Here is a 45,613-nt window from a genome sequence, read left to right as displayed (position 1 = left end):
GAACCGCCTACCACCTATAACAACACAGCCACATCCTTCGCCTGCGTCTTTTTTTTATAACACACCGGAATGCCGCGCGCCCTCCCCACCCCCCGGCGGCGCCGGTCCGACCGATGGACCGGCGCCGCCGTCTTGTTCCGTACGCGGGTGCGTTCCGCGGGCCGTCGGCTCAGGCCAGGACGCCCGCCCGCAGCCGTTGGGTGATCCGGGCCAGCAGCCGCGAGACATGCATCTGCGAGACGCCCAACTGCTCCCCGATCTCGGCCTGGGTCAGCTCCTCGCCGAAGCGGAGCCGCAGGATCGTGCGGTCCCGCTCGCCGAGCTGCGCCACCAGCGGCTTGAGCGCCTGGACGTTCTCCACCGTCTCCATATCGCCGTCGGGGCCGCCGAGTACGTCGACCAGGCTCTCGCCGTTCTCCTCGCTTCCGCCGTCCAGCGGGGCGTCCAGCGAGGAGGCGGTGTACGCGTTGGCCGCGACGATGCCCTCCAGGATCTCCTCCTCGTCCCGGCCCAGGTGCTCGGCCAGCTCGGCCGCGGTGGGCGAGCGGTCGAGGCGCTGGAAGAGCAGCTCGGTGGCCTTGGCCAGATCGATCCGCAACTCCTGGAGACGGCGCGGTACATGCACGTCCCAACTGGTGTCGCGGAAGAATCGTTTGATCTCGCCCACGATGCAGGGCATCGCGAAGGTGGCGAACTCCACCTCCCGGCTGAGCTGGAAGCGGTCGATCGCCTTGATCAGGCCGATGGTGCCGACCTGGACGATGTCCTCCATCTGGTCACTGCGGCTGCGGAAGCGGGTCGCGGCGAACTTCACCAGGGCCAGGTTGAGTTCGATGAGGGTGTTGCGGATGTCCTGGTATTCGGCGGTGCCCTCGTCCAGTTCCGCGAGGCGGGCGAAGAAGACCTTCGAGAGTTCCCGTGCGTCCCGGGGTGCCACCTCCGCCGGATTCTCCAGGTGTGGAAGCTCATGAGCGGGCCCCTGCCGGCGCTCGGTCTCCCTCTGCGAGAGTCCAGTCGGGACCGTGGTCGCCATGGACACTGTGTCCTCCCCTTCTCCGTCGGTGCCCATGCGCCTACCCGGAAGGGGCGTTCACATGCTCACCAATCGGCCCCGCCCCGCACGACGGCCGGAACCCACCCGTCCCGCGACCACCGGGACCCCGCCGGCCGAGCCGCCCCGTCCGCCAACCGCGCCCAGGCCAGGCCTATTTGACGGGCAGGTGGTAGGCGATCCGGTACCGGTCGGCGGGGACCACCACATCGGCCGTCTCCACCGCGCGCCCCGAGGCGTAGTAGGTGCGCCGGATGTCGATCACCACATGGCCCGGCACACCGCCGAGCGCCGTCAACTCCTCGGCCAGCCCGGGGCGGGCGCCCACCTCCTCCGTCATGTTGTCCACCACCACATCGATCGCGGCCATCCGCTCCACCACGCCCATCCCGCCCAACGGGCCCTCCTCCGGGAGCATCACCGGGGTGCGGCCGGTGAGCGCCAGCGGCTCCCAGGAGGTGGCGAGCATCATCACCTCACCCGCGTCCCGGTAGACGTAACGGGTGCACATCACGCGCTCGCCGACGGGGATGCCCAGGCGCTCCGCGACGCCCGCACCCGCCTCGGTCTGCTCGCTGCGCGACTCCCAGGTGCCGCGGGCCGCCGGATCGGCCTGCTCCTGCTTGAAGGGGGTGGCCCCGGAGTCCGGCCGGTACCCGGAGCGGGCGATACGGCGGGGCACCGGGCGCTCGCGTACATAGGTGCCGGAGCCGGAGCGCCCCTCCACCAGCCCCTCCGCCATGAGCACCTTGCGCGCCTCCAGCGCCACCGTGTCGGAGACGCCGTACTGCTCGCGGATGCGCGCCTGGGAGGGGAGGCGGGTGTGGGGCGGAAGCGAACCATCGACGATCTTCTTGCGGAGATCTCCCGCGACGCGCAGGTAAGCCGGCTGTTCACCGAAGGTCACGGGCCACTCCCATCAGATTGACAGACAGCGACAGCCTGACAACCGTGGGTTGTGAACCGCAAGCACAGGCCAGAGAATCACTCGATGTGATGAAGAGGCCGCTGGGCAGTGGATTCCGCCCCCGGCGCTCTGCCTACGCTGCTTCGCATGAACGCTCTGCCGGACCGAATCTGCCCGGTCGACGGCGCCCGGGTGCCGGCCGACTCCCTCGCCTGGTGCTGCCCTCGCTGCCGCGGCCCCCTCGACCTCGACTTCACCCCCGTCCCCGCCCCCCTCTCCGCCCTGACCGGCCGGGTCAACTCCCTCTGGCGGTACGCCGAATCACTGCCGCTGCACGATCCGCGGACCTCCCTCGGCGAGGGCCGCACCCCGCTGGTGAGCCTGAGTGGGAACGTCCTGGCCAAGCTGGACTTCCTGATGCCCACGCTCTCCTTCAAGGACCGCGGCGCCGTCCTCCTCGCCGAACTGGCCCGCCGCCTCGGCCCGGACCGGGTGGTGGCCGACTCCAGCGGCAATGCCGGCACCTCCCTCGCCGCGTACTGCGCACGGGCCGCCCTGCCCTGCACCGTGTACATACCGGCCGGCACCTCCGCGAAGAAGCGGGAGCAGATCGCCGCACACGGCGCCCGGCTGGAGGTGGTGGAGGGGGGTCGCGAGGCTGCGGCCGCCGCGGCCCGCGCCGCGGCCGACACCCCGGGCGTCTTCTACGCCAGCCATGTGCACAACCCGTACTTCCTGCACGGCACCAAGACCTATGTCCTGGAGCTGTGGGAGGGGTTGGGCGGGGAGCTGCCGGAGGTGCTGGTGGTGCCAGTGGGGAACGGCACCCTGCTGCTGGGCGCGGCCCTAGCGGTGGCGGAGCTGCACTCGGCCGGGCTGATCGAGCGGCGGCCCGTGCTGTGGGCGGTGCAGTCGGCCGCCGTCGCCCCGCTCGCCGAGGCCTGGCGGGCCGGTGCCGAGGAGCTCACCGGGCGGACCGCGGCGGCGCCCACTCTCGCGGAGGGCATCGCCATCCCCCGGCCGCCGCGGGCCCGGCAGATCCTGCGCGCGGTGCGCTCCCTCGACGGCGCCTTCCTCACCGTCACCGAGGACCAACTCCGCGACGCCCAGCGGGATCTGGCCTCCCGCGGCCTCTATGTGGAGTCCACGGCGGCGGCCTGCTGGGCGGCGGTCCGCGCCCATGAGGCCTTCGCCGAGGGCGGCCGCACGGTGGCGCTCCCGCTCTGCGGCGCGGGCCTCAAGTCCGGTCTGGCACCGCCGCCGTGAGACGGGCGCGAGCGCGGGGTCAGTCCAGTTCCAGCACGCCCACCGTCTGGCCTCCGCTGGTCTCTCCGGTCGGCCGGAAGCCGAGCGCCCGATAGAAGCCGCTCGGGCCGTCCGCGCCGGGGTGCCAGGTGGACGTCAGTCGGGTGCCTCCTCGGCGCCGGATCTCGCCGGCCACGGACTGCACTGCGAAGCGTCCGTAGCCTCGGCCCTGCTGTCCGGCTGCGATGTTGAGACGCCAGAGTCCGGAGCGGAAGTCGGTGCCCTCGCCGGTCCAGTCGATGTCGAGGAAGGCCATGAGGAACCCGACGGCTTCGTCGCCGTCGCAGATGAGCCGGGGCCAGGCGACGCCGGGGTGGACGTATGCCTCGGCGAGGGACTGCACCACGGGATCCACCAGATGTTCCTGGTCGGGGCGGACTCTCAGGCCGACCGCGGTCTCGAAGGTGTCGCGGGTGATCTCGCGCAGATGCGGTGACGTCGGCATCTCCCCACTCTAGGCAGGGGTGTTCGGGGCGCTGGGAGGGACAAGCCTTGTTCTCGGTAGGAGTTGGGCCTCGGGCTAAGTAGGATCGAGGGGTGTGACGCTGCCGGTACGGGCGCCGTGTGCGGTCCGGACGGCACGGGGGACAGGAGGGACGATGAGTAGGCCGACAGTGCCACCGGCGGGGCCGGGCGGCTGGTCGATGCTGGATGAACACCTCTGGTACACCTGCGACATCGTCGCGGATCTGCTGGAGGGCTCCCTGGAGCGGCGGCCGCTGGTGGCGACCGCGGCCCGCATGGAGCCGGGTGACCGGGCGCTGGCGGTGGGCCCGGCGCAGCGTCTGACCTGGCGCGCGCTGGGCGACGGGAGGTACACGCAGACCAGTACGTTCGCCTTCGGCAGCTCGGCGTTCGTCCTGGGTTCGATGGCGGCGACGGCGATGAGCAACGCCTCCCGGCGCAACGCCGCGGCGGCGAACGCGCAGCCGCGGTGGGTCCCGGAAGGCGGCGGCGAGTTGACCGTCACCCAGCGCAAGATCTACTTCGGGCACCCGGTGTGCTGGCTCGACCTGGGGCTGAGCGGCCTGGACTCGATCGACATGGCGGCCTCGGACGTCTTCCAGTGCGGTTTCCGCGACATCAACAACGGCCGCCAGATGCTGGTGCAGTTGCACACCCCCTGGGCGTCGCTGCTCTTCGTACTGGCGGCGCTCACCTCGTTCCCGGCGCATCCGCGGCTGCTGTCGCACGGCTGGCTCCCGCCGGACTTCCAGGCCCGCTGCGATTCGCTGGGCCGCCCCTGCCGACCGGCACCCCGACTCATCCTGGAGCGGGGTACCGGGTGAGGGGGGGGCGGCTGACCGGAGCGGGCGCGGGCTGACACCGGACGGCCGGAGCGGCGGAGCCCCGGAGCGGGCCGCGGTGGCCGGGCGCGAGCTGACGCTTCCGCCTTCCCCGACAGCGGACGGTAGTCCGGAGCACCGTCAACTGCCATAGCACGACGTGGAGTTGCGGCACATTGACGAGGGCTCGCTGAGGAGGCCGAGTTGGCAGCCCTCGGCGTGCCGGTCGACGGACATCGCACCGGCGTCGCCGGGGCGCCCCGGACACGCCCACGCCAGAGCGCCCGCCACGGCCTGGACAGTGGCGGGCGCACAGCGGGCGCAATCGGCGCGGGCTATCCGCCGTCCCGCGGCCCGGCCCCCGTCCGGTCCCGGGTGCGCAGCAGTACCGTCGCCGCCGCCACCGCGGCCACCGCGCACAGGGCGAGCAGCAGTACCCGGTCCGGTACCGAACCAGCCCACCGGGAGAGCCGTTCCTCCCAGGTGAACTCGGTGTCCACGCCGAGGAGCGAGGGCAGCGCCGAAGTGCCGTCGAAGACCAGGAAGACCGTCCCCAGCACCATGAACATCACCCCGCCGAACAGCGAGGTGGTGTGCGTCCGCAAGGGTCCCCAGCGCACCTCCCGCCCCCGCAGCCACCGCCGCCGCCCCACCTCGAACCGGTCCCACACCGCGGCCAGTACGAACAGCGGCACCGCCATTCCCAGCGCGTACACCGCCAGCAGCACGCCTCCGCGCCATGGGTCACCGCCGAGCGCCGCCACCGTCAGCACCCCGCCGAGGATGGGCCCCGCGCAGAACCCGGCCAGCCCGTAGACCGCGCCGAGGGCCAGTACCGAGAGCACCGTTCCGGAGCGGCGCCCGCCCGTGGCCTGCTGCATCCGGCGCGAGCCGAAGCCCAGGCCCAGGATCTGTGCCGCCCCCAGCGCGATCATCAGCCAGCCGCCGACCGCCACCAGCAGATCCCGGTGCCCGATGAAGAGGCGCCCGGCGAACGAGCCGGCCACCCCCAGCGGCACCAGGGTCAGGCAGAGCCCGGCGTAGAAGAGCAGGGTGCGGCCGAGCAGCCGGCCGGGACCGGTGAAGGAGTAGGCGAAGAACGCCGGGAGCAGCAGGGCCGAGCAGGGGCTCAGCAGCGCCAGCAGTCCGCCCGCGAACGCGACCAGCAGCCCCGGATCAGTCACGGCCGCCGCCCCCGCCCTCCTTGCTCCCGCGCTCCTGGGCGGCGGCCTTCTCGATGGCCTCGGTGAAGGCCCGGGTGGGCTGCGCGCCCAGCAGCGGCGTGGTGTTGACCAGGAAGGCGGGCGTGCTGCTGACGCCCAGCGAGTACCCCTCGCCGGTGTCCTTCCGCACGGCCTTGCGCGCCGCCCCGGACGACAGGTCCCGGCGGAAGCGGCCGAGGTCGTTCACCCCGGCCCGCTCCGCCATTCCCGCCAGTTTCTCCGCGCTGAACTCGCCCTGGTTCCGCTTCCGGTCCTTCCGGTACGCCTCCCGCTGGAACTCCCAGAAGCGGCCCTGCCGCCCCGCCGCCCAGGCCGCCTGCGCGGCGCGCTGGGATTCGGCGCCGAAGATGGGGAAGTTCCGCCACTCGATCCGCAGTGTCCCCTTGTCGACATAGTCCTTGATCAGCTTCGGCTCGGTCTCCCGGATGAACCTGCCGCAGTACGGGCACTGGAAGTCCGCGTACTCGATCATCACCACGGGTGCGTCGGCCCGGCCCACGGCCAGCGGGTCGCCGTCCTCGCGGCGGGCCAGGGCGAGCAGTCCGGCGTTCCCGGCGGTCTCGCCCTGTGCCTCTTCGGCCTGTGCCGCCTCTCCGCTGCCGCTCGGGGTGGGCGAGGGGTCGCCGTCCCCGCCGGTGGCGAGGGTGACCCCGGCGGTCACCACGGCCGCCGCCAGGACCACGGCGGCGACGATCCGACTCCCCCGGCGCCTGCGGGACGGCGCGGGGGCGGCGGCGCGGCCGGCTTTGGCGAACTGGCCGCCGCCGGACGGGACTTCATCGGGCTCGGGCGTCTCACCCGGGGCCTCTGCGGGCGTGGGCGCATCGGCTGTCGCCTCTGCGGGCCTGGCCTCGTCCGCCGTGGCCTCCTCCGGCTTGGGCTGCTGAGGCCCGTTCTCGTCAGGCTCAGGGTTCTTCTCGGACATCTGGTACTCCAAAGTGCAAGTGCAGCAGGAAACGCTGTGCGAACAGCGGGAACATCGGGGTGCCGAGGACGGCCCAGCCCCTACGTCCTCAGCACACAGAGCAGCACCGGATCAGCGGGCGGCGCGGGCCCCCGCAGTCGATACGCACCCACCGCACGCACCCCGGCCCCTCGCGGCGCCACTTCCACCGCATCCGCCGGGCGTCCCGCCAACGACTGTGCGGGGCCCGGCAATTGGGCGCGCTGGGGGATCCGCTCCCCCGGCACCTGCCGCCCGCACATGCCCTTCCCCGCCGACGCCCGCCGGGGCCCGCGGTCGGTATCGGACACCACCGGAGCACCCCGCGCCTCCCCCGCGCGGGACGAGGCCACCCCGGACACCACCGCCCCCGCGACCGCACGCGCCTGCGCGGCCGGGCACACCACCGGCACCAGTACCGCGGCCAGCACCAGCAACCACCGCAGCGCGAAACCCGGTCCGCCCCGCGAAGCCCGTGCCGCCGCCACCGCTCCCTCTCCCGCACTCGGAAACCACACCGGCCAACCACCCTAGGCGGTGCCCCGCGCTCCGCCGTTCCGCCCCGGCTCCGAGTCCTCCGCGGCCGCCCACTGCGGTACGTTGCTGCGGCAGTGGACAGGGCGAGGGGGTGCACGGGTGGGCTCGGCGGACGCCGCGATACGGGTGCCGGTCGGCGAGGACGCCGAGCGGTGGACCAGCCGGACGACACAGCGACGGGTGCTGCTCGTGGTGCACAACGTCACCTCCGCGGGCCGACTACTGGACGTACTGCCGCTGTTCCACGACGACTTCCGGGTGCAACTGCTGGTCACCTGTACCGGGTCCTCCGCGTTCCAGGGCGGTGTCCGCGAGCTGTTCGCGGAGCTGCAACTGCCGGTGCTGCCCTGGGAACAGGCCCTGTCGACCCCGGTGGACCTGGCCATCTCCGCCAGCTTCGGGGGTCAACTAGCCGATATTCAGGGCAAGTTGGCGGTCCTCTCACATGGGGTCGGATATACTAAGAAACTAGCCAGCCGGGAGCCGGGAGCCGGGAGCCGGGAGCCGGGAGCCGGGAGCCGGGAGCCGGGAGCCGGGAGCCGGGAGCCGGGAGCCGGGAGCCGGGAGCCCACCTTCGGGCTGGCGCCGGACTGGCTGTTGTCAGGCGGCGAGCCGTATGTGGACGCGCTGGTCCTGTCGCACCCCGAGCAGCACCGGCGGTTGCTGCGCGTCTGCCCCGAGGCCGCACCGTCCGCCGTCCTCGCGGGCGATCCCTGCTACGACCGGATGCTCGCCGCCCGTGCCTTCCGGGACCGCTTCCGCCGCGCGCTCGGTGTGCGTCGCGGGCAGCGCCTCCTCGTACTCAACTCGACCTGGAATCCGGAGGGTTTGTTCGGTGACGGGGGCCGCGACGACGGCGGTGCGGGGGATCTGCTGCCGTCCCTCCTCCCGCGGCTTGCGGCCGAACTCCCCGCGGACGGCTACCGGTTGGCGGCCGTACTGCATCCGAACATCTGGCACGGGCACGGCCCGGGGCAGCTCCGCGTCTGGCTGGACCGGGCGCGCCGCAGCGGGCTCACCCTGATCGATCCGGTGCACTCCTGGCGGCAGGCCATCCTCGCCGCGGACGTCGTACTGGGCGATTTCGGTGCGGTGTCCTACTACGCGGCCGCGCTCGGCCGCCCTGTGCTGCTGGCGGCGGCGGACGAGCGGCGGCTGGATCCCGAGGCGCCGCTCGCCGAGTTCGTCCGGGAGGCGCCGCGGCTCGACCCCGGTGCCCCGCTCACCGGCCAACTGGAGAAAGTCCTCGCCGGACACCAACCCCTGCCGGGGCCCGCCGAGTTCACCTCCTCCGAGCCCGGTGCCTCCGCCGCTCTCCTGCGCCGCCGCTTCTACGCGCTGATGGACCTGCCGGAGCCCCCGGCGCCCGCCCTGCTGGAGGCGCTGCCGCTCCCGCCGCACCAGCCTCCGCTGCGCACCGCTCCCCTGTACGTCCGCACCTGGGTGCACGACCGGGACGTCGGGGTGGAGCGAACGTCCGAACTGCCCTACGGGGCGCGGGGCGTGGCGCATCTGGCGGTGCACGAGGAGACCCGGGACCCGGCCGCGCTGGAGACCGCGGACGTCATCACCCGCGAGGGTCCGCCCCACGACCCCCGCCTCGGCACCCCGGCGGACTGGGCGGCGGAGGTCCTGGACCGCTTCCCGCACTGCGCCCTCGCCGCCTTCGTCACCGGCCCCGGCACCTGCACCGTCGGCCACCGCGACCACGGAACCCTGGAGCTCACCGCCGCCCCGGACGCGGACGCCGACCCGGCCGCGTACGCCTCGGCCCTGCACGCCTGGTTGACGGCGGGCGCCCGACTTCCGTCCCAGGAAGTGGAGTTGACGGTACATCTGGCGTCCGGGGCGCACCTGGTGACGGTCGTACGGCGCGGGTCCCCTGGCTGAGGTCCCGGGGCGTTGTCAGACCCCTGTGGCAGGGTGAATCGCAGGTGGCGGATCCGGGTGGGACGGGTCCCGCGGAGTGCAGGGAGCAGCTTGTGAACAGCCCCGACACCGCCCAGGCGGGCGGCCGTTCGGCGCGCGGAGGCTCGGACCTCGGCGCGATCACGGCCTGGTGGCGGAGCCTCGGCGGTGACGGGTTCCTGGCGCTGCCGCCGCCGGGCCGGGACCGGTACACCCAGTCCCACGGCCATGAGGACGCCACCGAACTCCGCGCGGAGCGAGGACTCAGCGGCCCCGTCTCCTTCGTGTACTGGCACTGGCAGTCGCACGAGGCCGCGTTCGACCGCTCGGGCGCGCTGAGGGGCGAGTTGCTGCTGCACTGGGGCGGCGAGCACGGCGTCGTCGCCGCGGGGCTGGGTGCGGGGCCGCCCGGTTTCCGGCTCGTCGACGGCGGACCCGGGAGCGCCTTCCGGCTGGACCGGGTCACCGAGCGGGACGAAGCGGGCCTGCCCGACCCGGCCGACCCGCACGGCGTACGCCAGTTCCTGGACATGCTCGACGAGCCGCTGGACCGCGGTACTCCCTTCTTCCGGTACCGCTCGCTGTCCCCGGCCGAGGCGGCGTGGCTGCACGAGCGGTTGCGCGAGCCGCTGGACCTCGCCGCGGCGACCCGCTTCGTGGTCTCGCTGGAGGAGCGGGACGGGCTCACACCCGACGAGACGGAGCGACTGCTGCGGGCCTGGCGGGAGGGACACGAGGGGCGGCTCGACGAGTGGAGCGCCTGGGGGCTTCTGCTGCACGCGCTGCTGCGCCACGACCACCCGGAGACCTGGGAGATCGTGGCCGCCCTCGGTTCCCAGGCGGCCGGTGTCATATCGCTGGTGCCGTCGGAGCGGGGCCTCGCCGCGGTGCGGGAGTTCGCGCTCGCCGGTGACCGCGGCGCGGTCAGCGACTGGCTGACGCTGCACCGCTCGCTCCGCGAACCGGACCCGGTGGCGGCCGCGGTGGCCCTCGCGGCGGAGCTGGCCGCGCACGACGCCCCGGAGACCTCGCTGCGCGCCCTGCACCACGCGCTGATCGGGAACGTCACATCCGACTGGCGGCGGCAGACCGGGGCGGACCTCCGCGTCGGCTCGTCCTACGCCGCCCTCACCGCCGTCCGCTTCAGCACCGACGAACGCCTGCCGCGCACCCTGCGCGTCCTCGCCGCCGAAGCGGCCCGCGACCAGGTGGATCTGCTGCGCGAGGAGACGCTGCGGCCGGGCGGCTCCCCGCTCACCGACACCGGAACCGACACGGGCACGGGCATAGACCCCGCCGAGATACTGGCCGCCGTGGAGCGCTACGAGGCCGTCCGGGACGAGTTGCTGTCCGGCACCGGACCCGATCTCACCGCCTACGAAGGCGCGTTGGCCGATGCGTGGCACCGGTACCGGACGCTCACCGAGGCCGATGTGCGCTGGCTGCGGAACCGGGTGGCCGACCCGGCGACCGACCTCCAGGGCCTCGGCTTCTGCCTCGAACTCCTCTATGCCCACGGCCTGGGCACGGCCGCCGAGGTCGAGGCGCTGCTGCCGCACCGGCTGAAAGACCTCACCAAGAAGTACCGCACCACCTACACCGAGTGGCGCCATCCGCTGGTCACCCTGACCTGTCTCGCCCTCGACCTGGGGCATCCGGCCGCGGCCAAGCTGCAAGCCTGGTGGGGTCGGGCCCGGCCGGTGTGGAAGGACGAGCTGCGGCTCCTCACCCACCTCGGCGCCCCCGACGAGGCCAAGGCCGCCGAGCTGTGGGACTTCGTCACCTCCGACGCCCATGACGTGGGCCAACTGATGACCTGGGTCCTGGTCCGGGCCCGCCTCGACGGGGAGCATCCGCTGCATATCGCCGACCGGCTGCTCGGCACCCCCGGCCTCCACGAGTACGTCCTGCACCGCGTCCTGATCGGCGTGGCCGACCCCGAACAGCCCCTGTGGCACTTCTCGTTCGACCCGTGCAGCCGGGACTGGTGGCGGCGCGCCGTGGAGGTCGCCGAGCACCCCGGCCTCTCGCCCGAGGCCCGCGCCATCGGCCTGGAGGCCGCCCGCCAGCACCACCTGATCCGATACCCCGACCGGCTCCACCCCTCGCCGACCGAGGCCGAACGCACCGCCGCCAAGACCTGGCTCGACCAGCGCACGGACGACCCGGACGACTCGTGGTGCCCTGCCGCCGGCCCCGCCCCCAGGTAGCGCAGGAACCGCGCACTCTCCGTGAGGCGTCCACCGCGGCAAGGAGAGGAGTCGCCTGTGTGGCTGACGTTAGCGGTGGTCGGGGATCTCGTGATCATCGCCTTCGGTGTTCACGAGGCTGTGATCCAGCGCCGTCTGGTGCGTGACGGGCTGCGTGCCGAGGGCACGGTGATCAGCGTGCGCCAGGTGAGCAACGGCAAGGGCGGTGGCCACCACGACGTCCCACTGGTGAGATTCGTGGACGCGCAGGGCCGTGCGCATGAGTTCGAGCCCAATTCGAGTGTGGCCAGGGACATTCCGATGGGCGGCAGGGCGCCGGTGATCTACCTTCCCAGTTCCCCGGACACCGCTCGGATCGACGGCACCCGAATCCGGGTCCTGACCCTCGGGGGACTTCTCATGGGTGCCCTGGTGTTCACCTTCGGCGCGATCCGGCTGATCCAGATGGGTGGTTGAGCAGCACAGGCGCCCACCGGGACCCCGTACTCCGGAAGTTGGGCTTCCCCGGCGGCCCCCCCAGTAGGTTCGCTCCGACCAAGCGACGGGGGACGGGGGACCGATGGTGCGGTGGTGCGGTGCTGCGAGAGCCGGTGCCGTCGCGGTGTGTGCGGTGCTGCTGGCGGGGTGCGGGGGCGGAGGCACCGGCTCCCCCGGCGCGAGCGAGAGCCCGAGCGGGGGCCACTCGAAGCCCAACAAGCCAGCCGAACCAACCCAGTTGAAGCCGCTGTGGCGAGTGCCCACGGGGGCGGCCGGGATGGACACCGACCTCGAACGGGTCTGGACCGCAAGGGGCACCTTCGTCGTGCAGACCAGCCACGGGGGCCTCTCCGGTTACGACGCCCGGACGGGCAAGCCCCGCTGGAAGGTGCGGATGCCCGAGGGGACCGACGGTATCTGCACCCTCTCGCAGCAGCCCAACGCCGAGGGCATCGGTGCCGTGGTCTTCGCCCGCACCACCCAGAGCCCCACCAAGGGCACCCGTAAGGAGTGCACCACCGCGGGCGCCGTGGACATCACCGGCGGCAAGGTGCTCTGGACCGAGCGGTCGCCGCTCAGCGCGGCGGTCAGGGAGCGGGGCACCGGGCAGATGCGTGCCGTGAGCGTCGGCGCCTCGGTGGTCTCGCTCACGTACTGGGACACCGGGGTGCTGCACCGGTTCGGCGCCAGGACCGGCAAGCGGCTCAAGTCCCTTGGCAGCAGCGCGAGTTCGATCGCGGACACCTTCCACAACGGCGTCCACATCGGTGTCGCCGACGAAGGGCGGAAGTCGTTCACGCTCTACGAGGCGGAGACGGCGAAGCGCCTGTGGAGTTCGCCTCCCGGCACCGAGCTGCGCCGTATCGTCACCTCCGACCCGCTGGCCCTAGAGGTCAGAACGGGCGGCGAGGTCTCCCTGCGCACCTACGGCAAGGACGGCACGGTGCTGCGTACCGTCGTCCGCGGCAAGGAGATCCACACCTCCGAGGCCGGATTCGAGGGCGACCGGCATCCGGCCAAGCACGGCAACACCCTCCTCCGCGGCACGATCACCCCGCAGTTCGTGGCCGGGGGCGTCCTGCTCACCCACTTCGAGGACGGCGGCGGCACCCACTACGCCTACGACCTCCACGGCGGGAGGGAGGCCTGGCAACTCACCGACAACGACGTGGAGTTCTTCGCCGCCGGCCCGGACCGGCTGCTGGCGAGTGCCACGGCTGAGGGTGCCCGCCCCCGGCTGCTGAGCGTCAGCCCGTCCACCGGTGAGCAGCGGACGCTGGCGACGCTCGCGCCCCCCGAACAGGCCGGCCACCCCAGGCCGTTCGCCGGGGACGGAGAGCGGATCTACGTCGCCCGGGGCGCCACGGTCGAGGCCTACCGACTGCCCCACACCGGCACGCCCTGACCCCACCGCCCGGGGCCGCAGGAACCGCCCCCCTCACGGGTAGCGTCTACCAGGCGACTGACGACACCCGAAGGGCCGTGCGGGGTACGGCGGGAGGAGTCGACCGTGTGGTTGACGATGACGGTGGTGGCGGATCTCGTCCTCATCGCCTTCACCGTGCACGAGGCAGTGACCCAGTGGCGGCTGCGGCGCGAGGGGCTCCGCACCTGGGCCATGGTGATCAGCCACCGCGCGAAGAGCGCTGAGAAAGGCGGCGGCGTCGTCTACTACCCGCTGCTCAGATTTGTCGACGCGCAGGGCCGCGCCCATGAGTTCGAGCCCAAAGAGAGCGGCGTCAGGGGCCTTCCGGTGGGCGGCAGGGCGCCGGTGATCTACCTCCCCGACGCCCCGGGCACCGTTCGCGTCGACCTCACCTGTCGCCGGATCTCCACTTTCCTCTGGGCCCTCATGGGCATCACCGGGTTCACCACCTTCGCGATCCGGCTGATCCAGATGGGTGGTTGAGCCCCTACTCCGTCCCCCGGCACCGCTCCCGCAGCCGCGCCAGATAGTCCCGGTGCGGGGTGGCCGCCTCACTCAGCAGGGACTCCGCCTCGGTGATCCGGGCGAGGGCGGCCCTGAACTCCCCGCTGTCCAGCAGGGTTTCGGCGAGATCGGTGAGCGCCCGGGCCTCGTTGTACGGGTCGGGCAGCGCGGCGAGACGCCGCCGCGCCTCCTCCAGCAACTCCCTTGATTCCACCGGCCGTTGCATTCCGCGCAGCGCCCGTCCCCGGTGCCGCAGGGTGAGGGCCAGGGCACGCGGCAGGTCCGCGGTGCCCTCGTCCCCGTCCCCGATCCGGCCATAGATCTCCTCCGCGGTGGTGAAGTGCTCGTAGGCCTGGTCGTACTGCCAGCGGCGGAGGCAGAGCAGGCCGCGGAGTTCGACGGCGGAGGCTTCGCCGCGGTGGTGGGCGGCGGAGCGTTCGCAGTCCACGGCGCGTCGGGCTTCCCGGTCGGCTTCGGTGTACTGCCCCAACTCGCCCAGGCAGTGGGCGAGTTGGAAGTGGAGTCCGGCGGCGGCCTGCGGGTGGTGGGTGTCGGCGCGGTCGGTGGCGAGCCGCAGTGCGGGCAGGGCCTCCGCCCGGTACCCGGTCTTGAGCTGGACGGGCCACAGGGCGCGGGCGAGCCGCAGTGCCGTCCCGGTGTGCTGGTACTCGTCGGCCACGGTCACCGCACGGCACACATTGGGTGCCTCGGCGAGGAGGGCGGCCAGGCCCTCGTCCTCGGTGTGCCAGCGGTTGCCGGTCTCCGGCCCGTGCTCGGTGCGCCAGCTCTGCGGGAGTGCGGCATGTGCCGCGCCCAGGGCCCGGTCCAGTACCTCGGCCAGGGTCCGCGACACGGCCGCCGCGCACTCCGCCACCCCGTGCTCGGCAGCCGCGTCCGCCGCCAACTGCCGTGCCACCGAAGGCCGGTAGCGGTACCGGCCGTCCGGCAGGGCCTCCGCCAACTGGGCCTCCACCGCGGCCTCCAGCATCCCCCGCGCCTCCGCCACGGTCAGCTCGGCGGCCCGTGCGGCGATCCCGGCATCCAGCCCGGGCAGGCCGGTGAGCGCGGTGAGACGGCACATCCGGGCGGCCTGCGCCCCGAGGCCCGAGCAGGCGGCCCGCACCGACCTCCGCACCGGATCCCCGCCCGCCCCGTCCACAGAAAGCGACCCGTCCACCGAAGGCGCCCCGCCCTCCGAAGTCGCCCCCTCGGCGAGCCGCAGTGCCGCCGCCTTCAGCGCGAACGCATTGCCTCCGCAGCCGTCGAGCAGTCCCGGCAGCTCCGGCTTGGCGCGGGCCACCGCCTCGTCCCCGGAGACCCGGCGCAGCAGCTTCACCGCGTCCCGGTCCTTCAGCGGCGGCACCGCCAACCGCAGCCCGTCCAGGGCGAGTTCTGCCCCGGAGGCCACCATCAGCAGAAACACCTCGGGCGCCGCCGGTTTCAGGTACCGCACCTGAGCGGCCGAGGTGACATGGTCCACGACCACTAACACCCGCCGTTCCGCGGTCAGTTCACGGTAGAACCGCACACAGCCCGCTTCGGTGGGCGGCAGCCGGTCGTCCGGTACGCCCATCTGCCGCAGTACGCGCCGCAGTACCGCACCTGGGCCCGGGCCGTGCTCCCCGGAGCCGTCCCGGAGGTCGATATGGAACTGCCCGTCCGGGTACCGTCCCGCCTGGTCGGCGCCCCAGTGCAGGGCGACCGCGCTGGTGCCGATGCCCGGGGGCCCGTACAGCAGGGCCATCCGGGGGCGGCCGCCGAAGGAGCGGCTGGCCTCCCTGCCGAGTTGCCGCAGTACCCCGGTGCGATCGGTGAACTCCCAAGGGGCGGGCGGGAGTCCGGCCCCGCGGCGCAGCTCGGGCCGCTCGGCGGCCATGGCGTTCATGAGGATGGACCACTCGCCGTTGCGCCCCTGGTCCTGCCGCAGCAGGGTGTGCACATCGTCGGCGAGTGCCCGGACCCCGTCGTCGGTGGCGGGCAGCGGCACCGGGCGGCCGAGTGTCCTGCGCAGTTGGACGCCGGTGGAGACAAGTAACTGCTTGCCCGCCTCCCCCGCGGCACCGTTCAGTACCGCGGTCAGAAATCCGCTGATCGCGCCCACCGTCACCACTTCGAGCATCCCGGCCCTCCCCGTGTCCAGACCCAGCCCAGACCCTAGTGGGCGACCGCCGCCCGGCAGAAGGAGAACCCGCGATTGGCGAGCAGCGGTCCAATGGTCCCCAACACCACTGCTCATACGGCGAGTTGGCCCCGCTCGGCAGGTCGGATTGACAGGGACATGTGAGCGGTAGGCTTCCGTGATGAGGCTGGACGAGGGGGACGTCGCCGCGCTCACGGAGTGGGCGGAGGAGGACTACGGGGATCAGGTGCGCGGGGTGTGGATGCTGCCGCTGATCCCGGTCTTCGACTGGTTCGTCATCGACCAGACCTGGATCTACTACGAGTACACCCTGCCCCTGGTGATCCCCCTGGTCTTCTACACCGGCCTGATCATCCACTACCTCGCCGTCAAGGGGCTGGCACTGTTCGCCCCGGGACCGGGCGCGCCCGAACGCATCCTGGCGGGCGCCGAACCCTCGCTGACGCTGGAGGGCACCGTCTGCTGCGACGACGGAGACGAACCGCTGCCCATCTCACTGGAGTTCACCGACCCGGCGAAGAACCAGCTCGCCTACCTGCATCTGCCGCCGCGCCCCTGGCTGAGACCCGGAGAGAAGGTCACGGTCACCGGCTTCGGCAGCCGGCGCCGCCCCTTCCGCCAGGGCCTGCTCCTGACCGCCAGGACCGGGGAACGCGAGTGGCGCCGCGACTCGCCGTCCTCCGAGAAGCGCTACGAGTACGTGGATCAGAGCGGTTAGACGCGACGCACCCCGCGGCCACCCCACCGCTCCTACCGCACGAGTCTGACCGGACCCGTGTCCAACGGCGGCCGCCAGCAGTCGACTTGAGGCCAGTCCCCCACCACCCCACCCTCACCCCCCGAGACGGCCTCCGTCTCACACCACACCGTCTTGCCGCCGTCCCGCTGCTCGACGCCCCACCGCAGCGTGAGCGCGTCCAGCAGGACCAGCCCGCGCCCCGACTCGTCGTCCTCCCCCACCGCACCCCGCAGCACCGGCAGCGCCCGCGGATCCGGATCGCTCACCTCAAGCCGGGTACGGTCCCCGGCGCAGCTCAGCCGCACGGTGACCGGGACGCCCTCACCGACGTGCAGGATGACGTTGCCGAGGAGTTCGCTGGCGCAGAGCTGGAGGTCGGGGCACTCCGCACCGAGGTGCGCCCGCAGCGCCTGCCGCACCTCCGGTACCGACTTGGGTGTGGCCAGCAGTTCCAGGGTGAGCGGCGGCCACATCACGCAACTCCCTTGCGCAGCACGTCGATCAGGGCCTGAGCGGTACGCATGTTGCAGTTGCCCAGCGCGATCAGCGGCCGGTTCAGGGTCGAGGCGAAGACCGGCGGATCGATGCCGAGGGACGGCAGGACGATGCCGTGCGCGGCGAGTGCGGCCCGCAGTTCCTCGGCGCAGTTCTCCGCCTCGGGGTCGCTCGCGGGGAGGGAGGGTTCGTACATGGGCTCACGCCTTCCAGTGCGCTCTGTGATGAACGAGTCACAGCGTGCCGCCGAGGCGCGTACCGTGGAAGGACTTCGGGCTCCCGCTCGTGAACTGCGGGTATACGGCCCGCAGTCGGGCTCGGCACGTGAACGCGGACGGCCCGGCGGAAACCTCGGAAATCGGCCGGCCGACGACCACCGGCAGCGGAACACCGGAGCGTGAACGATGGGCAAACCCAAGGAGATTGACGGTTCGGCGAGCGTGCCGACCTTCTACGGCCGGGAGTTGAGGTGGAAGCGGGAACAGGTCGGGCTGTCGCAGAAGGAGGTGGTGGAGGGCAGCTACTACAGCCACACCCACCTCAGCGAGATCGAACGCGGCGAGCGGCGGATGCCCGCCGATCTCGCCGAACACGTCGACCGCGTCCTGAACACGGACGGCTTCTTCTCCCGCCGCTGCGAGGACGTACGGAAGGCCCGACTGCGGGGGCACGCACGGTACTTCGAGCGGGCCTTGGAGGCGGAGAAGCGGGCGGACACCATCGAGGAGTGGTGCCCGACGGTGCTTCCCGGGCTTCTCCAGACGGAGGCGTACGCGCGAGCGGTGGTCCAGGCCACACACCCGTTGGCTCCGGACGAGGAGGTGGAGGCGAAGGTCGTCTCCCGAATGGCTCGATCCCAGCTCTTCGAGGACGACCATACGAAGCCCGAATACTGGGTGATCCTGGACGAGTCACTGCTGTCCCGCCCCATCTTGCCGCCCGAGCAGGCGGCCGAACAACTGGAGCACATCGCGGCGTTGGCCCGGCGCCGACGGATCGTTCCACAGGTCCTCCCGTGGAACCGCGGCCCTCATCCGTTCATGTTCGGCACAGCCACGCTCATGTCTTTCCCCGATGCCCCGCCTCTGGTCTATACGGAGGCGCAGTACAGCGGGGACACCATCGATGATCCGGCGCTCGTGAAGCAGTACGGCAAGGCATACGATCGGCTGAGGGCCGCCGCACTTCCGCTGGAGGCGTCCCTCACCCTGATCCAGCGAGCGGCTGAGGATGAGCGAAATGGCAAGCAACAAGACTGACCTGACCGATGCCGTGTGGCGCAGCAGCAGCTACAGCAACGGCGACGGCGGGAACTGTGTGGAGGTCGTGGACGGGCACACCGGCATAGTCCCCGTCCGGGACTCCAAGGTCCCCAACGGTTCGTTCCTGACTATTGCCGCACCCGCCTGGGCCTCCTTCGTAAACAGCCTCAAGGACTAGTTGTCGGGGGAAGGCCACATGCCGAGCAACGCTATCGACCTGACCAACGCCGCCTGGCGTAGCAGTAGTTACAGCAATGGCAGCGGCGGCGAGTGCGTACAGGTAGCAGCGGCCTTCCCCGGCGCGGCGAACTGGCGCAAGAGCAGTTACAGCAACGGCGACGGCGGAGAGTGCGTGGAGGTCGCTGATGGTCACCCCGGCGTCGTCCCCGTCCGCGACTCCAAGGCTCCCGAAGGTCCCTTCCTCGCCGTCGCCGCCACCGCCTGGACCTCGTTCGTAGGCGGGCTCAAGGCCTAAAGGTACGTTGGCGCAGCGCCTCGTGCGAGCGAGTTCGCCTGATGCCCGATCGTGATCCAGGGTGTACAACTCCGTGTGGATCCCGGCTGTCTGAAAAGCGCGCCGGAGGATGAGTCTCCGGCGCCTATCGGTACAGGGATCGGGGATCAAGTGGGGAAGAAGCTCTGGAGAGTTGTCGTGGCCGGTGGCGCGGCAGCGGTGTTCACCGGCGTGGCCGCGGTTCCGGCCGGCGCGGCCGAAGGCGGGGCCTCGTTCAGCCGTGTCCAGGTGAACGGCGGCAAGCCGGTCGTGCTCGGGGTGTCGAAGGAGGTCGCGGTGCCGACTTCCTTCAGGGTGACGACCGCCCACCCGGTGAAGTGGTCGATGGCGTTTCTGTACCGCGTCGATACGAGTAACCACCTGTGGCACGGCATCGAGACAAGCGACTGCATCGTGGTAAGCCCGAGCGTCTGCGACATCGACGAGACGATGTACTTCGAGCCGGGCCTGTATGACATGCGCAACAGCGAGGCCGGGGCCTGGAAGGTCGCGGCCGAGGTGCGTTTCCAGGACAACAGCGGTGACACTGACAAAAAAGACCTCACGGTCTACGTCAAGCGCAACTCCCGCCTGACCGTGAACGCCTCACCCGAGCCGGCGGCCAAGGGCAGCACCATCACGGTGACCGGAAAGGTCACGCGGGCCAACTGGGAGACCAGGAAGTACGCCTCCTACGGAGGCCGCCTGGTGAGTCTGCAGTTCAAGCCCACCGGAGCCTCCTACACCACGGTGAAAAAGGTGTACGCGAACAGCTCGGGTGCTCTCAAGACGACCGTGAAGGCATCCACGACGGGCACGTGGCGCTGGGTGTACTACGGCAACACCACCACAGGGAAGTCGACTTCGGCCGGGGACAACGTCGTGGTGAAGTGATGTCCCCGGGCCGCCGCTCGCCCTGCCCGGCAGCCACTTCCCCCGCGCGCCCGCCGACGAGGCCCCGGCGTCACCCCTCTTCGGGTAGTTCGGTGATCTCGTCGGTGGTGACTGCGGCGATGAGGATCAGGGGGGCGTCGCCGTCGCTCTGGTTGAGGGAGAGGGCGATCCAGCGGCGGTCCGGGGCCGCGGTCGGGAGTGGGCCGCCCCAGACCGTGAGGTCGCCGTAGCAGTCCTCGTCGGCCAGGGCCTGGAAGAACTCGGGCATGGGGCGGCCGGTCTGCTTGCGGAAGAGGGGGACATGCATCCGCACCGTCCGGTGGGCGCCCCAGCGGGCGTCCAACTCCCGTACCAGTGCGGCCAGATGAGCGGACGCGGCGTCCTGGGCGGCGTTCCACTCGTCGGCGGGCCGCTGCTCGAAGGATTCGCTCTCCCAGAGGGGGGCGAAGACGAAACCCCGGCCCGTGGTGACGGTCCACTCGCCGGTGGCCGGGTCGCCCTCGCTGCGCGTCGGACCGGTCGCCGGTACGGGGCCGGTGAGCAGAGCCTCGATGTCGGACACGGCTCGGGTGACCGCGAAACGCTCCCCGGCGCGGGCGGTCACAGCAGGGCCCGCGCCATCGGGCGGGGCAGCGGCTCCAGTGCCCCGGCGTCCCGCAGCCGGAGGTTGGCCGCCAGTACGGCCTCGGTGTCCGAACGGGGTGCGATGTCCAACAGGGCACCGCCGTCCGGGAGTTCGGTGCGGGTGACCGCCAACTCGTCCGGCAGCAGGGCGGCGCGGGCCGGCGACAGATGGCCTACCCAGCCCACGGACGGCTCGTCCGGGTCGAAGTCGCCGTCGTCCTCAAGGGTGTCGAGCACATCGTCGTCGGTGACGCCGCCGAAGTCGGGCTCCCAGATCTCCGCCACCGCGGCGAGCAGAGCGGCGTCGGGGACCTCGGCCCCGTCCGGCGCCTCGATGCCGATGAGTACCGCTTGCAGCAGGAACTCCGAGGTGCCGCCAGCGCGGCCGCCGGTGTCGATCCGCCAGCCCGCGGCGTTCCCGGCGACCAGGCTCAACCCGGTGCCGGTGGTGTCCGTCCACCCGTCGGCCGCCTGTACGGCACGCAGCGCGGCGAGCAGGGACGGCTCGTCGGCCCGCAGCGCGGTGGCGGGTCCCTCGGACTGCACCTGCTGCCACGTCCACGGCGCACCACCGGCGCCCGCCGTACCGTCCGCCGCGCCGGGGTCGGCCGCCGGGAGCAGTTCGGCGAGCCGGTCCAGTGTCCGCTTCCAGCGTCCGGCCAGCGCCTCGACGGACTCCTCCCGGGGTCCCCAGAACCCCCGCACCACACGCCGCATGTCCCGCCTCCGTCGCCTCTCACCTGCTGGTCGGACCCTCGACTCTAGTCCGGGACGGGCCGTGTCCCGCTTCAGTCGAACTGGCCCGGCTTCCTCGGGTAGTCGGCCGGCTTCTGCTTGGTGTAGACGACCTTGATCGGCAGGCCCTTCTCGCGGAACGCCTTGCGGGCCGCCTTCGCCACGTCCTCGTTGGAGAAGTGCCACTCGACGGCACGGCCACCGGAGGCGTCCACCTGCCGCTGCGCCTCGTCCACGAACTTCTTCTTGCCGGAGTCCGTCAGCGTGCGGCGGTCCGCCTTGGACAGATAGCTCTCGTAGCCGTTCTTGGCCTCCAGGAAGGTCTGCCGGCCGGAGTCCCAGCCGTCGTAGTCGACCGGATTCTCGCCCTCCTTCGGGTGCGGGACCGAGTACTCCTTGCCGCGCTGGCGGCCGGTGATCTGCTCCTCGTACCTCAGCCAGGACTCGTTCTTCCAGTTCGGCTCGGGGTTGCGGTCGCGCCCGGCCCAGTAGCCGTTGCCGCCGTCCGCGTCGCCGTACTTCGGGTCCTTGAGGTGCTTGTTCCACTCGGTGCGGTCGTAGTTGCGCGGGTCGGAGGTGTCGTTGCGCTTGGCGTCCGGGTACTGCTTCTTCTTCTCCAGGGCCTTGCGCGCCCGCTCCGGCTCCTCCAGCCGCTTCTGCTCCAGCCAGGCCTCCCGCTCCTTCTTGCGGGCCTCCTTCGCCTCGGCCTCGGCGGTCTTGTCGCAGCCGCCGTCGGCCAGGACGCGGTGGGCGGGGCCGCCGGCGAGGACCGTGGTGCCGGTGCCGGGGCCGCCGCCGAGCCCGGTGCCCGGGAGCGGGCCTGGTAGCGGGCCCGGTCCGGCCGCGATGGCGCAGCCCGTCTTGCGGGCCTTCGCCTCCGCCGCGTCCGCCGCCTCGTCGGCCTCCTTCGCCGCCTTGCGCACCCCGTCGAGGTCACCGGCCTTGGCGGCCTTCCGGGCGCGGCGGGCGGCGTCGCCCGCGTTCTCCGCCGCGTGCGCCGCCTTCTCGGCCAACTTGCCCAACTTGCCGGCCTTGCCGACCTTCCCCACGACCTTCGCCACGTCGTAGCCGGGGATGAACAGCGACCCGACGTTCCACACCACATCGGTGACGGCCCGGGTCTTCTCGCCGTTGTTCCAGCGCTCGCGCACCTCGTCGCCGACGAACATGTCGTCGCCGACCTTCACCACCGTCTTGACGGAGGCGCCGCCCCAGTCCTTCAGCGCGCCGAGGTAGTCGCCCTTGTCCCACTTGCTGCCGGCGTCCTTGGAGTCCTGCTTCCACTTGTCGCCGAGCTGCTTGCCGTAGTCGGCGAGCCCGGACCAGGTCTCCGGCTTGAAGAGGTCGATGATGCCGCTGACATCGCCCCACACACCGTCGTAGAACAGGCCCTTGCCGACCTGGGCGACCTTGTCCCACGCACAGCCGAAGAAGCCGTGGCACTCGTTCTTGTCCCCGCCGCTCTCGTCGCCGCCCGACCCGGTGGGCCCGTCGTCGTTCCCGACCTGGTCGTACTTGGCCTGCGGCTCCTCGTCCGTCTCCGGGTAGGTGTCGGAGCCACCGCTCGCCCCGCCGGAGGCGCCGGCGGTGCCACCTGTGCCGCCGTTTGCCCCGCCGGAACCACCGCTGGCGCCGCCGGAACCACCGCTGGTACCTGAGCCGTTGGCGCCACCCGAGCCGTTCGCACCGGCCGTACCGTGGTCGCCGCCGGAACCGTTCGCACCCCCCGAACTCCCGCCACTGCCAGAGCCGTTGGCGCCACCCGCACCGTTCGCGCCGCCACCCGAACCCTGGTCACCGCCGGAACCGTTCGCGCCGCCCGAACTCCCGCCACTACCCGAACCGTTGGCGCCACCCGAGCCGCCGACTGCGCCCGAACTCCCGCCGCTACCAGAGCCGTTGGCGCCGCCCGAGCCACCCCCGGAACCCCCCGTGGAACCGTCAGGCCCATCCCCCGCTTCCACCGAGCCGTCCTCGCCGCCGGAGGGGCAGGCGGAGCCGGTGACCGAGCAGATCGCGGAACGTATCCCGTCCGCGATGGTGGTGCCGACGCCGGACAGGGTCAGGGCCAGGACGATCGCGACGACGACGGCCACGAGTCCCGCGTACTCCACGGAGGTCTGGCCGCGGTCCCGGCGCCAGGTGATCATGTGGGCCAGCGAGAACGGCGGCTTCTCCTCCCGGTCCCCCACCGGCAGCAGGAACCACTCGCGGCTCTCCCGGCGGGTGGTCAGGACGAGGATGACCACCGGCAGGAAAAGCTGGACGAAGCCGTGCCGGGAGCCAGCCCCGACATTGGACAGCGCGCCGAGCAGCAGCCACACCTGTACGGCGAGCAGCCCGGCCCACACCCGCCGCCCGCCGGTACGGGCGCGCCGTATCAGCAGCCAGCCGAGGACACCGGGTGCGGCCGCGGCGGCCAGTACACCGAGCAGCCGCGCGCTCAGCGCGTCGGCGGCCATGGCCGAGCCGAACAGGCCGATCCCGCCGAGCAGCGTGGCGCCGAACAGCACCCGCACCAGCACACCTGCCACCACCAGCGCGGGCGGCATCCGCCGCCGCCCCGCGTGTGGCGCCACTGCTCCCCCAAACGCGGCGGGCCCACCGAACGCGGACATGCGTCCCCCCAAGTGCCTTCTGCTTCAGGCGATATGAATCCCCCTCATACCGCGCTGGAACGCCCAGATTAGGGCCAGTCGGAGCGCGGGTCAGGACCCCTCACACCACTTCCACAGCCTTGCGGCGAACATCACAGCCCGAAACGGCCGCCCCAACAGGACGTGCGCCAGACCCAGTTCAGGCCGACGCGGTCCCCAGCCAGGCCAGGGTGGCGACGGTGAGGGCGCGGACGCCGGTGTCGAGGGTGGGTTCGGGGACGGGCGCGAAGTGGGGGCTGTGATTGACGGGCACGTCCTCCGCGACGGTGCCGGCCGCCGCGGCGCGGGCGTACAGCCCGGGGTCCGTGCCGCCGATGCCCCAGTAGGTGAACGGCACGCCGAACGCCTCCGGGATACGGCTCATGTCCTCGCTGGCAGACTGGAGTTCGGCGGTGTGCGCGTCCGGTCCGAAGTGGGCGGCGAACGCCTCCGCCACCCGCCGTGTCACCGCCTCGTCGTTCACCGTCGGCGGCAGCGCGAAGAGCCGCTCGAACTCGGGCTCCCGTGGCGAACCCGAGGCCGCGCACTCCGCCCGCACCATCCGCTCGATCGCCGCCAGCACCCGGGTACGCGAACTCTCGTCGTAGGAGCGGACGTTGACCTCCAGTACGGCCCGGTCGGGGATGACGTTGGGGCCGGTGCCGGCGTGGAGGCTGCCGACGGTGACCGCGGCCGGGGTCGTCATCGCCGTCTCCCGCGACACCACCGTCTGCAACCGCACCACGATCATCGCGGCCAGCACCACCGGATCCACCGTCGCCTGCGGCATCGAACCGTGGCCGCCGCGCCCGTGCACCGTGATCCGCAGACTGTCCGCAGCCGAGAGGAACGAACCGGCCCGCGTCCCCACATAGCCCGCCGGGTACGGCAGCACATGCTGGGCCAGCACCACATCGGGGTGCGGCACCCGTGAGGTCAGCCCGTCCGCGATCATCGCGTCGGCGCCCTCACCGTTCTCCTCCGACGGCTGGAACAGCGCAAGGAAGGTGCCCCGCCACTCGTCCCGCGCCCCGGACAGCAGCCGTGCGCACCCCACCAGGCAGGCCACATGCATATCGTGCCCGCAGGCGTGCATCATCGGCTGCCCGACCCCGTCGTCCCCGGTCACGGTCACGGTGGAGGCGTACGGCAGGCCGGTCCGCTCGCGTACCGGCAGGGCGTCCATATCGGCGCGCGCCATCACCACCGGGCCGTCCCCGTTGGCCAGCACCCCGACCACACCGGTCCCGCCGATCCCCGCCACGACGTCGAGACCGGCGGCCCGGAGCGCCTCCGCGGCCTTCCCCGCCGTCCGGTGCTCGCGCATACCGGGCTCGGGGTGCCGGTGCAAGTCCCTGTACAGCTCCAGCAGTTCGCCCCGCGCCCCGCCGAGCCCACCCAGCACCGCCCGCTCCGCCCGCGTACCGACCGTGCCCGCAGTCCCGTTCATGCCACCTGTGCCGCCGCTCATGCCGCTCCCCGCTCCTCACCTGGCCGACCACGCCAACGCCCACGCCACGGTAGGCCGGGGAACGGGATCAGGGCGACCGCCAGTCTCGCCAGGCGGTCTTGCCGGTGCCGGGTCGGCGCCGGAGGATAACCCTTTCACCCTCGCCACCATCGCCCGCGCCGTCCTCAACCTGCTCGACCGCGAACCGTGAGCCGCACCCGCCAACTACCCTTGCCCCGTGCCCTACTTCGACGACGATGAGCCGGTCTTCAAGCGCAACCGCTGGGGAACGAACCGCTACGAGTTCAACCCCCGCAACCCCGTCGGCTGCGCCCTGATCGTCCTCGTCCTCGTCTTCGCGGCGGTCATGCTCCTCCTCATGCACCAGCACGCGGGCCCCTTCGCCCACCCCTCGGACACCGCCCCCACCCCGTCGGCCACCGAAACGGACGACATCGGCCGATACGCGCCACCGCCGACGCGCTGACCGGCCCACGACACCCGACAGCCGTGTTCCTCAAGGGTGTTCGCCGCCTGGCACGCCTTCCCACCCCGTGCCACTACTCGGACCGCGACGATTGGAGTCCTGAATGGCCACAACGACGCACCTCTTGCCCGAGCACAACACATCATGCGAACGCGCACGACTGTCGAACTGCCACTGCTACTGCCATGGCGCGGGCCATCAGCACGACCTCATCAAGCGGGCCGTGTCCTGCACGACCGCCGACACAAACAACCTCACGCAACTACTGCACGACCTCAATGACATCTACGGAGGCTTTCACGCTGACTTTCGCGACACCGAAACCCGCTCGAGGCGAAAGATCCCGGACGGCATCACGCAGTTGAACCTGGAGCGGGGGCGCGGTGCGACTTGGGTTGAGACGCTACTGGTGGATGAGGCACTCCACGCCGCCTTCATCCAAGTCGCCCGGGCCAGCGTCACTCTCACGGAAGGGGAGCGCGCGGAGCGGCAGGCTTTCGTTGTCGAACTCGCTGAAGGCGGCCTCAGAATCATCGGCGGGGACGTCGAGAGCCACAACATCTGTGACGGCCATCTCTGGTGCAGCATCCTGGCGGAAGCGAACGATGCGGCATCGTCGGCTTCCCCCGCAGCCGCTGGACAGGCTTCGCCCCACGGACGTATTTGTTATCCACGCAACCAGAACGCGCGCATACCGCGTGAATTGGCCCGTGTACGTATAGATGGGGTGATGCACATACAGAAGACCCTCGAAGCAAACCCCGCGGTAACAGGCCGAGATGAGATCGTGCGCCTCGTCGGAGCGGCGTCATGCCCGGACCTCTGGCACCACCCGGCCGGAGTCCGCTATTCACTGCAACCGTTCACGGCCGACCCGATCTGGCCCCCGGCCGACACAACAACCCTTGCGCGCTCGCCCCAGTTCGGCATTCTCAAAGACCGATGGGGCAAGCGCGAGAACTGGTAACCGCGCACACCGCCTGCCCACCCCAGACAGCACAGGTAATCTTGCCCCACGTAGGTGCGGCCCGCCGGGCTTCCGCTCCGTCTGACGGAGTCCGAAGGAAACGCCCCCACCCGCACCAGTTCCTTCGTGCTGCCTGGGGGCATGTCTTGCTGTTCCGCGATTCCGCCGTGACCGTCGCCGCCGAGTGCCTCTCCGGTGCTCTGTTCTTCCGTTTGACGGAGCAGTTCGTGCATGTGCACGGCCACAAGCCCGGCCCCTCCGAAGTCCGTTCATGGGAGCGAAGCATCCCGGTACTCGCGAGCGCGCTCAACGACGCGGGGCTCGGGCAGGTCGAAGTACTCCTGGAATACGGCCTGCCGCTGAACAGCAAGCGCGCCGATGCCGTACTGGCCGGTGTGCATCCCCGTACCGGACTGCCGTCGTATGTCGTGGTGGAACTCAAGCAGTGGAGCAGCGCGGAACCCGACGATGACGATCCGTCGCTGTGCCGCATCGACTCATATGCCGATGCGGCGCTGAACCCCGTCGACCAAGTGCGCGGCTACTGCGAGTACCTCGTCTCCTTCAATGGAGCGCTCGCCGAACACCCGGAACGCATCAACGGTGCCGCGTATCTGCACAACGCCACCGAATTCGGGGTCAGTGGGCTCTTCGAAGCCGAGCAGGACCAATACGGCCAGCTCTTCACCGTGCGCAGCGCGGCGAGTTCATCGAATTCCTGCGTACGAAGCTAGGGCCGGAATCCGGCGCTTCGGCCGCGGACGAACTCGTCAACGGAAAGATCGGCCCGTCCAAGCAGCTCATGGCAGTGGCCGCCCAAGAGGTGCGTGAACGTGAGCAGTTCGTCCTGCTTGACGACCAGCAGATCGCGTACCGCACCGTCCTGAACGCCGTCCGCCGCGCCAGGCGATCCGACCACAAGGAGGTCGTGATCGTCACCGGCGGACCAGGCACCGGCAAGAGCGTCATCGCGCTGTCGCTCCTAGGTGAGCTGTACCGGCAGGGCAGCACCGCACTGCATGCGACGGGCTCCAGTTCGTTCACGACCACCATGCGGAAGGTCGCGGGCGCCCGGAAACGCGAAGTGAAGGACCTCTTCAAGTACTTCAACAGCTTCATGACCGCTGAGCCCAACAACCTCGACGTCCTGATCTGCGACGAAGCCCACCGCATTCGGGAGACATCGGCCAACCGCTTCACACGGGCGTCGAACCGTACCGGCAAAGCCCAGGTCGAGGAACTCATCGAGGCGGCGCGCGTCCCGGTGTTCCTGCTGGACGAGCACCAGGTCGTCCGCCCCGGCGAGATGGGCACGGTCACCGAGATCCAGGCCGCCGCCGCGAAGAAGGGGCTGCAGTGCCGGGTGGTGCCGCTGGACAGCCAGTTCCGGTGCGGCGGCAGCGATGCCTATCTGCGGTGGGTGGTAAGGCTCTTGGGGCTTGAGCCGGGTGACCCGGTCACCTGGGAACCCGACGGCAGGATGCAACTCACGGTCGCGGACAGCCCCCAGGAGTTGGAAGCGTTCCTCGAAGAGCGCCGCCTGCAGGGGTACAGCGCACGTATGTCCGCGGGTTACTGCTGGAAGTGGACGAAGAAGGTGCCCCCCCCGGACAGGCGCTCCCCGCGGACGTCGTGCTCGGGGACTGGGCACGGCCGTGGAACCTCTTCGGTGACCGGTCCGTCGGGGGCGCACCTCCGTCCGCTCTGTGGGCGACCGATCCGGCCGGATTCGGGCAAGTAGGCTGCGTGTACACGGCGCAGGGCTTTGAGTACGACTGGAGCGGCGTCATCATAGGTCCCGACCTGGTGTGGCGCGGCAACCACTGGGTCATCGACCGGTCCGCGTCCAAGGATCCGGTCTTCAAGAAGTCCACTCCGGAAGCCGATGTGAACCGGCTGATCCGCAACACATACAAGGTGCTGCTGACGCGAGGGATGATCGGGACGGTGGTGTATTCGGCCGACGCCGAGACACAGCGGAAGCTCCACTCGCTGACTGCTGCGACCCCGGATTTCGCGGCCGTGTGAAGCCGTGGCCGTAGAGGGCGCTCATCCAGGCGGACCGAGGACCACCGAACATCCACCGCGATGATCAAGTCGACAGCCGGCGGCCGACTTCCTGACGGCCGCGGCCGATTCAGGGTGTTGAATCCAGACATGCCGTAAGTGCCGGAGCAACCGCCCCCCTCTGCTCCCTCTCCTTTCCCCCCGCTCCAGCGCCCGCTGGAGTACTGGCTCTCCCCGGACCTCTGCCGCCTCCGCCCCGAGGACGCTCCCTCGCGGCTGCGGGAGATCGCCACCGCACGCGGCGCGTACATGGGTGCCTGGGCCGCGGGGATCGGAGTGGGCGCGGAGATGATCGTTCTGGGCGTCTGCCTGGGCTGTGGCTGAAAACCCCCACACCCGCCCTGGCCGTCGGACTCCCGGGTGCCGCGCTCGCCGCGCTCTGCCGTGTGTTCTACGCGCGCGTCCCCGACCGCCTGCCGAAGACGGGCCGCCCCGTCAGCCGCCGCGGCCCCGGCGGCCCCCGTCAGGCGCTGTCGTTCCTCGGTTTCATCCTGTTCGCCTTCCTCGCGGTCTCCGCCCTCGGTGCGAAGCCGGACACCTGGCACGACCCCTCGCGGCTGCTCCCACTCGCCGCGGTCCTGGTGTACATGACCGGCCTGCTCGTGGCCGCGATCGTCGTCCCCGCGACCATCATGGGACGGGCCCGCGAGTCCCTCCGCCGCAAGGCCCGGAGCGACGCCCGCTTCCGGGCCCTGCTCGAAGAGGACCTCGCCACCTGGCGCGCCCCCGCCGGCCTCGCCTCGTACGGCCCGCTGTGAAGAACGAAAGAGGCGCGATGAGGGAACCCACGCCGCACACATCCCCGTTCGGCTGGACCGCGACCAGCGACACCGCGGGCACCACCGTCTCCCTGCACGACCCGCGGGGACAACTCCGCGCGACCTGGCCCCAGCAGGAGCGAGAGGCCAAGCTGCACATCATCCGCCTCCGGCCGAACCACCAGCACCGGGTGACGCTGCACGAGGGCGCGAGCCCGGCAGGCGAAGCCACCCTCGACAACGGCCGCCCCCGCCCGGTACGCCGCCGCGACCACAACGGCTCCCTCACCCTGCACGGCCGCACCCTCGCCGCCGGACACAGGGGCTCGTTCGGCCGACACACACTGGACCGCGCCCAGCCCCTCGACCCGACCGACGAACTCGCCCTCGCCCTCTTCTGGTTCGCGATCACCCCCGGCAGACCGGGCATGATCTGGATGACCTTCGAATCCGTCTGACGGGAGCGGGCGGGGCGGTGAGCGCCCGTAAGCCCACGGTCACGGCCTGCGGCCGGTGACGTCGTACTCGAACAGTGCCTTGTTGCTGTTCCGCTTGCGGATCACCTCGATGTTCACCTCCGCGTAGCCGAGTTCACGGAGCATCGCGGCGTACCACTCGTGGGCGGGAACCTCGTGCTTGTAGAACGTCGAGTTGCCGATGATGTACGAGACGCCGCCGCCGGGCTTCACCTGTGCGGTGATCGCCTGGAAGTGCAGCCACATGTCGTGGTGGTACTTGTGCACGTAGTTCGCGAGCAGGGGTCCGTTCTTCCCGCCGTCCTGGCTGATCCGCTCGCACACCTTCGCCATGGCCTCGTCGACCGGCGTCTCGACCTCGGGCGTCCAGGTGTTCAGCTTGCTCGTCGCGGTCCCCCAAGTGCCCCCGATGGCTCGCCAGTCGAGGTCACCGGCGTCGCTCGCCCGATCGAGACGGCGGAGCCAGTACATGTAGGGGCGCAGCTCGCGGATGTACGACATCCGGTTGACGTAGGGCGGGGAGGTGAGCACGAGGTCGGCCTGCCGGAGGTCCTTGACCCCGGCACGGGAGTCACCGTGATGGATGGTCGCCGAGCCGGTGAGGTCGTACCGCGCCGACTCGACGAGGGCGACGACCTCGGTGTTGAAAGCGGCGAACGTCCGCTCCGCGTCATCCATGTCGAAGAGCACGGGCTCGCCCGACGACTCGTTGAAGGACATGCTCTGGTGATTGAAAGCGGCGTTCGAGCACGAGATCAGGCATCGGCACAGCGCGATCTCCAACAGGTCCTCGACCGGGCCGACATGCTCGTCGATCGAGTGCCGCAGCGCCTTGAGCGCGTGCAGCGCGCCCGGGGACCACCACTTCTCGATCTTGAACAGGTTCGGCTGCCAGAGGTCGTTGTCCTCCTTGTGCTTACGGGCGTCGGCGAGTACGGCCCGCGCCGCGTCCGCCGTCGCCAGCAGCGTCTCCGGAGAGTAGTTCGAGACCTTCGCCGTACCGAGCCAGATGAGGAACGGATTCACATCGACGCTCTGCCCGATGTGACCGAGCTCGGCCGCCGCGAGCGGCGTGGTCCCGGTACCGGAGAACGGATCGGTGACGATCGACCCGGCCGGCAGTCCGGCCAGCCGATCCCGCACCAGGCGTACGCCGTAGGCCGGCGTCAGGCGGAGCCACCCGTGGCGGCCGACGCCCATGTTCGCCCGGAATGTCAGTTGTTCGTTCCGCGTCAGCGCCGCGCGGTCGACCGTCAGGGTCACTTGGCCTCCAGGAGGGCTCGAAGGATGTCCTCCATACCGGCGGGCAGTAGTCGAGCCCCATCCAGTGATAGAGCGGATCCTCACCGTAGAGATCGGTGCATCCCTCCAGGTCGACCTCGCCGGATCTCCCCATCTTCGGCAGGTAGTTCGCAGACTTCCGCGACGGCTCAAGAATGATCTCGACGTACTGCCGATCCCGACCTGCCACCGCGGCGCCGACTACACGTTGAACCGGAACTCCACTACGGCCCGGTCACCTCTGTGGCTCGCGAGTTCTCATGCCGTCGATTGTATTGTGACGGAACTCCAGAGTGTATCCGTCGGATAGCACGGCTCGGCGAACGTAGAATTGGAGGATGACGACTGGATCACTTGGCTTGAACGCAACTCTCTTCGAGACTCCTCCGCCTGTAGGTGAGAGCGGTCTGGCCGAAATCACGATCGAGAAGCTTGCTGAGCTACAGGATGCACCTCACCCGTTCGCGTACCAAGGCAGCAAGCGAGCCTTGGCACATGCGGTGCTGAGGTACCTGCCTAACGACACCGAGACGCTCGTCGAGCCCTTCGCGGGCTCAGCTGCGATCAGCATTGCTGCGCGTCACAGCGGGATCGTGGGCTCTACGATCATCAATGATGTCAATGCTCCGCTTATGGCCATGTGGAGCCGAATCATCAAAGATCCAGATGCGCTAGCCAAGCAGTATGAATCGATGTGGGAAGCCTCCTTGGACGACCCAAAGGCCTACTTCTTCGATCAGCGAGCCGAGTTCAACCGCACGAATGACCCAGCCTTGTTGCTCTACCTACTCAATCGGATTGTCAAAGGCGCTGTGCGCTACAGCAAGACCGGCGATTTCAATCAGTCGGCAGACAATCGACGGCTCGGCGCGAAGCCCGCGACCGTCCGCAAGCGATTGCTGCAGACGTCGAATGTTATGAAGAACACGACGGTGCTAAACGGTTCTTATGAATCTCTGTTGATTGGCGCGGGACGCAAGGACGTTGTGTACATGGATCCGCCTTATCAGGGCGTCACCAATGTTGCTGATCACCGCTACATGTCCGGACTTGTACGTGAGGACTTCGAACGCGCACTGTCGAAGGCGAACGACAATGGGGTGTCGTACATCGTTTCTTATGACGAGGTACGCGAAGACAACAAGTATGGCGAACGGTTGAGTGAGGACCTGAACCTCACTCACCTGCACATCATTGTAGGCCGGTCCAGCCAGGCGACACTGAGCGGCCGAACCGACGTTACGACAGAGTCTTTGTATCTGTCACCCGCTCTTGCCAGCCGACTCAGCGACATCAATATTTAGGAGGCCTAAGCCTTAGCCAATAGGGCGTCACCTATGGTCGACGCCCTATTGCCGTCGAACCGCTTGCTCGAGGTGAGACAACACCACCTCACCGAGCGTACTATCGCTCGCACCTGCTTCCGCTTTCATGGCGTCAATGACGCCGATGCGGTCGCCGTGAACGGTCAGAACCAACCGACGTTCGTCGATCGTCGCGACGTGGTCGTAATCGTCCGGGTCATGCCAGTAGCAGGTTCGGCAGGTGTCAGGATTACGCACCTCCCAGTTCGGACAGGTCTCGCAGGACATCGACTTTGCCCGATTGTCCGAGCTACACAATGGCATGAAGTCCGCGGTCTCGAAGACCGCCGGGTCGCCACCGATGTGGAATGGAACGCGATGGTCGGCTTGCAGCATCCGCGTGATGAACTCCGCGCCACACACCGCGCAGCGGTGACCATGCTCTCGAAAGAGCTTGTCCCGGAAAGAATTAGAGATCGGTCGACGCTGCGCGAAATCCTCGCTCATCGAGTCGAGTAGCGTATACCTGGCCATGCGACGACCATCGACGCTAACGTTGGCGCTCGTGATGGCAAAGCCAGCGTCCTTGAGGTCCCGCACCGCCCTAGGCGGGTGATCGTATCCGGCGTTCTTGAGGTCATCGGTCGTGACGGTGCCTTGGTCGAGTAGGAACTCAAGCGCCTTCTGCGCACGCTTGGACGTCTTGACCTGTCGAGCCCACTCGATGAACTCGTCGCTGTACTGCCCTTCCGCAGTACTCACTTCTTGCCGCCAGAGGTTACATTGTGCCTAAACTCCACCACGTCCCCGTCCTGCATCACGTAGTCCTTGCCTTCCATGCGGGCCTTGCCGGCGGAGCGGGCTTCGGGGACGGAGCCGGTGTGGACGAGGTCTTCGAAGGAGATGACCTCGGCCTTGATGAAGCCCTTCTGGAAGTCGGTGTGGATGACGCCGGCGGCCTCGGGGGCGGTGGCGCCCCGCTTGATGGTCCAGGCGCGGGCTTCCTTGGGGCCGGCCGTCAGATAGGTCTGGAGGCCGAGGGTGCGGAAGCCGACGTGGGCGAGGGTGGCGAGGCCGGGCTCTTCCTGGCCGACGGACTGGAGGAGTTCGAGGGCCTCGTCCTCGTCCAGTTCGGCGAGGTCGGCCTCCAGCTTGGCGTTGAGGAAGATCGCTTCGGCGGGGGCGACGAGGGCGCGCTGCTCGTTCTTGAAGTCCTCGTCGGTGAGCTCCTCCTCGTCCACGTTGAAGACGTAGAGGAAGGGCTTGGTGGTGAGGAGGTGCAGGTCGTGGAGGGGGGCGGCGGCCTCGGTGCCCTGGCGGACGCCCTCGGCGAAGAGGGTGCGGCCGGATTCCAGGGTCTCCTTGGCGGCCTCGACGGCCTTCACCTTGGGCTGGAGGTCCTTCTTGATGCGGGATTCCTTCTGGAGCCGCGGGAGGACCTTCTCGATGGTCTGGAGGTCGGCGAGGATCAGCTCGGTGTTGATGGTCTCGATGTCGCTCTTGGGGGAGACCTTGCCGTCGACGTGGACGACGTTCTCGTCCTGGAAGGCGCGGATGACCTGGCAGATCGCGTCGGACTCGCGGATGTTGGCGAGGAACTTGTTGCCCAGGCCCTCGCCCTCGCTGGCGCCGCGGACGATGCCGGCGATGTCCACGAAGTCGACGGTGGCGGGGAGGACGCGCTGGGAGGAGAAGATCTCAGCCAGCTTCGTCAGCCGCGGGTCGGGGACGCCCACGACGCCGACGTTGGGCTCGATGGTGGCGAACGGGTAGTTGGCCGCGAGCACGTCGTTCTTGGTCAGGGCGTTGAACAGGGTCGACTTGCCGACATTGGGCAGACCGACGATTCCGATCGTGAGCGACACGTTGCGACTTCCCGTACGTCAGGGCTGGTGGGCCGGGTACCTCTGGTGCGGCCGGTCCCGCGAGGCCGGGACGCGGGCCGATCCACCAGTCTACGGCGTGGCGCACACCCTCCTGTTCGGGCCCGGGGCGGCGGAGGCACGCCGGGTCGAACGGCGGGCCAAGGTCGGCCAAAGTGCGTGTCCCGTGGCCCGTTCGGCACATGATCGGATCTAGGTTGGGAGCGTGGATCACCTCGGGTCGCGCCCCTCCCAGCCCCGACCGCGCCGGACCGCGCCGCTGCCGCCCCAGGGCGGGTCGCGCAGCACGGGCGCGGCCGTCCGCGTCTCCTCCCCGCAGGCCGGGCGGCCGGTGCCGCCGCCGGTGCGGGTGGTCAGAGCGGTGCGGAAGGCCGTACGGCAGGTGGTGCGGGTGGTGCGGGCGGCGCCGGATCCGCGGCTGACGGGGCTGGGCGGCGGGCTGTTCTGCGCGGTGGTGATGTTCCTGCTGGGCTGTGTGGATCTGCTGCTCTTCGACGCCTCGCTGACGGTGTACGGGGTGCTGTTCCTGCCGGTGAGCCTGCTGACGGCGCGGTGGGTGCGGCCCGCGGACCTGGTGATGGCGCCGGTGGCGGTGCCGATCGGGTACGCGGTGGGGCTGCTGCCGGTGGCGGAGGGCACCGGGGGGCTGTGGGGCCGGCTGATGGGCCTCTTCACCGCGCTGTCGACCCATGCGGTGTGGCTGTACGGAGGGACGTTGATCGCCGGGGTGACGGCCACGGTGCGCAAGGTGCGGGACATGCGGCGGCGGACGGCGGCCCAGCGGGCGGGACTGCGGCCGCAGCGGGACGGCGCGGGCCGGCCCCGCCCCTCGGCCGCGCGCGGTACCGGTACCCCCGCCAAGTCCGGCTCCCGGACCGCCGGTGGCGCCAACTCCCGTACTGGGGAGGCCGGTTCAGGTGCCGGCTCGCGCACGCCGCAGCCTCGCCGGCACCCCGCGTAAGGCACGACGGGGCGGGGCGCGGCGCCGGACTATCGCTCGGCCGGTGTCCCGGCGCGTACCGCGTCCGTGTCCGTCCTGGTCGCCGCGGCGCGCATGGCGGCGCCGACGATGCCGGCGTTGTTGCGGAGTTCCGCGGGGACGATCTCGGCGCGGATGCCCTCGATCAGGGGCAGGAACTTCTGTGCCTTGCGGCTGACGCCGCCGCCGATCACCATCAGTTCGGGCGAGAACAGCATCTCCACATGCGCCAGGTACTTCTGCACCCGCCGGGCCCAGTGCTCCCAGGTCAGTTCGTGGTCGTCCTTGGCCTTGGTGGAGGCGTGCCGTTCCGCGTCGTGGCCGTGGAGTTCGAGGTGGCCCAGCTCGGTGTTGGGGACGAGGGTGCCGTCGACGAAGAGGGCGCTGCCGATGCCGGTACCGAAGGTGAGGACGAGGACGGTGCCGCGGCGGCCGCGGCCCGCGCCGAAGTTCATCTCGGCGATACCGGCCGCGTCCGCGTCATTGAGCACGGTGACGGGTACGCCGCCGAGGCGCTCGCCGAGCAGGGCGCCGGCGTCCGTGCCGACCCAGCCCCGGTCGACGTTGGCGGCGGTGCGGATGGTGGCGCCGCCGGTGACGACGCCGGGGAAGGTGACACCGACGGGCCCGGTCCAGCCGAAGTGGCGGACGACCTCCCGTACGCCGTCGGCGACCTTGTCGGGGGTGGCCGGGTGCGGGGTCAGTACCTTGAAGCGCTCCTCGGAGAGGTCGCCGCGCGCCAGGTCCACCGGCGCGCCCTTGATGCCGGAACCGCCGATGTCCACACCGAAGATCTCCATGCGCCCCACGGTACGGCGGGCTCCGGCCGCCCGCCCGGGTAAGCGGCGAACGAACCGGCGTACCCGGGGCGAACGGACACGGCCTAGCGTCCGGCCCGGCGGTCCGCCTCGTCGGCGAGGGTGCGGGCCTCGGCGCGCAGGTCGCGGCGGAGTTCCTTGGGCAGGGAGAAGGTGATGGACTCCTCCGCGGCCTTGACGATCTCCACGTCCTCGAAGCCGCGCTGCTGCAGCCACTCCAGCACCTGCTCGACCAGGAGCTCGGGGACCGAGGCGCCGGAGGTGACGCCGACGGTGGTGACGCCGTCGAGCCAGCCGTCCTCGATCTCGTCGGCGTAGTCGACCAGGCGGGCGTCGCGGGCGCCGGCCAGCTTGGCGACCTCGACCAGGCGCTTGGAGTTGGACGAGTTGCGCGAGCCGACCACGATCACCAGGTCCGCCTCGGCGCCCATCTGCTTGACGGCGAGCTGGCGGTTCTGGGTGGCGTAGCAGATGTCGTCGCTGGGCGGGGAGACCAGCTCGGGGAACTTCTCCTTGAGGGCGTCGACCGTCTCCATCGTCTCGTCCACGGAGAGCGTGGTCTGGGAGAGCCAGACCACCTTGGACGGGTCGCGCACCTCGACTCCGGCGACGTCCCCGGGGCCGTCGACCAGGGTGATGTGCTCGGGGGCCTCGCCGGAGGTGCCGATGACCTCCTCATGTCCCTCGTGCCCGATGAGCAGGATGTCGAAGTCGTCCTTGGCGTAGCGGACGGCCTCCTTGTGCACCTTGGTGACGAGGGGGCAGGTGGCGTCGATGGTGGCGAGGCTGCGGGCGGCGGCCTCCTCGTGCACCACGGGGGCGACCCCGTGCGCGGAGAACATCACGATGGACCCCTCGGGGACCTCCGCGGTGTCCTCGACGAAGATCGCGCCCTTCTTCTCCAGGGTCTGCACGACGTACTTGTTGTGGACGATCTCGTGGCGTACGTAGACGGGGGCGCCGTACTGCTCTAGGGCCTTCTCTACGGCGATGACGGCGCGGTCCACGCCCGCGCAGTAGCCACGGGGGGCGGCGAGCAGGACGCGGCGGGCTGGCGAAGCAGTCATGGCACCCATCGTAAGGCCGTGTCCGGGGGGTCCACGATCACGGGCTCGGCGAGACTGGGGCGGCCGGTCCGGGCGGCGGGGCGGCCGGTGGTGCGGGAGGCGATCGTGGAGTCGAGCGGGCGGGCCGGGGCGACGGAGAGCAGCGAGGACCGCCGGCTGCGGCGGACCCTCGGGTTCCGCGATCTGGTCGTGTACGGGCTGCTGTTCATCGCGCCGATGGCCCCGGTGGGCGTCTTCGGCACGCTGGACGCGAAGTCGCACGGCGCGGTGGCGCTGGTGTACCTGGTGGCGACGGTGGCGATGGCGTTCACCGCGTTCAGCTACGCCCAGATGGTGCAGGTGGTGCCGCGGGCGGGTTCGGTCTTCGCCTATGCGCGGGCCGGGCTCGGGGAGGGCCCGGGGTTCGTCGCGGGGTGGATGGCGATGCTCGACTATCTGCTGATCCCGGCGGTGGCGTACCTCTTCTCGGGGATCGCGATGAACGCGCTGGTGCCGTCGGTGTCGCGGTGGGTGTGGACGGCGCTCGCGGTGCTGGTGACCACGCTGCTCAATCTGCGGGGGGTGCGGACGGCGGCCCGGGTGGGCTTCGCGGTGCTGGCCCTCGAAGTGGTGGTGCTGCTGGTGTTCGCGGTGGCGGCGGTGGTGGTGCTGGTGCAGGACGGGGCGCGGCGGGGCTGGCTGTCGCCGCTGACCGGGGACGGCACGTTCTCGTCGACGGCGGTGCTGGGCGCGGTGTCGGTGGCGGTGCTCTCGTATCTGGGGTTCGACGCGATCGCCTCCTTCGCGGAGGAGGTGGCCGGAGGGGCGGGCAAGGTGGCGCGGGCGGTGTTGTTCTGCCTGGTGCTGGCGGGGGCGCTGTTCGTGGTCCAGACGTATCTGGTGGCGCTGCTGGAGCCGGTGTCCTCGGCGCGGCTGGCGGCCGAACCGGTGCGGCAGGGTTCGGCGTTCTATGACGCGGTGGATGTGTCGGTGGGGTCCTGGCTGCACGATCTGGTGGCGGTGAGCAAGGCGATCGGGGCGGCGTTCGCGGCGCTGGCGGGGCAGGCGGCGGCGGGGCGGCTGGTGTTCGCGATGGCCCGGGAGCGCCGGCTGCCGCACTTCCTGGCGCGTACCGACTCGGGGGTGCCGCGGGTGGCGCTGCTGGGGGCGGCGGTGGTGACGACGGTGGCGGCGGTGTGGGCGGCGCAGTCGGCGGACGGCCTGGACCATCTGGTGTCGGTGGTCGACATCGGGGCGCTGAGCGCGTTCGTGCTGCTCCACGCGAGCGTGGTGGGCTGGTTCGCGGTACGGCGGCGCGGGGGCCGGGTCCGCCCGCTGCGGCATATGGTGGCGCCGGTGCTGGGCGCGGCGATCACGGTCGCGGTGATCTGGGAGGCGGCGGGCTCGGCCCAGGTGGTCGGCGCGCTGTGGCTGGCGGCGGGCCTGGCGGTACTCGCGGTACGGGGGGTGCGGGCGCGCGGGGCGGCTTAGCGGGGGCGGATCGGCGGACCTCGTGATCCGGGCCGGGTTGTCAGTGGTGGGCTATACGCTCGGCGCATGGCTGTGAACACATCGGCCGAGGCGCCGCTCCCCGTGGGGCAGGTGTCGCGGCTCATCGGGGGCTGGATCGAGCGGCTCGGCGCGGTCTGGGTGGAGGGGCAGATCACCCAGCTCTCGCGGCGGCCGGGCGCCGGTGTGGTCTTTCTGACGCTGCGCGACCCCTCGCACGACATCTCGGTGAGCGTCACCTGCTACCGCCAGGTGTTCGACGCCGTCGCCGATGTGGTCACCGAGGGCGCCCGCGTCGTGGTGCACGCCAAGCCCGAGTGGTACGCGCCCCGGGGTCAACTCTCGCTGCGCGCCGCGGAGATACGGCCGGTGGGCGTGGGCGAGCTGCTGGCCCGGCTGGAGCGGCTGAAGAAGTCGCTGGCCGCCGAGGGCCTCTTCGCGGCGGAGCGCAAGCGCCCGCTGCCGTTCCTGCCGCAACTGGTGGGCCTGGTCTGCGGCCGCGCCTCGGCCGCCGAGCGCGACGTCCTGGAGAACGCCCGCCACCGCTGGCCCGCCGTCCGCTTCGAGGTACGCAACGTGGCGGTGCAGGGCGTGCACGCGGTACCGCAAGTGGTGCAGGCGGTAAGGGAGTTGGACGGACACGGCGAGGTCGACGTGATCATCGTGGCCCGTGGCGGGGGCAGCGTGGAGGATCTACTGCCGTTCTCCGACGAGGAGTTGGTGAGAGCGGTCGCCGACTGCCGTACGCCGGTCGTCTCCGCGATCGGCCATGAGCCTGACCAGCCGCTGCTGGACTATGTGGCCGATCTGCGGGCCTCCACGCCTACGGACGCCGCGAAGAAGGTGGTGCCGGATGTCGGCGAGGAGTACGAGCGGGTGCGCTGGCTCCAGGGGCGGGCCAGGCGCTGTGCGGAGGCGCTGGTGGAGCGGGAGGAGCGGGGGCTGGCGCAGGCGCTGGCCCGGCCGGTGATGCGGGAGCCGCAGCGGATGGTGACCGAGCGGGCCGAGCAGATCGGTGCGCTGGTGGACCGCGGCCGCCGTACGCTCGGGCATCTGCTGGCGCGGGCCGATTCGGAGCTGGCCCATACCCGTGCCCGGGTGGTGGCCCTCTCCCCGGCGGCGACACTGCGGCGGGGTTACGCGGTGCTCCAGCAGGCGGACGGCCGGGTGGTCCGCGCGGCCTCCGAGGTCTCCCCGGGCGAGGAGCTGCGGGCCCGGGTGGCGGACGGCGCCTTCACGGTCCGCGTGGACGGGGCCGACGAAGCCGCCGGGCGGGAGGCGCGCGCGGTGCCCGGGGAGCGCACGGCCGACGTGGAGTGAGCGGGAGACCCCGGGGAGCACCGGCCGCGGGCCGCCGCGGGGAGTGAGCTGTGACGACGACGCGGAGGACGCATCGATGAGCAAGCAGGACGGCACCGCACGGGACACCGGCGAGGCCCCGGACCCCGGGCTCTCGGGGGCCGCGGCGCCCGGTGCCGAGGGTCCCGGTACGGCGGCCGCCGCCGCGCTCGGTTACGAGCAGGCGCGGGACGAACTGATCGAGGTGGTACGGAAGTTGGAGCTGGGCGGCAGCAGCCTGGAGGAGTCGCTGGCGCTGTGGGAGCGGGGCGAGGAGCTGGCCGCGGTCTGCCGCCGCTGGCTGGACGGCGCCCGCGCCCGCCTGGACGCGGCCCTCGCCGCGGAGGAGTCCGGCACGGCACCCGAGTAGGACGGTGGCACACCGGCCCAGGTGAGTCGCATGTGATCCCGATCACCCCCGCAGGAAATTTGTTGAATCTTAAACCGATCGAGGCGTAACGTCATCCTCGCAAGCCAGCCGATCCGGCGCACATCGCCGGAGGGCGCGGGCTTCAGATGTCTTACGTCTCAAGAAGGTTCAGGTTCACCTCATGTCTCTCGCTCTTGACCCCGCCGCCCAGGACCTGCTCTTCCGGGAGGCGCGTACCGCGAACACCTTCACGGACGAGCCGGTGACCGAGGAGCAGGTGCAGGCCATCTACGACCTGGTCAAGTACGGGCCCACCGCGTTCAACCAGTCCCCGCTGCGGGTGACCCTGGTGCGCACCCCGGAGGCCCGCGAGCGTCTGGTGGGGCACATGGCGGAGGGCAACCAGCCCAAGACCTCCACCGCACCCCTGGTCGCCATCCTCTCCGCGGACAACGAGTTCCACGAGGAGCTGCCGCAGCTCATGCCGCACGCCCCCGGCATCAAGGACGCGTTCTTCTCCGAGCGCCCCGTCCGCGAGCAGACCGCCGGCCTCAACGCCGCGCTCCAGGCCGCGTACTTCATCATCGGTGTGCGGGCCGCCGGGCTGGCCGCGGGCCCGATGACCGGCTTCGACTTCGAGGGTGTGCGCAAGGAGTTCCTCGACGACGACCACACCCCGCTGATGGTGGTCAACATCGGCCGCCCCGGCGAGAACGCCTGGTTCCCCCGCTCCCCGCGCCTCTCCTACGACGAGGTCATCACCACCGTCTGACCGTCCCGGCGCGGACGAGAGGGCCCGGAGGCACAGCGCCTCCGGGCCCTCCGCCGTACCCGGGTGCGGTCAGGACGGCTTCGAGGACTCCGACGGCGCTGACGGCGCTGACGGCTCCGACGGCTCGGCCGACTTGAGGGCGGCGGCCAGATGGGCCAGGCGCTTGAAGTCGGCGGTGCCGGTGACGACGGTGGTGGCCTTCCCCTCCCGCAGCACCAGCGCGTCGTAGTGGCCGCCCTCGTAACGCTGCCAGGTGCGGTCGCCGATGTGCTCGGTGCGGGCGGTCTTCTCCGCGTCCTGGGTGGAGCGGGCGATGAACGCGGAGGGCTTCTCGGTGGACTGCTCGACCGCCGCGTACTGGCCGTCCGGGGTACGGAAGCCCAGGTGCCAAGTGGCGAAGTCGTCACCGCGGTACCGCACCGAGGTCGCCTTCCAGGATGTGCCGAGCCCCTCCGGCGCCACCACCGGGTACGGGGCGGCGCGTCGAGCCGTGGCCAGCTCGATCCTGTAGTCGACGCGCTTGATCGGGGTCTCGGTGTCGTCGTGCGGGATGAAGATGTACGCGAACGCGGCGACGAGGACGACGACGCCCAGCGACCACACCATGTTCCGTACGCTCTGACTGCCTTTGGTTCCTGCCACGTCCCTATGGTCGCAGGCTGCGGGAGGCGTCCGGCCGCAGGGTCGTCCCGGCCTGTTCCCGCCGCTCATCCGTAGCCCGATCTGCTCATTGTGGCGCACTCCGGATAGAGTCGGGCCGTAACCCTCATCCGGCCGCCCAGTCGGCGCACGCCGTTTGCCCGGCCGCCCCTCGGGCGCAGTTCTGTTGTGTACCAGTGGATATCCGTAGAAAGGTGCGCTCCGATGTCCGAGCATCATCTGCCGTCCGAGCTTGAGGTCCCCTCCGAAGCCCCCGACCGCAACCTCGCCCTGGAACTGGTCCGCGTCACCGAGGCCGCCGCGATGGCCGCGGGCCGCTGGGTCGGGCGCGGCGAGAAGAACGGCGCGGACGGCGCCGCGGTACGGGCCATGCGCGCCCTGGTCTCCACGGTGTCGATGAACGGCGTGGTGGTGATCGGCGAGGGCGAGAAGGACGAGGCCCCGATGCTCTTCAACGGGGAGCGCGTCGGTGACGGCACCGGCGCCGAGTGCGATATCGCCGTGGACCCGATCGACGGCACCTCCCTCGCCGCCAAGGGAATGCCCAACGCGGTGGCGGTCCTGGCCGCCGCGGATCGCGGCACCATGTTCGACCCGTCCGCCGTCTTCTATATGGACAAGCTGGTCACCGGCCCGGAGGCGGCCGACTATGTGGACATCGACGCCCCGGTGTCGGTGAACATCCGCCGGGTCGCCAAGGCGAAGCGGTCCACGCCCGAGGACGTCACCGTGGTCATCCTCGACCGGCCGCGCCACGAGGGCATCATCCAGGAGGTCCGGGAGACCGGCGCCCGGATCAAGCTGATCTCGGACGGCGATGTGGCCGGCTCGATCCTGGCGGTACGCGAGGACAGCGGCATCGATCTGCTGCTGGGCATCGGCGGCACCCCCGAGGGCATCATCTCGGCCTGCGCCATCAAGTGCCTCGGCGGCACCATCCAGGGCAAGTTGTGGCCGAAGGACGCCGAGGAGCGGCAGCGGGCCCTGGACGCCGGGCACGACCTGGACCGGGTGCTCGCCACCGACGACCTGGTCTCCGGGGACAACGTCTTCTTCGTCGCCACCGGCATCACCGACGGCGAGCTGCTGCGCGGGGTGCGCTACCGGGCGGAGACCGCGAGCACTTCCTCGCTGGTGATGCGCTCCAAGTCGGGCACCATCCGGCAGATCGACTCCACCCACCGCCTGGCAAAGCTCCGCGCCTACAGCGCGATCGACTTCGACCGGGCCAAGTAGGCGCGGCCCACCGGTAGTTGGCCAACACCAGCTACTACGGCGGGACTTGGCGCCGACGAGGCCGGACATGACGAGGGGGCGCCCCGGTGCGGTGGGGCGCCCCCTCGGTGGGTTCCGGGCCCCGTCGGCGTCAACTCGGCCGGTACGGGCGGAAGTTACCGCTCTGGCGGCGGGTGCGGACGGGTCAGCCGACGGCGGGGATCGGGGCGGCGGTGCGGGAGGCCTGCTTCAGCTCCATGTCGCGGCGGCGCCGCCGGGCCAGCACCACCCGGCGCTCGGCAGCGGTCAACCCGCCCCAGACGCCGTACGGTTCGGGCTGGAGCAGGGCGTGCTCGCGGCACTCGACCATCACGGGGCAGCGGCCGCAGACCCGCTTCGCGGCCTCCTCGCGGGAGAGGCGCGCGGCCGTCGGCTCCTTGGACGGGGCGAAGAAGAGCACCGCCTCGTCGCGCCTGCACACCGCCTCCGTGTGCCACGGATCGTCCTGATCTCGGCCGCCCACGGGGGTCCGCTGACGGGGAACGGCAGCGACCTGCTGGGACTGACGCGGCGGTTGCAGCACGGTCTACTCCTGACGACGGCTTCGCGATCGAGCGGCGATGCAGCAGGTCTACCCGCTGTGCGCACGCCTATGCACTGCGTTCCGACCGCCGGCCGGGCTCCCGGAGCCGCCGAAACGGCCCGCGCCGCGGGTCGACTCCGCGGTCAGCCGAGGTGCTTGCGGAGCTTGTGGTGGAGGTCCCGGACGAGGCTGCCGCGCTTGGGCCTCGCCTCGATGTTGCCCAGCACCGAGACGCCCTCGACATGCACCAAGGGGGCGTCGTCCTCGGCCGAATCCAGCGTGTCCACCTCGAAGTTGCCCAGGACTCCGCCGCCGCTGCCGCGGAGGCTGACGTTCTCCGGGACGGTGATCTCCACGTTCCCGAAGACCGAGACCGCCTTGATCAGCACATGCCGGTGCTCGAAGATCGCCTCGCTGAGGTCGATCTCGACGCTGCCGAAGACGGCGTAGGCGTGCGTCCTGCGGGCGATCCGCCAGCGGCCGCGGCGGGTGGAGGCGCTGAAGACGGCGACCAGGTTGTCCTCGGGGGCGGCGGGCAGCTCGCCCGGGGAGGGCGGCTCGGGGCGGGCGGGGCCGGGGGTGCGGCGGGTGCCGGCCGCGGGCAAGTCCCGTACCAGCGGCTCCAGTTCGGCGATGGTCTTGGCGCGGTAGACGCCGTCGACCCGCTCGGCGTGCTCGTCCGCGGTGAGCCGGCCCTCGGCCAGGGCCTCCCGGAGGATGTCGGCGACCCGGTCCCGGTCGGCGTCGGAGGCGCGGAGCGAGGCGGGCGCGGGTGGTTCCACGACCGGCGCGGCGGGCCGGTCGGCCGGCTTCGGGTCGGTCGCGGCGGGCTGCTGGGGGCGCTTTTCGAGATCCACGGACCACACCCTACCGAAACGCGATAGATCGCGTTAGGGGGCGAGCGGCGGAGAATGCGCGCACCGGACGGATCGGGGTGAGCCGGACCTCACCTCCGGCGGACCCGAGATGAGGTCCTAATCTGGTCGGTGCCGCCAACGGAGGCCAGCCGCCGTCTGTCATGTGAGGAAAAGCCGAGATGCCGGAGTTTGCGTACACCGATCTGCTGCCGACGGGAGAGGACACCACCCCGTACCGGCTGGTGACCTCCGAGGGGGTCTCCACCTTCGAGGCCGGTGGGCGGACCTTCCTCAAGGTGGAGCCGGAGGCGCTGCGCAAGCTCGCCGAGGAGGCGGTCCACGACATCCAGCACTATCTGCGCCCGGCCCACCTCGCGCAGTTGCGCCGGATCGTCGACGACCCGGAGGCCTCCGGGAACGACAAGTTCGTGGCGCTCGACCTGCTGAAGAACGCCAATATCGCGGCGGCCGGGGTGCTGCCGATGTGCCAGGACACCGGCACCGCCATCGTCATGGGCAAGCGCGGCCAGAACGTGCTGACCGCCGGCGGCGACGAGGAGGCCCTCAGCCGCGGCATCTACGACGCCTACCAGAACCTCAATCTGCGCTACTCGCAGATGGCCCCGCTGACCATGTGGGACGAGAAGAACACCGGCTCCAACCTCCCCGCCCAGATCGAGCTGTACGCCACCGACGGCGGCGCCTACAAGTTCCTCTTCATGGCGAAGGGCGGCGGCAGCGCCAACAAGTCGTTCCTCTACCAGGAGACGAAGGCGGTCCTCAACGAGGACTCCATGATGAAGTTCCTTGAGGAGAAGATCCGTTCGCTGGGTACGGCGGCCTGCCCGCCCTACCACCTGGCGGTCGTGGTCGGCGGCACCAGCGCCGAGTACGCGCTGAAGACCGCCAAGTACGCCTCCGCGCACTACCTGGACGAACTGCCCGCCGAGGGCGGCGAGTCGGGCCACGGCTTCCGGGACCGGGAGCTGGAGGACAAG

At 70.8% G+C, this 45,613-nt stretch carries 46 protein-coding genes and 1 pseudogene (1 of these 47 only partly in view); 27 read left to right on the top strand and 20 right to left on the bottom strand.

Features of this window, described 5'->3' with window-relative positions:
- Window positions 1-169 precede the first annotated feature (169 nt).
- Window positions 170-1,033: an RNA polymerase sigma factor SigF gene (locus ACFVST_RS10930; RefSeq protein ID WP_390149036.1), complete on the bottom strand. Its 864-nt coding sequence runs from the start codon at window positions 1,031-1,033 to the stop codon at window positions 170-172.
- Window positions 1,034-1,205: 172 nt separating this feature from the next.
- Window positions 1,206-1,958 (bottom strand): GntR family transcriptional regulator, encoded by a 753-nt coding sequence (locus ACFVST_RS10925; protein ID WP_390149034.1) that lies wholly within the window; start codon window positions 1,956-1,958, stop codon window positions 1,206-1,208.
- Window positions 1,959-2,105: 147 nt separating this feature from the next.
- Between ACFVST_RS10925 and ACFVST_RS10920 the strand changes: the two genes are divergently transcribed.
- Window positions 2,106-3,224, top strand: coding sequence for a pyridoxal-phosphate dependent enzyme (locus tag ACFVST_RS10920; RefSeq protein ID WP_390149033.1), 1,119 nt, complete (start codon window positions 2,106-2,108; stop codon window positions 3,222-3,224).
- 19 nt (window positions 3,225-3,243) lie between these two features.
- Here the strand turns inward: ACFVST_RS10920 and ACFVST_RS10915 are convergent, their stop codons facing one another.
- On the bottom strand, window positions 3,244-3,708 hold the full coding sequence (locus ACFVST_RS10915) for a GNAT family N-acetyltransferase (protein WP_390149031.1): 465 nt from the start codon (window positions 3,706-3,708) through the stop codon (window positions 3,244-3,246).
- Between the two features lie 154 nt (window positions 3,709-3,862).
- Between ACFVST_RS10915 and ACFVST_RS10910 the strand changes: the two genes are divergently transcribed.
- On the top strand, window positions 3,863-4,552 hold the full coding sequence (locus tag ACFVST_RS10910) for a hypothetical protein (protein WP_390149030.1): 690 nt from the start codon (window positions 3,863-3,865) through the stop codon (window positions 4,550-4,552).
- Between the two features lie 332 nt (window positions 4,553-4,884).
- Here ACFVST_RS10910 and ACFVST_RS10905 read toward each other — a convergent pair whose 3' ends face one another.
- Window positions 4,885-5,733, bottom strand: a complete 849-nt coding sequence (locus tag ACFVST_RS10905) for a cytochrome c biogenesis CcdA family protein (RefSeq protein ID WP_390149028.1) — start codon at window positions 5,731-5,733, stop codon at window positions 4,885-4,887.
- Complete coding sequence (locus ACFVST_RS10900) at window positions 5,726-6,697, bottom strand: DsbA family protein (protein ID WP_390149026.1); 972 nt, start codon at window positions 6,695-6,697, stop codon at window positions 5,726-5,728. The genes ACFVST_RS10905 and ACFVST_RS10900 overlap by 8 nt, the downstream gene beginning before the upstream one ends.
- A gap of 279 nt (window positions 6,698-6,976) precedes the next feature.
- Here ACFVST_RS10900 and ACFVST_RS10895 point away from each other — a divergent pair, with 279 nt between their 5' ends.
- From ACFVST_RS10895 to ACFVST_RS10870, 6 genes are all read left to right on the top strand, one after another.
- Window positions 6,977-7,249, top strand: a complete 273-nt coding sequence (locus ACFVST_RS10895) for a hypothetical protein (RefSeq protein WP_390149024.1) — start codon at window positions 6,977-6,979, stop codon at window positions 7,247-7,249.
- Window positions 7,250-7,351: 102 nt separating this feature from the next.
- Entirely contained in the window at window positions 7,352-9,142 is a 1,791-nt protein-coding gene (locus tag ACFVST_RS10890) for a hypothetical protein (protein ID WP_390149022.1), read from the top strand.
- Window positions 9,143-9,234: 92 nt separating this feature from the next.
- Entirely contained in the window at window positions 9,235-11,370 is a 2,136-nt protein-coding gene (locus tag ACFVST_RS10885; RefSeq protein WP_390149021.1) for a hypothetical protein, read from the top strand.
- Window positions 11,371-11,391: 21 nt separating this feature from the next.
- Window positions 11,392-11,826: a DUF3592 domain-containing protein gene (locus tag ACFVST_RS10880; RefSeq protein ID WP_390149019.1), complete on the top strand. Its 435-nt coding sequence runs from the start codon at window positions 11,392-11,394 to the stop codon at window positions 11,824-11,826.
- Between the two features lie 103 nt (window positions 11,827-11,929).
- Window positions 11,930-13,252, top strand: coding sequence for a PQQ-binding-like beta-propeller repeat protein (locus ACFVST_RS10875; protein WP_390149017.1), 1,323 nt, complete (start codon window positions 11,930-11,932; stop codon window positions 13,250-13,252).
- A 105-nt stretch (window positions 13,253-13,357) separates the two neighbouring features.
- Window positions 13,358-13,756, top strand: coding sequence for a DUF3592 domain-containing protein (locus ACFVST_RS10870; protein ID WP_390149016.1), 399 nt, complete (start codon window positions 13,358-13,360; stop codon window positions 13,754-13,756).
- Window positions 13,757-13,760: 4 nt separating this feature from the next.
- Here ACFVST_RS10870 and ACFVST_RS10865 read toward each other — a convergent pair whose 3' ends face one another.
- A complete protein-coding gene (locus ACFVST_RS10865) occupies window positions 13,761-15,896 on the bottom strand; it encodes a tetratricopeptide repeat protein (protein ID WP_390149014.1) in 2,136 nt (711 codons plus the stop codon).
- A gap of 181 nt (window positions 15,897-16,077) precedes the next feature.
- Between ACFVST_RS10865 and ACFVST_RS10860 the strand changes: the two genes are divergently transcribed.
- The gene (locus ACFVST_RS10860; RefSeq protein WP_390149012.1) at window positions 16,078-16,635 is read left to right on the top strand and encodes a hypothetical protein; all 558 of its coding nucleotides are present in this window, start codon (window positions 16,078-16,080) and stop codon (window positions 16,633-16,635) included.
- 32 nt (window positions 16,636-16,667) lie between these two features.
- Here ACFVST_RS10860 and ACFVST_RS10855 read toward each other — a convergent pair whose 3' ends face one another.
- Complete coding sequence (locus ACFVST_RS10855; protein WP_390149011.1) at window positions 16,668-17,129, bottom strand: ATP-binding protein; 462 nt, start codon at window positions 17,127-17,129, stop codon at window positions 16,668-16,670.
- A complete protein-coding gene (locus ACFVST_RS10850) occupies window positions 17,129-17,347 on the bottom strand; it encodes a hypothetical protein (protein ID WP_390149009.1) in 219 nt (72 codons plus the stop codon). Before ACFVST_RS10850 ends, ACFVST_RS10855 begins: the two co-directional genes overlap by 1 nt.
- A 208-nt stretch (window positions 17,348-17,555) precedes the next feature.
- On the opposite strand from ACFVST_RS10850, the gene ACFVST_RS10845 reads away from it, so the two are divergent.
- The 4 genes from ACFVST_RS10845 to ACFVST_RS10830 all read left to right on the top strand — a co-directional run bounded on the left by ACFVST_RS10845 (window position 17,556) and on the right by ACFVST_RS10830 (window position 19,800).
- Window positions 17,556-18,410 carry a helix-turn-helix domain-containing protein gene (locus ACFVST_RS10845; protein WP_390149007.1) on the top strand — a complete coding sequence of 285 codons (855 nt, stop codon included), beginning with the start codon at window positions 17,556-17,558 and terminating at the stop codon, window positions 18,408-18,410.
- Complete coding sequence (locus ACFVST_RS10840) at window positions 18,391-18,591, top strand: DUF397 domain-containing protein (protein ID WP_390149005.1); 201 nt, start codon at window positions 18,391-18,393, stop codon at window positions 18,589-18,591. The genes ACFVST_RS10845 and ACFVST_RS10840 overlap by 20 nt, the downstream gene beginning before the upstream one ends.
- Before the next feature lie 18 nt (window positions 18,592-18,609).
- On the top strand, window positions 18,610-18,888 hold the full coding sequence (locus ACFVST_RS10835; protein WP_390149003.1) for a DUF397 domain-containing protein: 279 nt from the start codon (window positions 18,610-18,612) through the stop codon (window positions 18,886-18,888).
- Window positions 18,889-19,038: 150 nt separating this feature from the next.
- The gene (locus tag ACFVST_RS10830; RefSeq protein WP_390149002.1) at window positions 19,039-19,800 is read left to right on the top strand and encodes a hypothetical protein; all 762 of its coding nucleotides are present in this window, start codon (window positions 19,039-19,041) and stop codon (window positions 19,798-19,800) included.
- 70 nt (window positions 19,801-19,870) lie between these two features.
- On the opposite strand, the gene ACFVST_RS10825 is transcribed toward ACFVST_RS10830, so the two are convergent.
- The 4 genes from ACFVST_RS10825 to ACFVST_RS10810 form a co-directional block, all read right to left on the bottom strand.
- Window positions 19,871-20,404 carry a hypothetical protein gene (locus ACFVST_RS10825; protein WP_390149000.1) on the bottom strand — a complete coding sequence of 178 codons (534 nt, stop codon included), beginning with the start codon at window positions 20,402-20,404 and terminating at the stop codon, window positions 19,871-19,873.
- The gene (locus ACFVST_RS10820) at window positions 20,401-21,141 is read right to left on the bottom strand and encodes a hypothetical protein (protein WP_390148999.1); all 741 of its coding nucleotides are present in this window, start codon (window positions 21,139-21,141) and stop codon (window positions 20,401-20,403) included. Before ACFVST_RS10820 ends, ACFVST_RS10825 begins: the two co-directional genes overlap by 4 nt.
- A gap of 71 nt (window positions 21,142-21,212) precedes the next feature.
- Window positions 21,213-23,777, bottom strand: a complete 2,565-nt coding sequence (locus tag ACFVST_RS10815; protein WP_390148997.1) for a Tox-REase-5 domain-containing protein — start codon at window positions 23,775-23,777, stop codon at window positions 21,213-21,215.
- Between the two features lie 178 nt (window positions 23,778-23,955).
- A complete protein-coding gene (locus ACFVST_RS10810; RefSeq protein WP_390149053.1) occupies window positions 23,956-25,245 on the bottom strand; it encodes an amidohydrolase in 1,290 nt (429 codons plus the stop codon).
- 238 nt (window positions 25,246-25,483) lie between these two features.
- Here ACFVST_RS10810 and ACFVST_RS10805 point away from each other — a divergent pair, with 238 nt between their 5' ends.
- From ACFVST_RS10805 to ACFVST_RS10780, 6 genes and pseudogenes are all read left to right on the top strand, one after another.
- Window positions 25,484-25,732: a hypothetical protein gene (locus ACFVST_RS10805; RefSeq protein ID WP_390148995.1), complete on the top strand. Its 249-nt coding sequence runs from the start codon at window positions 25,484-25,486 to the stop codon at window positions 25,730-25,732.
- Window positions 25,733-25,835: 103 nt separating this feature from the next.
- Window positions 25,836-26,699 carry a hypothetical protein gene (locus ACFVST_RS10800; protein ID WP_390148994.1) on the top strand — a complete coding sequence of 288 codons (864 nt, stop codon included), beginning with the start codon at window positions 25,836-25,838 and terminating at the stop codon, window positions 26,697-26,699.
- 146 nt (window positions 26,700-26,845) lie between these two features.
- Window positions 26,846-28,727: pseudogene (locus ACFVST_RS10795) on the top strand (DNA/RNA helicase domain-containing protein).
- Between the two features lie 138 nt (window positions 28,728-28,865).
- Window positions 28,866-29,090, top strand: a complete 225-nt coding sequence (locus ACFVST_RS10790; protein WP_390148992.1) for a hypothetical protein — start codon at window positions 28,866-28,868, stop codon at window positions 29,088-29,090.
- Between the two features lie 62 nt (window positions 29,091-29,152).
- Entirely contained in the window at window positions 29,153-29,524 is a 372-nt protein-coding gene (locus tag ACFVST_RS10785; RefSeq protein WP_390148990.1) for a hypothetical protein, read from the top strand.
- A gap of 17 nt (window positions 29,525-29,541) precedes the next feature.
- Window positions 29,542-29,982 carry a hypothetical protein gene (locus tag ACFVST_RS10780; RefSeq protein WP_390148989.1) on the top strand — a complete coding sequence of 147 codons (441 nt, stop codon included), beginning with the start codon at window positions 29,542-29,544 and terminating at the stop codon, window positions 29,980-29,982.
- Window positions 29,983-30,021: 39 nt separating this feature from the next.
- On the opposite strand, the gene ACFVST_RS10775 is transcribed toward ACFVST_RS10780, so the two are convergent.
- The gene (locus tag ACFVST_RS10775; RefSeq protein WP_390148987.1) at window positions 30,022-31,263 is read right to left on the bottom strand and encodes a DNA methyltransferase; all 1,242 of its coding nucleotides are present in this window, start codon (window positions 31,261-31,263) and stop codon (window positions 30,022-30,024) included.
- Between the two features lie 356 nt (window positions 31,264-31,619).
- Here ACFVST_RS10775 and ACFVST_RS10770 point away from each other — a divergent pair, with 356 nt between their 5' ends.
- Window positions 31,620-32,585 carry a Dam family site-specific DNA-(adenine-N6)-methyltransferase gene (locus ACFVST_RS10770; RefSeq protein ID WP_390148985.1) on the top strand — a complete coding sequence of 322 codons (966 nt, stop codon included), beginning with the start codon at window positions 31,620-31,622 and terminating at the stop codon, window positions 32,583-32,585.
- A 45-nt stretch (window positions 32,586-32,630) separates the two neighbouring features.
- On the opposite strand, the gene ACFVST_RS10765 is transcribed toward ACFVST_RS10770, so the two are convergent.
- Window positions 32,631-33,347, bottom strand: coding sequence for an HNH endonuclease (locus tag ACFVST_RS10765; RefSeq protein ID WP_390148983.1), 717 nt, complete (start codon window positions 33,345-33,347; stop codon window positions 32,631-32,633).
- Complete coding sequence (ychF, locus tag ACFVST_RS10760) at window positions 33,344-34,450, bottom strand: redox-regulated ATPase YchF (protein ID WP_390148981.1); 1,107 nt, start codon at window positions 34,448-34,450, stop codon at window positions 33,344-33,346. The genes ACFVST_RS10765 and ychF overlap by 4 nt, the downstream gene beginning before the upstream one ends.
- 223 nt (window positions 34,451-34,673) lie before the next feature.
- Here ychF and ACFVST_RS10755 point away from each other — a divergent pair, with 223 nt between their 5' ends.
- Window positions 34,674-35,429, top strand: a complete 756-nt coding sequence (locus ACFVST_RS10755; RefSeq protein WP_390148979.1) for a DUF6542 domain-containing protein — start codon at window positions 34,674-34,676, stop codon at window positions 35,427-35,429.
- Window positions 35,430-35,458: 29 nt separating this feature from the next.
- Here the strand turns inward: ACFVST_RS10755 and ppgK are convergent, their stop codons facing one another.
- Both ppgK and ACFVST_RS10745 read right to left on the bottom strand, forming a co-directional pair.
- Entirely contained in the window at window positions 35,459-36,247 is a 789-nt protein-coding gene (gene ppgK, locus ACFVST_RS10750; protein ID WP_390148977.1) for a polyphosphate--glucose phosphotransferase, read from the bottom strand.
- 83 nt (window positions 36,248-36,330) lie between these two features.
- Window positions 36,331-37,341, bottom strand: a complete 1,011-nt coding sequence (locus ACFVST_RS10745) for a 4-hydroxy-3-methylbut-2-enyl diphosphate reductase (protein ID WP_390148975.1) — start codon at window positions 37,339-37,341, stop codon at window positions 36,331-36,333.
- 96 nt (window positions 37,342-37,437) lie between these two features.
- Between ACFVST_RS10745 and ACFVST_RS10740 the strand changes: the two genes are divergently transcribed.
- From ACFVST_RS10740 to ACFVST_RS10725, 4 genes are all read left to right on the top strand, one after another.
- Complete coding sequence (locus tag ACFVST_RS10740) at window positions 37,438-38,802, top strand: APC family permease (RefSeq protein WP_390149051.1); 1,365 nt, start codon at window positions 37,438-37,440, stop codon at window positions 38,800-38,802.
- A gap of 66 nt (window positions 38,803-38,868) precedes the next feature.
- On the top strand, window positions 38,869-40,140 hold the full coding sequence (gene xseA / locus ACFVST_RS10735) for an exodeoxyribonuclease VII large subunit (RefSeq protein ID WP_390148973.1): 1,272 nt from the start codon (window positions 38,869-38,871) through the stop codon (window positions 40,138-40,140).
- A 76-nt stretch (window positions 40,141-40,216) separates the two neighbouring features.
- Window positions 40,217-40,528 carry an exodeoxyribonuclease VII small subunit gene (locus ACFVST_RS10730; RefSeq protein WP_390148971.1) on the top strand — a complete coding sequence of 104 codons (312 nt, stop codon included), beginning with the start codon at window positions 40,217-40,219 and terminating at the stop codon, window positions 40,526-40,528.
- Between the two features lie 181 nt (window positions 40,529-40,709).
- On the top strand, window positions 40,710-41,300 hold the full coding sequence (locus ACFVST_RS10725) for a malonic semialdehyde reductase (RefSeq protein WP_390148969.1): 591 nt from the start codon (window positions 40,710-40,712) through the stop codon (window positions 41,298-41,300).
- 69 nt (window positions 41,301-41,369) lie between these two features.
- On the opposite strand, the gene ACFVST_RS10720 is transcribed toward ACFVST_RS10725, so the two are convergent.
- Window positions 41,370-41,942 carry a DUF4245 domain-containing protein gene (locus ACFVST_RS10720; protein WP_390148967.1) on the bottom strand — a complete coding sequence of 191 codons (573 nt, stop codon included), beginning with the start codon at window positions 41,940-41,942 and terminating at the stop codon, window positions 41,370-41,372.
- Window positions 41,943-42,164: 222 nt separating this feature from the next.
- Here ACFVST_RS10720 and glpX point away from each other — a divergent pair, with 222 nt between their 5' ends.
- Window positions 42,165-43,196, top strand: a complete 1,032-nt coding sequence (glpX, locus tag ACFVST_RS10715) for a class II fructose-bisphosphatase (RefSeq protein ID WP_390148965.1) — start codon at window positions 42,165-42,167, stop codon at window positions 43,194-43,196.
- Window positions 43,197-43,380: 184 nt separating this feature from the next.
- Here glpX and ACFVST_RS10710 read toward each other — a convergent pair whose 3' ends face one another.
- On the bottom strand, window positions 43,381-43,758 hold the full coding sequence (locus ACFVST_RS10710; RefSeq protein WP_390148963.1) for a WhiB family transcriptional regulator: 378 nt from the start codon (window positions 43,756-43,758) through the stop codon (window positions 43,381-43,383).
- 143 nt (window positions 43,759-43,901) lie between these two features.
- Entirely contained in the window at window positions 43,902-44,615 is a 714-nt protein-coding gene (locus ACFVST_RS10705) for a DUF1707 domain-containing protein (RefSeq protein WP_390148961.1), read from the bottom strand.
- Between the two features lie 179 nt (window positions 44,616-44,794).
- Between ACFVST_RS10705 and ACFVST_RS10700 the strand changes: the two genes are divergently transcribed.
- Window positions 44,795-45,613: the start of a fumarate hydratase gene (locus tag ACFVST_RS10700; protein WP_390148959.1), read on the top strand. It continues 849 nt past the right edge of the window; 819 of the gene's 1,668 nt are visible here — the first part of the coding sequence; its start codon is at window positions 44,795-44,797; its stop codon lies beyond the right edge, outside the window.

It is taken from the genome of Streptomyces sp. NPDC058045 (genome assembly GCF_042885635.1).
Lineage (GTDB): Bacteria > Actinomycetota > Actinomycetes > Streptomycetales > Streptomycetaceae > Streptomyces.
This window is presented reverse-complemented; position numbering and strand designations above follow the sequence as displayed.

What these genes read in the sequence shown, in the direction of transcription:
- ACFVST_RS10930 (WP_390149036.1), bottom strand. Translation starts at nt 1,033, where the DNA reads ATGGCGACCACGGTCCCGACTGGACTCTCGCAGAGGGAGACCGAGCGC.
- ACFVST_RS10920 (WP_390149033.1), top strand. Translation starts at nt 2,106, where the DNA reads ATGAACGCTCTGCCGGACCGAATCTGCCCGGTCGACGGCGCCCGGGTG.
- ACFVST_RS10915 (WP_390149031.1), bottom strand. Translation starts at nt 3,708, where the DNA reads ATGCCGACGTCACCGCATCTGCGCGAGATCACCCGCGACACCTTCGAG.
- ACFVST_RS10910 (WP_390149030.1), top strand. Translation starts at nt 3,863, where the DNA reads ATGAGTAGGCCGACAGTGCCACCGGCGGGGCCGGGCGGCTGGTCGATG.
- ACFVST_RS10900 (WP_390149026.1), bottom strand. Translation starts at nt 6,697, where the DNA reads ATGTCCGAGAAGAACCCTGAGCCTGACGAGAACGGGCCTCAGCAGCCC.
- ACFVST_RS10895 (WP_390149024.1), top strand. Translation starts at nt 6,977, where the DNA reads ATGCCCTTCCCCGCCGACGCCCGCCGGGGCCCGCGGTCGGTATCGGAC.
- ACFVST_RS10875 (WP_390149017.1), top strand. Translation starts at nt 11,930, where the DNA reads ATGGTGCGGTGGTGCGGTGCTGCGAGAGCCGGTGCCGTCGCGGTGTGT.
- ACFVST_RS10865 (WP_390149014.1), bottom strand. Translation starts at nt 15,896, where the DNA reads ATGCTCGAAGTGGTGACGGTGGGCGCGATCAGCGGATTTCTGACCGCG.
- ACFVST_RS10860 (WP_390149012.1), top strand. Translation starts at nt 16,078, where the DNA reads ATGAGGCTGGACGAGGGGGACGTCGCCGCGCTCACGGAGTGGGCGGAG.
- ACFVST_RS10855 (WP_390149011.1), bottom strand. Translation starts at nt 17,129, where the DNA reads ATGTGGCCGCCGCTCACCCTGGAACTGCTGGCCACACCCAAGTCGGTA.
- ACFVST_RS10850 (WP_390149009.1), bottom strand. Translation starts at nt 17,347, where the DNA reads ATGTACGAACCCTCCCTCCCCGCGAGCGACCCCGAGGCGGAGAACTGC.
- ACFVST_RS10845 (WP_390149007.1), top strand. Translation starts at nt 17,556, where the DNA reads ATGGGCAAACCCAAGGAGATTGACGGTTCGGCGAGCGTGCCGACCTTC.
- ACFVST_RS10840 (WP_390149005.1), top strand. Translation starts at nt 18,391, where the DNA reads ATGGCAAGCAACAAGACTGACCTGACCGATGCCGTGTGGCGCAGCAGC.
- ACFVST_RS10835 (WP_390149003.1), top strand. Translation starts at nt 18,610, where the DNA reads ATGCCGAGCAACGCTATCGACCTGACCAACGCCGCCTGGCGTAGCAGT.
- ACFVST_RS10820 (WP_390148999.1), bottom strand. Translation starts at nt 21,141, where the DNA reads ATGCGGCGTGTGGTGCGGGGGTTCTGGGGACCCCGGGAGGAGTCCGTC.
- ACFVST_RS10815 (WP_390148997.1), bottom strand. Translation starts at nt 23,777, where the DNA reads ATGTCCGCGTTCGGTGGGCCCGCCGCGTTTGGGGGAGCAGTGGCGCCA.
- ACFVST_RS10810 (WP_390149053.1), bottom strand. Translation starts at nt 25,245, where the DNA reads ATGAACGGGACTGCGGGCACGGTCGGTACGCGGGCGGAGCGGGCGGTG.
- ACFVST_RS10800 (WP_390148994.1), top strand. Translation starts at nt 25,836, where the DNA reads ATGGCCACAACGACGCACCTCTTGCCCGAGCACAACACATCATGCGAA.
- ACFVST_RS10780 (WP_390148989.1), top strand. Translation starts at nt 29,542, where the DNA reads ATGAGGGAACCCACGCCGCACACATCCCCGTTCGGCTGGACCGCGACC.
- ACFVST_RS10770 (WP_390148985.1), top strand. Translation starts at nt 31,620, where the DNA reads ATGACGACTGGATCACTTGGCTTGAACGCAACTCTCTTCGAGACTCCT.
- ppgK (WP_390148977.1), bottom strand. Translation starts at nt 36,247, where the DNA reads ATGGAGATCTTCGGTGTGGACATCGGCGGTTCCGGCATCAAGGGCGCG.
- ACFVST_RS10745 (WP_390148975.1), bottom strand. Translation starts at nt 37,341, where the DNA reads ATGGGTGCCATGACTGCTTCGCCAGCCCGCCGCGTCCTGCTCGCCGCC.
- xseA (WP_390148973.1), top strand. Translation starts at nt 38,869, where the DNA reads ATGGCTGTGAACACATCGGCCGAGGCGCCGCTCCCCGTGGGGCAGGTG.
- ACFVST_RS10730 (WP_390148971.1), top strand. Translation starts at nt 40,217, where the DNA reads ATGAGCAAGCAGGACGGCACCGCACGGGACACCGGCGAGGCCCCGGAC.
- ACFVST_RS10725 (WP_390148969.1), top strand. Translation starts at nt 40,710, where the DNA reads ATGTCTCTCGCTCTTGACCCCGCCGCCCAGGACCTGCTCTTCCGGGAG.
- glpX (WP_390148965.1), top strand. Translation starts at nt 42,165, where the DNA reads ATGTCCGAGCATCATCTGCCGTCCGAGCTTGAGGTCCCCTCCGAAGCC.